The organism is Marseilla massiliensis (assembly GCF_016899955.1).
GTDB lineage: Bacteria > Bacteroidota > Bacteroidia > Bacteroidales > Bacteroidaceae > Prevotella > Prevotella intestinigallinarum.
This window is the reverse complement of record NZ_JACJJL010000006.1, coordinates 115,343-168,080: the sequence shown is the minus strand read 5'-3', so window position 1 is coordinate 168,080 and position 52,738 is coordinate 115,343. Positions and strand designations below refer to the sequence as shown.

Here is a 52,738-nt window from a genome sequence, read left to right as displayed (position 1 = left end):
TGACGATAGGATTATATTGAACCCAATCCTAACTTCTTGCTACAGAAGTATTTATCAAGCGACCAATCTGGGCGCACGGGCATAAATTTGTGTTGTTTTTATATTTGCATGACCTAACATCTTTGATACCGATTCTACGGGCACCCCTTTGCTGAGCATCATTGTGGCGAACGTGTGTCTTGCGAGGTGATAGGTCAACCGTTTTCTTATTCCACATAAATCCGCGATTTCTTTCAAATACGCATTCATCTTCTGATTAGAAAGAATGGGCAGTAATTTCCCGTCATTTGTTTTGCCTTTGTACTTGTTGATAATCATTAAAGGAATGTCCAGCAATAAAATATTGCTTTCGACATGGGTTTTCTGCCTCCTTGTCATTATCCATTTCTTCCCGTCAAGAGTTACAATGTTGTCTTGGGTCAGATTTGCCACATCTATGTATGCAAGCCCACAGAAACACGAAAATATGAATATATCACGGACGGATTCCAAACGTGGAGTGGAAAACTCTTTTTCCATGATTCTTGTAATTTCATCGTCTGTGAGGAAACCCCTGTCAACGGATTCGAGATGGAAACGATGCTGGGCGAATGGATCGTGCGTCAATACGCCGCACTTTTGTGCAAATATGACTACGGTCTTAAAAAACTTCAATGTCTTGGTTGCACTATTGGGCTTAAGACTGACCACTGTGCGCAGGTAAATATCAAAGTCATGAATGATTACATGGGTCAATTCAGACGGCATTATATCCTTGCGACCATATTTCAGTTTCAAGAAATTCTCAAAGTGTTTTCCAGCCGCAGAATATTTGTGATATGTGGCCAGCGTTTTTCCTTTACCAATTTGAGCCTTGATGTCCTCAAGGTACTTGCCGTAGAAATCGAGGAAAGTTGTACATTCCTTGTTCTTGCCAAGATAAATGCTCTTTATTTTATCAAGGGTAAGATCCTTGTCAAACTGGTGCTTTAGGAAGATATTCCGCAAATCTGATGAAATGTTGTCAATTTGGGCATTGGTGTTCAAGACCTCGGAAGTACGTCCTTTAAGGCGATTTGTTTCGTTTGACCATTTTGTCTTGTCAACGTTGATTCCTGCAGACCCGACAGTAAGCATTTTTCCATTAAGATAAATCCGTATCATCAACGGTGATTTACCTTCCTTGTTTACGTAATTTGTGCGTATATAATACGATACCTTAAAAATAAGTCTCATAATAACACGTTATTTGTGTAGCACTTTGGCCACAAAGTTAAACATAAATATCTGATATTAAGCGACTTACAAGGCGTCAATATGGGCTTCAAAAGTACGTCTCTGCTACATTTTTTTGGCGGTTGGTCTTCCTGTAGCAGGAAATGTAGCAGGAAATGACCGAAATGTGACTGCCAACCGATGCATTTATACCGTCAAGATTTGGCGTATATACATGAAAAAAGCACCGTAATCACTTGATTTACGGTGCTTTATAAGCTTTTCGACCCCTTATTTGAATGTCTCCGTTCGGAGCCTTGGCGGAGAGAGAGGCTCTCGAACCTACATATTCAAGAAATATCATAAAATTGCAAATCATTAATAATCAAGCACTATTTGGAGTACATAGTAAATCTAAATCTTTCTGAATATCTTTTGCTATTCCAAATATTGGGTGTATATTTGGGTGTAGAATTTCAAACACACCCAATTATGAATATCAAACGAAACATCATTTTTGCATTGGAAAGCCGGAAGAAGAACGGTGTGCCAATCGTGGAGAACGTGCCTATCCGTATGCGTGTCATATACGCAAGTCAGCGTATTGAGTTTACAACGGGTTACCGCATTGATGTAGCCAAGTGGGATGCTGACAAGCAGCGAGTGAAGAACGGGTGTACCAACAAACTAAAGCAAAGTGCATCTGAAATCAATGCCGATCTGCTGAAATACTATACCGAAATTCAAAACGTGTTCAAGGAATTTGAGGTACAGGAAGCCATGCCCACTACCCAACAGCTAAAGGACGCATTCAACCTGCGGATGAAAGATACAAGTGAAGACCAGGAAGACGTAAAGATAAGTTTTTGGGAGGTATTCGATGAATTTGTAAAAGAATGCGGCAACCAGAATAACTGGACTGAATCCACATACGAAAAGTTTGCAGCCGTTAAAAATCACCTCAAGGAGTTCAAGGAAGATTTAACCTTTGAATATTTCAATGAATTCGGACTGAACGAATATGTCAATTTCCTGCGCGACAAAAAGGATATGAGGAACAGTACCATCGGTAAACAAATGGGATTCCTCAAATGGTTCCTGCGGTGGAGCTTCAAGAAAGACTATCACCAGAATATAGCATACGATACGTTCAAACCGAAATTGAAAACCACCCCCAAGAAGGTAATCTTCCTGACATGGGAAGAACTGAACAGACTTAAAGACTATCAGATACCCAAAGACAAACAGTATCTGGAACGTGTCCGGGATGTTTTCCTGTTCTGTTGCTTTACCAGTCTGCGTTATTCAGATGTTCGCAACCTAAAGAGAAGTGATGTCAAGTCCGACCATATAGAAGTCACCACCGTTAAAACGGCAGATAGTCTGAGTATTGAACTGAACAAGTACAGTAAAGCCATACTTGAAAAATACAAGGACATCCATTTTGAAAACCACATGGTATTGCCTGTTATCAGCAATCAGAAAATGAATGATTATCTGAAAGAACTGGGAGAACTGGCAGAAATTAACGAACCTATACGTGAAACCTACTATAAAGGGAATGAGCGCATAGATGAAGTTACCCCGAAATACGCATTGCTCAGTACTCATGCAGGAAGAAGAACATTCATCTGTAATGCGCTGGCTCTAGGTATTCCGGCACAGGTTGTAATGAAATGGACAGGACACAGTGATTATAAAGCCATGAAGCCCTACATTGACATAGCCGATGATATTAAGGCTAATGCAATGAACAAGTTTAACCAACTATAAAAGTATCAGTCTGTTTCACAGATTATCCATTATTAGAGTTATCTTTGTTAAGCAATAGTTAGTAATATGGAAAATAACAACGAACATAATATAAAGAAAGGTCATTTTGATGCCTTTGTCCATGCTGTCGGTGCGGAAATAGAACAGGCACAAGTCCGGCTCATTACCGCAGCCAATGCCCAGATGTTGTTCCATTACTGGAAAATGGGCAATTATATACTGTACCACCAAAACCTGCATGGCTGGGGTGGTAAAATTATCAAGAAGTTGGCACAGGCAATCAGATTCAATTATCCTGAAAAGAAGGGATATTCGGAGCGTAATCTTACTTATATGTGCCAGTTTGCCCGTTTATATCCGTTAAATGTACTTCGTAGTTTTATTGAAACAGATTCAATACTATCAGTCCCTAATATTCAAAACATTACTAATGAAGTCCTTAAACTCAACAGCGGGCAATTTACGCAGGAGCTTACTGCGCAAATACAATCAGCTGATAATCAATCTTTAGAAATTACGCAGGAGGTTCCTGCGCAATTTCAGAATGTAGAAAAAACAGTAGCAACCATCTATAAAATAAAAATAGAGGATATAGAAGATTTATTCTTGGCGTCACCGATTGCAAGAATAAATTGGGCAAGCCATATGGTCATACTCAATAATCCGCTACCATTAGGTGTAAGGTATTGGTATATGAAACAATCTGTAGAAATGGGTTGGAGCAGTAATGTGCTGAAAATGCAGATTGAAAGTAATCTGTATGACAGACAAATCAAGAGTAACAAGGTAAACAACTTCACTGCCACACTTCCGGCACCTCAAAGCGATCTTGCCAATTATCTGTTAAAAGACCCGTATATCTTTGACTTGGCAGGAGCAAAGGAAAAGGCTGACGAAAGGGATATAGAAGAACAGCTGGTAAAGCATGTAACCCGTTACTTGCTGGAAATGGGTAACGGCTTTGCTTTCGTTGCCAGACAGAAACATTTCCAGATTGGGGACAGTGACTTTTTCGCCGACCTGATCCTATATAATATCAAGCTCCACGCCTATGTCGTCGTGGAATTGAAAGCAACGCCATTCAAACCGGAATATGCAGGGCAGTTAAATTTCTATATCAATGTTGTAGATGATAAACTGAGGGGAGAAAATGATAACAAGACCATCGGTCTTTTGCTGTGCAGGGGTAAGGATGAGGTCGTGGCACAATATGCCTTGGCTGGATATGACCAGCCGATAGGCATCAGCGATTACCAACTGAGCAAGGCAGTACCCGAAAATCTGAAATCTGCCCTACCGAGTATAGAAGAAATGGAAGAAGAACTGACCTTATTCCTTGACAAGGACAAGAACCCATAATATAAAGTATATGGCAGGAAAGATACAGACGATGATTCCCCAATATGGAGAACTCAACAGAATATACAGAGACTATATAGATAATTACGCTTTTTCTTTTGACAGGCAGAAATTCATATCGGATTTCTATCAGGAGTATAATGACATGAAATCTTTTGAAGCCGCTATCCTTGAACTGGTGCTTGACAAGCAAAAAGAGCAATACACCTTGATACTCAACAGCCTGAAAACTGAAATAGAAAAGAGCATACAGGCTTATGAGATACGCCCGTTAAGTGACAGAGCCATAGAACGTGCTTGCTATCAGCACATGGAAAGGTATTCTCAGGAAATTGAAGCCCAGCTGGATGTTACAAGAAGTCTGAGCAAGCCGCTGAATGAAGCCAACAACAGGTATGATTCCATTGGTTACAGGGAGCATACAGCCGAAGAGGAAAAACAGGCAGAGAAAGAATATGAACGCTGCAAGGCTGAATATGACAGGGAAAAAGCCAAACTGAACAAACTCTATGACCAGCAAAAGGCTACAAGAACAGAGGCATTCCAATATATGAAGAACTGTTGTGCGGACATATACCGTCAAAGCTGCCTTTTTCTGGATATATTGAAGAAATACATTCCTGACGGAAAGCAAGAGAATAAATCAAGCGAGCCAATCAGTCAGCAGGAAACGACAGAAGAACAACAGGAATATTTCAGCATGAAATTACTTTCGCTCATTCATGAGGTGTGCGAAGGAGAGCAGTTCGAAGAAATTTCCGCACCAGATTTCTATGCCAATATGAATCTTCACCCCTGCAACTGTAAGCTGAAAATAAAACCGAGAGAGAAAATACGTGTATGCTATCTGATATTCCTGATGAGCGAGAAACTCTCCAAACAGGACAGGGACAAATGGAAAGACAGAATACTGAAACTGCTGGATATTGACGACAGCTACTACAAATCCAAGTACAAGGAGCCTGTTTCAGATTTCCCCAGTGACAACAACCAAAATTTCGCCAAGGAAATGGAACATATATTCAGATAATCCGTGATATATCCTGATACTTTACGAAAGTTCCACTTTTACCACTCAAAATAATTTTTGAGTGGTATTTTTGTTTTCTGATATTCAATAAGATACAATGATATTCAGTTTGTACCGTCCCCATCCTTACCACTCATAACCCTACCTAATTTTGCATCGTTCGAGAACAGAAATAACAGCCAGTGCGCAGGGCTGATTGTTTAACGACTAAATAGATTGGACGATGACAAATATCCAAGAATTATTATCAAAACCCGTCTGGCAAATGACAGGCGAAGAATTCATATTCCTGAGTAAGCACGCTTCAGGTCAGGCCGAAGCATTGCCGCAACCAGTTACAGACACGGAAAAGAAGTATGTGTACGGAATACTCGGTATAGCCAAACTGTTCGGGTGCAGTCTGCCCACTGCCAACCGCATAAAGAAAAGCGGTAAGATAGACAAGGCGATTACCCAGATAGGGCGCAAGATTATCGTAGATGCGGAATTGGCTCTTGAGCTTGCCGGGAAGAAAACAGGAGGACGGAAATAATGGGAGGTATGCTTATGGACTATATGAAAGAAATAAAGGAGATTTCGGCAGAACAGGCAATAATCCTTTGGCAAGCCTCACGCCTGAGCCTGTCGAAAATCTACGAAAAAGCACCTGAGATTCTAAAAGTGCAAGGTTCGGTCATTGGTACACTGGGCAATTTCAGTGCATCCATCGGCAAAGCCAAGAGTAAAAAGACTTTCAATGTATCGGCTATCGTAGCCGCCGCATTGAAAAACGGTACGGTACTGCGGTATGTTGCGGAACTACCGGAAGAAAAAAGGAAGATTCTTTATGTGGACACAGAACAAAGCCATTATCACTGTCTGAAAGTCATGAAACGTATTTTACGGCTTGCTGGTCTTCCTGATGACAGGGATAATGAACATCTGGAGTTTCTCGCTTTGAGGAAATACACGCCCGAACAGCGTATCAGGATTGTCGAACAGGCTATCTATAATACACCGGACATAGGGCTTGTAATCATAGACGGCATCCGTGATATGGTATATGACATCAACAGTCCCGGAGAATCGACACGCATTATTTCCAAACTGATGCAGTGGACGGATGACAGGCAGATACACATCCATACGATACTCCACCAGAACAAAGGCGATGAAAACGCAAGGGGGCATATCGGTACGGAACTGAACAACAAGGCGGAAACCGTGCTTCTAGTGGAAAAGGACAAAAGCAACGGGGATATAAGCAATGTTTCAGCCATGCACATCCGTGCAATGGATTTCGAGCCTTTCGCTTTCCGTATCAACGACAATGCATTGCCTGAACTCATAGAGGGGTACAGACCCGAAGCGAAGAAACCCGGAAGACCGGAAGAGGAAAAGTTCGACCCTTACAGACATATTACCGAACAGCAGCACCGTATAGCACTGGAAGCGGCTTTCGGGCTGAAAGAGGAATACGGCTATAAGGATTTGGAAACCGCCTTAATCAAGGCATATATGTCGGTAGGTGTAAAACTGAACCATCAAAAGGCGGTATCACTTATCACCATGCTCCGGAACAAACGGATGATAGTACAGGAGAACGGCAGGAAATACACGTTCAAGCCGGACTTTCACTATTAGACCGTCTAACTTGTAATCACTTCACTTTATTCGGCAGGTCTATATATTAAGGATAAAGCGAAGCGGTTGCAGAGAATGTAAAACCGCTTCACTTTATTACCGTATCCTATATATACGAAAATAAAGTGAAGTGATTATACAGACCGTACTTCATAAAAAGGTACGGGCGAAAAGAAAAATAAACCAATTCAACCATTATTAAAGCAATCATTTTATGGACATACAGACAGCAAAACAAATCAAAATAGCGGATTTTCTGCACAGTTTGGGATATTCACCCGTCAAACAGCAGGGTATCAACCTGTGGTATAAATCCCCGTTACGGGAAGAGACAGAGCCCTCGTTCAAAGTAAATACCGAGCGCAACCAATGGTATGATTTTGCAATTGGTAAAGGTGGAAATATCATTGCACTGGCACAGGAACTTTACTGTTCCGACTATGTGCCTTATCTTCTACAGAAAATCGAGGAACAGACACCACACATACATCCCGTGTCTTTCTCTTTTGGCAAGCAATCATTTTCCGAACCGAGTTTTCAGCAATTGGACATTGTGCTGCTGGCTTCTCCTTCCCTGCTTGCCTACCTACAGGAAAGAGGGATAAACACGGCACTGGCGAAAAGAGAATGTAAGGAAGCCCGTTTCACCCACAACGGCAAACGGTATTTTGCCATTGCTTTTCCGAACATATCGGGCGGATATGAAATCCGCAACCGATATTTCAAGGGATGTATCGCACCAAAAGAAATATCCCATATCAGACAGTCAGGAAAGCCAAGGAGTACATGTTACGTTTTTGAGGGATTTATGGATTACCTTTCCTTTCTTACCTTAAGGCTGGAAAGCTGTCCGCAATCACCCGACTTCGACAGACAGGATTACATAGTTCTTAATTCCGTAGCCAATGTTCCCAAGGCACTCTATCCGTTAGGAAGCTATGAGCGCATCCACTGTTTCTTTGACAATGACCGTGCAGGAATGGAAGCAATACAGCAAATCCGAAAGGAGTATGATGCTACCCGGTATATACGTGACGCCTCGCAAATCTACAGTGGATGTAAAGATCTGAACGAATATTTACAGAAACGAATAGCCGATAGGAAAGAGCAAGCGCAATCTGTCAAAAAGAGGAATGATACGCTATCCAAGAAACCGAAAGGCTTCCGGTTATAGCCCACTATAACTACACGCTTCGCTTACGTAGTTGTGGGCTCTCCCGAGGGGATTAGGGCTTTGCCCTAATAACCCACTCAGGGCGTTTCTCCCCTGAGAACCCCGAGCAAAGAGTGACCCTCTCTTTGCAATCTCCGCTTATGGGTTACACCCCTAAGAACCCTGTGCGGCTATGAGCGGACAACAGAATATTTTATCAACAATCCGAATCAAAATTTAAGAATATGGCAACAAAGTCAAGCATACATATCAAGCCCTGCAGAGTTACATCAAGCGGGGCTCATAACCGGAGAACTGCCGAGTATATGCGCAATATCGGCGAGTCCAGAATCTACATTGTGCCCGAACTGACTTCCAATAACGAGCAGTGGATAAATCCCGACTTCGGCACTCCCGAACTGCGAACTCATTATGACAATATCAAGCAAATGGTCAAGGAAAAGACCGGACGTGCCATGCAGGAAAAGGAAAGGGAACGCAAGGGAAAGAATGGAAAGATTATCAAGGTGGCGGGATGCTCACCCATCCGTGAAGGAGTATTGCTTATCAGACCGGACACCACACTGGCTGATGTACGCAAATTCGGTGAAGAGTGCCAAAGACGCTGGGGCATCACTCCGCTACAGATTTTCCTGCATAAAGACGAAGGGCATTGGCTGAACGGTCAGCCGGAAGCAGAAGACAAGGAGAGCTTCCAAGTCGGTAACAGATGGTTCAAACCAAATTATCATGCTCATGTCGTATTCGACTGGATGAACCATGAAACTGGAAAGAGCCGAAAGCTCAATGACGAGGATATGGCAATCATGCAGACCCTTGCTTCCGATATTCTCCTGATGGAACGTGGACAGGCAAAAGCTGTCACAGGTAAAGAGCATCTGGAACGAAATGATTTCATCATTGAGAAGCAGAAAGCCGAACTGCAACGTATAGAGGAAACCAAGCGACACAAGGAACAACAAGTAAGCCTTGCCGAACAGGAACTCAAACAGGTAAAAGCAGAGATACGCACGGACAAACTAAAGAAAACAGCCACCAATGCTGCTACCGCCATAGCAAGCGGTGTAGGTTCTCTTTTCGGAAGCGGTAAGCTGAAAGAACTGGAACATCACATCGAGCAGCTACATCAGGAAATTACCAAACGGGACAAAGCTACTGATGAATTAAAAATTCAGATACAACAAATACAGGAACAGCATAGCAGACAAATTCGTAATCTTCAAAGAATACATAATCAAGAACTTGAAGCCAAAGACAAGGAAATATCACGATTGAGCACCTTGCTTGAAAAAGCCCACAAATGGTTTCCCATGTTCAAAGAGATGTTGAGAATGGAAAAATTATGCGCTGTTATCGGGTTTACCAAAGACATGATAGAAAACCTCTTGACAAAGAAAGAATCCATACAATGTAGTGGCAAAATTTATTCCGAAGAACACAGGTGGAAATTTGACATCAAGAATGATATTTTTAGGGTTGAGAAACATCCGATGGATAGTGGTAAGCTTATGCTGACCATAAACCGACAACCCATAGTACAATGGTTTAAGGAACAATGGGAAAAGTTACAGCAGAATCTACGTAACTCGGTGCAGAGAGAGCAAAAATCCAGAGGATTTAGAATATAGAATAGCCTATTATTAATAAAATCAAGTATCTATGCATCCAAACAGATTGTTTTTATTACAGAATCAAAATCCTAAGAATTTATAAAAAATGAAGCCTAAAGAAGTTTTGGAAAAATGGATAGATTGCTTTAACAAAGCAGATGCTTATCATATAGCAGAGCTGTATGCTACTAATGCAGTAAATCATCAAGTCGCAAACGAACCAATAATAGGTAAAGAATCAATCTACAAAATGTTTGTGAATGAATTTGCCACTGCTAAAATGGTTTGTATGGTGGAAAATATTTTTGAAGATGGCGAATGGGCTATCATGGAATGGAAAGACTCTCTTGGACTTCGTGGATGCGGATTTTTTCATGTAAAAGATAACAAAATCGTCTTTCAAAGAGGGTATTGGGATAAACTTTCATTCTTGAAGCAACACAATCTTCCAATTGAATAAGTACTATCAGAATACGGACTGGGAAATTGAAATACCCAGTCCGAGTTATATAATGAATTTTACTTGTTAAACTATTTAAAGTCAGTTGGATAACAAACCATACCTTTCACATTCTCAGTAGCTCCAGGTATTAATTCAGCCACCATGCAATATTCATGAGAGACTTCGAAAGGAAATTCAATTCCTAAATCGATAGCCTTGCGATAGCCAAATCGAGGATAATACTCTTTATGCCCCAATACGACTGCTGTGCCGTAACCCAAAAGTGCTGCCCTCTGATGGGCTTACTGAATCAACATCCCCCCCCAATTCCCTTACGCTGGAATTCCGGCAAGACTGCCAATGGAGCTACACTCAGGGATGTGACAGACTGGGTGTCACTGTCTATCTTTACTTCTGTAAGTAAGATATACCAGACAATTTGTTTTTCTGTCATTTTCTTGTTCTTATCTAATTGTTAGGCTCATTGTTGTTATACATTGTTTAATTATAGATAAATCGTGAATATCCTTCTCTCTTAAATCGTAGCCCGAATGGAATACTTGTTGCCCTTTTGCAGAAATGCAAGGGATGCTTCTGCCTTCAAAGACTGCTGTTCCAAAATAGTCCGGTTGAAATTCATACCAGCCTCCATCCAAGTCGGCTTGTTTGGAAGTGCCGTCCGCATTCAAGACAAAAGGATGGATATCAATATAGCCTAATTCTTTGCTATACAGTTCCACACGGGTGGGCAACCAATTTGTTTCAATTTGATATCCTCTCTCCTGCAAAAGATCAAGGAGTTGGTCTGTATAATTGGCATCAAAATCAATGTCAATATCTCTATGCAAGCGGGTTTGCTGTCCGTACAAGACATCCACTCCCCAGCCTCCATCCAACCAAAACTGCATGTCCAGGCTTTCCAACAAGTCCAAAACTTGAAATAACTCTGTAATCGTAGTGTGTTCTTTCTTTGTCATATAATAATTCTTTAATAAATAATACTATGCGTAATTATCCAACTGCTTGATTGAAGAAATAAAATTTGCACCCACTCCAATCAGAAAGATAACCCATCCGCTGATCATAAAGACGGATGTGATACCCCATGCTTCCACCCAATATCCTGAAGCTACGATACCCAGCATTGATGGAAAGGTACTCAAACTAAAGATGAGAGAAAAAGTCCGTCCAAGCATGTCCGAAGCCAAGTTCTGCTGAATAATAGCGATGAAAAGCGCATGGTAAATGGAATAGGCTATGCCTCCTGTAAATGTTAGGCAAACAAAACCTATAAATGCGCTTGATGGTAAATAACTGGCGCTAATCAGATACAATCCCAATATCACATAAGCCGTATGCATCACTAATGTTTGCTTGCTTTTCAAAGCCTTACAGGCAAGTACTAAACCGCCCAACAATGCCCCTGAGCCCCAACCCATTTCCACAACTCCCATTTGCAAAATGTTTCCGTTGAAATGCAGAAGCGTCATAAAAGGAAATAACGTAAAAACAGGCATAAGGACAAAAGTCACCAGCGTAAAGCATACGAATAAAGGCAAAATGCCCATTGTACGCCGCAAGGTATGCCAACATTCCGTCAGTTCTTTTTTGAAATCTGGAAGAACTTTCGTTTTTTGAAGAGAAGGAATCTGGACACAAAGTAAGGTCAGACAAGCAGCAACAGCTCCGATCACATCTATGAGCAGAATATACTGTATGGGAAGCCAAACAACGAGGCTTGCCCCTACAACGGGAGCTATCACCTCACTGAAGGATTGAATGGAATGGTACAAACCTGATACCCTGACAAGATGGTGCTTGGGAACCAGTAGAGGGATGCTTGCCTGTAAAGCAGGTGCATGAAACGTACTGCCTATTGAACGACAAGCAGTCAATAGATAAAAAAAAGAAAGGTCTTTATAACCCTTGGTTATCACAATAAAAAGACATAGGGTACAGAACGCGATGAACAAGTCCGAATAAAACATCGTTTTCTTTCGATTCCATCTGTCAACATAGACCCCGGCAAACAAGCCTAATACAAATTGTGGTAAAAATCCAGCTAAAATAGCCAGAGATAAAGCTGTCGGGGATTTAAATTCGTTGCTAATCCAAAAAATAATGGAGAAGCCAACAATCGTACTTGTTAAAATAGATATGAGTTGGCCTATTCCTATCACTGCCAAAGTTGATTTCCAATGATTCATTGTGCTAATATTTCATGCGTTTATAGATAAGTACTTTCGTACATTAAGCAAAACGAAATTCTATCCACACAAAAAACTTGTATTATAATCCACTCCTGACGTTGGAATACAATAACAAATACTTTCAGGACGATGTAAAGTCCTGAAAAATCAAACTGAATGGATAGATAAATATTAGTCTTTTCTCATCGGATTCTTTTAATATCGCTACTCTTTTATTATGTAGTGGTTGTATTATCTTAAATAAAACAAAAACACCCGACTTTACATTCTTGGGTGTAAAACTGGGTGTTTGTTTTGCAATCTGCTGATTTTCAGCGTTTGTTGCGGAGAGAGAGGGATTCGAACCCCCGGTACCTCTCGGTACGGTAGTTTTCAAGACTACTGTAATCGACCACTCTACCATCTCTCCAATTGTCACCTTTAACACTTTCCTCTGAAAGCGAGTGCAAAGGTACGGCATTTTTTTGAAACGGCCAAATTTTTCGTTATGTTTTTTAATTTGCCCAAACAAAAAGACAAATATCGCCGCTTCTTAAATCACGATTGAGAGACCGCTGAGGTTGGGCAGTGCCCAGCCATTCTGCAAGATTAACAAATCAAGCCATCAAACCCATGTTTTTGGCAAACGGCAAACACAGCATTCATCGTCATAAATTATATTAAAACCACTTGTTTTATATTGTTTTTTAGTATCTTTATCGCAATTTTCAAGACTATTCATTACCATTTTAATATTTTTATATAAAAAGATTTTATCATTACTAAGCCTTTTGCTTCCCGCAGTCGGCACCATGGCGCAAGACAGTTGGGTCAAGATTGGCACAAACATGCAGTACGGAGAGTCGTTCACTTTCAGTGCCGAGCCATGCGTAGGAGACACGTTGCTGGTAGACTTCGGCGATGGCAACCAAGTGAAAAAAGGCACTAAAACCTATTGGGGCGCCAACGCAAACATCCAGGGCAAGCTCCTCGGCGACACAGTGCGCATCTACGGGGCGCTGAAAAGCCTTGAGGTCAACGAAGACGCAGCCAATTCGATGGCTTTCTACGGCCAGAAAACACTGAAAAGACTGAACGCCTCAAAAAACGAACTCACCTATGAGGGCACCGACCTCGGAGGCCTTGACAGCCTGACGCACCTCGACCTGAGCGACAACCAGATAAGCATGCTCAACCTGATGGCCTTCGAACAGCTTGAGAGCTTTTCCATAAACAACAACCCCACCCTGTCTACGGTGGTCTTTGCCGACAATAATGTGCTCAGCTCAATACACATGGACAACTGCGACATTGTGCATTTCTACGAGAAGAGCATGCCAAAGCTAAACTACCTGAGCATACAGAACGGCGACATGATGGACATAACCATAGGCGACTACAACCCGAAGCTCAACAACCTTGACCTCAGCGGGAACACCGGCATAGCCGAAATAGATGTATCGGGATGCCCCGAACTCGAAGAGTTGCACATGTCTTACACTATGGTGGAAAGCCTGAACCTCGTCAAAAACCCACGGCTGCGCTCTCTGTCGGTTGACCACACACGGCTCACAAAGCTGTCGCTTGAGAACAACACCGCCCTGCAAAACGTCAATGTGAGCAACACGGCAATAAAGAAACTCGACGTTAGCAAAATAAAAATGCTGAGAAACATCACCATAGACAGCACTGACATAGCCCGCCTTGACCTGACAGGCAAGATTTACCTTGCCAACGTGAGCGCCAAGAACACCAAAATAGAGTTCCTCGACATGCACGACGAGATAGGCTACAACGGCCTGAAAAGACTCGACCTGCGCAACAACGCAAGGATGACCGCACAGACTCTGAACTTCACCTTTGCCGCAATGCCGTCGCATGTGGGCGGTTCGCGCTGGACAAACGTGTTCATAGAGGGCATACCCGGAGCCGAAACATCAAACACGGCATTAATAACAGAAGACACAGACAACAATTACATGGTCGACGTAACGGGCGACAACACGGCCTCTATGGCGCCGGTAGCGCTCACGATTGCCACGGCCGACAATGGCAGCGTGGCCCTTACGCAAATGGGCGAAGACTTCCAGACATGGAATACTGTCACAACGACGGCCAAACCCGGCTACCCCATCTCTGTAGCAGCAACCCCGGCTGCCGGCTACAAGCTCGGCGGAATTGAGGTGAACGGCACACTTGTAGAAGACACCATCTTCGTTGTGTCAGCCGCAGCAACTGTCAAGCCGGTGTTTGTTAGGGCCTCCGCCCCCACCATCACACTCGAAGTTCTATGGGGCGAGCCTCAGCAGTATTTCCTGGCGGCCGACGAAGACGACACGCAAATTACCATAGACTGGGGCGACGGGCAACCCGTTGCATATACAATAGGCAAGAGTGCGACGTCGATAGCCAACGAAGACGGCACTTCGGGGGAAACAGTGACCATCAGCGGCAACGTGACTTATGCCGACTTCTCAAGCTATCCGTTTGTTGGAAACGAAAACGGAATCACAGGAATAGACGTCAGCAACAATGGCTCCCTGCGCACCCTAAAGACCTACATGAACGAGATTGGCACGCTTGACGTGAGCAACCAGCCCGACTTGGAGTTCCTCGACTGCTCCTATTGCGACCTCGAAGAGCTCAACGTGGCCGATTGCCCAAAGCTGACTACCCTCAACGCCTACGGCAACTATATCTCGTCCATCGACCTCTCAAACCAGAAAGACCTTGTAAACATAGACCTCAAGGGCAACATGATTTCGGAAATTCACCTCGGCGCATGCGACAAAGTGGAGAAACTGAGCCTGCAAGGAAACAGCTTCACGGCAATAGACGTGACGGGCATGCCGCTGCTGAAAGAGCTAAACGTGGCCCTCAACCAGCTTACCGAGCTCAACACCAGCAACAACAGCCAAATTGAAGTACTGTCGGCAAACGGCAACCAGCTCACCAAACTCGACCTTAACAACAACCCCAAGCTGCGTTCGCTGCTATTGAACGGCAACAAACTGGCAGGCCTCGACCTGAGAAACCAGAAAGAACTGTCGCTTATCTATGTCAGCGACAACGGTTGGGACGCATGCACCCTCAACGATTTCTACTATTCTCTCAACGAATGGAAAGAGGTGCAGAGCAGCTATGGCACTGGCAACACGCTATGGGTGGCCGACGACAATGCAACCAACAACAACGACGCCGAGCATTCTGAGACAACCATTGCCACGGCAAAGGGATGGCGAGTGAACAGCGACGGCGACGGAAGCGGCTGCAACCAGGCTTACGTAACCATACTCGACACCGAAAACGGAACCGTAAGGCTGTTCACGAACGACAACAACGAGGTGAGAAGCGGCGACAAGGTAGAGAAGAACAGCGTGCTTACGCTCCAGGCAACTCCCGACGAAGGATATGAGCTGTCGGCTGCAAAGGCCAACGGCAGAAGCATTGCCGACAACAAGTTCACTGTAATCAGGGCCACCGACGTGATGGTAAAATTCACCGTTGCCACCTCTGTCAGCGGAGTGGCCGGCGGCAATGTCACGGTAGAGAGCGGCAACCATGAACTGATATTCACCGCCGCCACCGAGACCGAGGCAGCCATCTACACCCTCGACGGCTCACAAGTGTTCTGCGGCAATGTAGCCGGCAAGTATGCGGTAAGCCTGCCTGCAGGCATCTACGCCGTGAAGATAGGCACTACGACCAAGAAGATAATGGTCAAGTAACAGCTTGACAGCACCGGCTCATGCAATCCCTGCGGATGTAAATCGTTAATCCGCAGGGATTGTCCTTAAGCATAAAACTATCATCAAAGCCGTGTCCAACCTTAATGCCACTGGCTCACAGCCCTACGGCAACGCTGCAATGCCGAAAGCAACAACCGTTTTATCGGCAAATATATAGCCCACTGCCACATGCGTCACCCCCGTGCGAAGCAGGCTTGAACAGCAGTCCAAACACAAAAAACCGACAAGTTTGTTTTGCAGTGTCTGTCGTTTGCACTACCTTTGCACCATGATTTACCCCAAGAACTTTGAAACGAAGATAGGCTTCGACGAAATAAGGACGCTGCTAAAACAGCGTTGCCTCTGCCAGCTCGGACGCGAAATGGTAGACAACATGCAAGCCACCGACGACGCTGCCGCCATAAACGAGTGGCTGCTGCAGGTGAAAGAGTTCAGGCGAATACAGGCCGGAGCCGAACAAATGCCACTGCAATATTTCTTTGACGTAAGGGAATGCGTGGCCCGCTTGCGGCTCGAAGGCACACACATCGAAGAAGACGAACTGTTCGACCTGCGCCGGTCGTTAGAGACCATCTGCGCCATTGTGAGTTTCCTCAACCGCCCCGATGGAACCGACGACGACGGAGAGCCTGCATACGCCTACCCCGCCCTGCACCGGCTGGCCGACGGTGTGGCCACGTTTCCGCAAATAGTGCAGCGCATCGACCAGATTCTCGACAAGTTCGGGAAGATAAAAGACAGCGCATCGCCGGCGCTTCTCGAGATACGCCGCGAACTGGCCAGGACTGAAGGCAGCATTTCGCGCACACTCAACAGCATCCTGCGGGCAGCCCAGAGCGAGGGCCTCGTCGACCGCGACGCCAGCGCCACCATGCGCGACGGACGCCTGGTCATACCTGTTGCGCCCGGCCTGAAACGTAAGATACGCGGTATTGTGCACGACGAGTCGGCCACCGGAAAGACAGTCTACATCGAACCGGCCGAAGTGGTGGAGGCCAACAACCGGGTGAGGGAGCTCGAAGCCGAAGAGAGACGCGAGATAATACGCATCCTTACCGACTTCGCCAAGCTTGTCAGGCCCCATGTGCCCGAGCTCATCGACTCCTACATGTTTCTTGCGGCCATCGACCTCATCAACGCCAAGGCCGCACTGGCCGACATGACCAACGCCATCGAGCCTGAAGCCGGCAGCCAACCCCACATCGACTGGATAAGGGCCATACACCCGTTGCTGGCGCTATCGCTGGCCAAACAGGGCAAACAGGTGGTTCCACTCGACATCATGCTCACCCACGACAAGCGCATACTGCTCATATCGGGCCCCAACGCAGGCGGAAAGTCGGTGTGCCTTAAGACTGTAGGCCTGTTGCAGTACATGCTGCAATGCGGCCTGCCAATACCTGTCGACGGCCGTTCCAAGGTCGGACTGTTCCAAAACATCATGATAGACATTGGCGACGAACAGAGCATAGAGAACGACCTCAGCACCTATTCGAGCCACCTAACCAACATGAAGCACATGATGCGCCAGGCCAACGAGCGCACGCTGCTGCTCATCGACGAGTTCGGCAGCGGCACGGAGCCACAAATCGGCGGGGCGATAGCCGAAGCCGTGCTCAAGCAATTCTGCGCAAAAGGAGCCTACGGAGTGATAACCACCCACTACCAGAACCTGAAGCACTTTGCCGACTCTCACGAAGGGGTGGCCAACGGGGCCATGCTCTACGACCGCCACGAGATGCGCGCCCTGTTCCAACTGGCCATAGGGCAACCCGGAAGCTCGTTTGCCATAGAGATAGCCCGCAAGACGGGCATACCCGAAGAGGTGATACGCGACGCCTCCGAGATAGTTGGCTCCGACTACATCCAGAGCGACAAGTACCTGCAAGACATCGTTCGCGACAAGCGTTACTGGGAAGGCAAGCGCCAGACCATACACCAGCACGAGAAGACACTTGAGCAACGCATTGCCCGCTACGAAGCCGACATAAAGGAACTTGAGCAAAGCCGCAAGGACATACTGCGCCGGGCAAAGGAGCAGGCCGAGGAGTTGCTGCGCGAAAGCAACAAGAAGATAGAGAACACCATACGCGAAATACGCGAGAGCCAGGCCGAGAAGGAGGAGACGAAACGTATACGCGAAGAGCTGAATGCGTTTAAACAGGAAGTGAACGACATAGACACCAAGGCCAACGACGAGCTGATAGCCAAGAAGATACGCCAGATACAGGAGCGGAAGGAGCGAAAGGAAAAGCGCAAACGCGACAAGGCGGCCGGCGAGGAGCAGCGCAAGAAAGACGCCGAGGCTGCCAAGGCTGCCGCTGCCAAGGCTGCCGCGGGTGCGGCAACCATATCGAAAGGCGACACGGTAAGGATAAAAGGGCTCACGTCTGTGGGCAAGGTCGAGGCAGTCGACGGCAAGATGGCCACTGTGATATTCGGCGACATGCGCACCAAGATGCGTGCCGACAGGCTTGAGCACGCCGATGCGCCAAAGCAAGACAGCGCCCAGTCACCCCCGGCGGCCAACGCCAGCCGCAGCACGCGCGAAGCCATCGACCAGCGTAAGCTCAACTTCAGGCAAGACCTCGACGTGAGAGGGATGCGCGGCGACGAGGCTCTCAACGCCGTGACCTACTTCATCGATGACGCGATACTTGTGGGCATAAGCCGCGTAAGGATTCTCCACGGCACCGGGTCGGGCATATTGAGGCAACTCATACGCCAGTATCTGGCCACCGTGCCCAACGTCACCGCCTTCAGGGATGAGCACGTACAGTTTGGCGGAGCCGGCATAACGGTGGTCGACATAGGTTGAACGGTCTACGGAAATGCAACAAAGTCGCCGCCTGGGGCACACCCCTCACGCAATGCAAGAGCGCATACCGTGGGCGGGTGAGCCTCGGGCGGCGGCTTTGTTGTCCTACAAACGCCGGTCCTGGCGGGCGCGACTAAGCCAAGGCGAAAACCGGGCTGCCTGGCGTGCTTTCCGACTCAAGCCAACCGAACCCCTCGAAATCAAATCCACGAAGCCCTTCGGCGCCGTCCAGGCGGTTGCATAAGGCATAGCGGGTCATGGCTCCGCGGCACATCTTGGCATACACCACCACCGTCTTGAGCCGCCCCTCGCGCTGCACAAAAAACTCCGGGCGCACCACAGTGAGCTCGCGAGCCACCCTGCGCCAGTCGAAAAGGCGGCGCATCTCGCTGCTCGCCAAGTCGACCAACACACCGTCGTCGGCCTTTACCGAGTCGATGAGCACATCGGTGAGCACCGGTTTCCAATAGTCAAACATGCTCACCCCGTTGGCCGGCAGCACCACCCCGCCCTCCAGCCTGTATGGCTTTATCACGTCCATGGGCCTCAGCAGCCCGTAGAGAAACGACGTTATCCACAGGTGTCGCTGCGCAAAGTCGCAGTCGGCCGGGCTGAAGCTGCCGGCATCGAGATACTTGAAGACAATGCCCGAGTATGCCATCACAGCCTGCAGACCGCCGTCGCCATCGGCAAACCTAACGTAGCGCAGTCGGTTTTCGCGCGCTATCTGCGCGTTGCATCCCAACACTCCACACAGTTCTTCCTCCGTATACCCCATCAGCTGCATCACGTTGGCGGCAGCCCTGTCGGCAAACAGCGGCTCGGAGCGCAACGGGAGCTCCGTCGGGCATGTGCTGCGCATATCCTTGGCGCATCCTATCATTATCTGCATGTCAGTAGCGTCAAAGTTTCTTATACACCAGGTCGAGCTTCGTGTACTTGCGCTCCTGGGGGTTGTTCCAGTGCTCCATCAGACCCAGGGGGCCGTCGAGCGGCTTGCCGTCTTGCTCCGGGTCATACTTGGTGCCGCTCACCGGTGCCGGTATGGTGGCCGCCTCGCGCAGGTATTCGTCGCAGTAGTTGAAGCTGCCGAACTCCGGCCACTCACCGATTAGCATGTCCATGCCCACGGCGTCACACGCCAGCGGGTCTTGCGAGGCTATGATAGAGCAGCACCAGTCGCCGTTGAACGGTGGTTTCTGCCACTTCGGGTTGGGCTTCCCGTTCACGTCGCGCGAGCCGTAAGTGCCGTCAATGATGTAGAGCAGGCACTTCTGGCCCAGGTCCTTGTGCCCTATGAAGTCTACAAACGTCTTGTATCCCGGCTTGCCATGCTTCTTGTCGGCACTGAAATTGTTGTGAGCGTTCTTCCGCCACTGCAGGTTTATGTCGGTGGCTCCATACCAGTTCTTGGCCGTCAGCGTCACGCCCGGGCCCTTGTGGGTCTTCAGCAGCGCGCTGTTGATGAGATAGTCGGCGTCAACGATGCACTTGGCCAATCCCCGGGCCAGCCGCCCGTTGTCTGCGGAATACCTTATCCTGTCGCTGTAATACTCGCACTTCACGCGGCCGTCGCCCCCGATGTTGTCGACGAAAGCCACGCCGGGAAACTCCCTGTGGCACTTGTCGTAAATGCTGTCGGTGATGGCCCGGCTCGGCTCGCACACCGTTATGTCCGACGGCCTGACGCCGGCGTCGCCCACAAGGCTGCGCAACAGTGCGAGCGTGACAAAGGGCGACGAGTTGAGCTCGATGGTGTCACGATGGCCTGTGGCGTTGTTCATGTTCAGCTTTATGGCTATCTTCTCGCCCTCGCGGTAGCCGTGAGCCCCGCGCCCTCGGGTTTTGTTGAAGTTTGAAAACAGGGCCTGCCACGCTTTCTTGGCAGACTTCTCGCCTGTGAGCTGCACCAGGGCCTCGCGCACCATGGCGTCGGCCTTGGCCTGGTCGTTCCATCGGTCTTCCACCCACAGCCCTGTCTCGCCGTCCCACGAGGCCACTCCGGGGCTGTGAATCCATGCCACGCGCCCCGGATGGATGCCAACGCCACGGCCAAGCGGCTCGTTGGGGCCTACGAAAAGCCGTGGCTGCGACGACACCTGTGGGCACGCCACTGCCGTGAAAAGCAGAAAAGCTGCAATACGAAAATAATTTCCAAATATCATTTTATTATAAATAATGTATAAAACATGCACATAAACACTTTGCGGTCACTGCTGCCCCAATGCCATCAAACAATGGTAGCCGGCAACAGCCGCCCCCGGCGCAACAGCACCACCGGCAAGGGTCATCTGCAAAGGTACGAAATATCCGGATAACAACGACAACCTCCATGCACAAAAAGTGTGAAAGGCTTTCGCCGACATAACCATCCGCGGCAACGTCCTGGCTGCCGACACATTGCGTCGGCGGTAGTTTTGCGACTCAAAAACAGGCACAAAAAAACCACCCGCAACTGTGGCAGGCTGCCACAAAGCTGCGGGTGGGATAAAAAACGGTTGAGCCTCTTGTCGGATTCGAACCAACGACCCCGAGATTACAAATCACGTGCTCTGGCCAACTGAGCTAAAGAGGCGGGTGGGCAAGCTACTTGCATCGCGCCGCTACAACCAACTACCTTTGCTACGTTCCCGTCCTGGAGGATTCGAAGGGAGCTGGCCGTGCAAGACTTGCCCATTTAAAAGCGGGTACAAAGGTACGCATTTTTTGGCATTATACAAACTTTTATCACAAAAAAAATCAAAAAAGGCCTCACCACACCGTCTTATCTGTGATAAAATGAGTACTTTTGCACCCGATAAAGATTAAGGACCAAGAATATGACTCCCGAAGAATACACACAGCTGAAGGCATTCGCCCGCGTCGACGGGGCCTACCTCGGCGTGGCATGGATAATCAGTTTCGCATTTTACATCTGCGGGCTCTCGTCGCCATTGCTCGGGCTCCTCGGCACGCTCATTGCCGTGCTGTCGCCCGTGTTCGCGGCCATACGCCTCGGAAAATTCCGCGACAACGCCCGCGACGGCATCATATCGTTCCGCAGGGCCATGGCTTACTACATACTGATGTTCCTCTATGCCTCGCTGCTGCTTGCCCTGGCGCAGTTTGTCTACTTCGCCTACATCGACGGCGGCTACCTCGTAAGCACATACTCGGCCGTCATGGCCACGCCCGAAGCCGAGGCAATGCTCAAGGCTTACGGCATTAGCACGCAGCAAATGCAGGAAAGCATCAGCGCGCTCGCACAAACAGAACCCATCTACATAGTGCTCAACATACTCAGCATGAACGTGACAGTGGGCATCATTCTGAGCCTGCCGGCCTCAGCCATCATGAAAAGGGCCGCGCGCCCGGGAAGCCACGGGCAACAAACAAACAGCTAACAACGAAACAACATGGACATATCTGTCGTAGTACCATTATTCAACGAGGAAGAATCGCTTCCTGAACTCTTCGCCTGGATTGAGAGGGTGATGAAGGCAAACAACTTCACCTACGAGGTGATATTTGTCAACGACGGCTCCACCGACCATTCATGGGAGGTGATAGAACGGCTCAGCCGCCAGTCGGAATGCGTCAAGGGAATCAAATTCAGGCGCAACTACGGCAAGAGCCCGGCACTGCACTGCGGGTTCGCACAGGCCCAGGGAGACGTGGTCATCACCATGGACGCCGACATGCAAGACTCGCCCGACGAGATACCCGGGCTGTACAAGATGATCAAGACCGACGGCTACGACCTCGTGTCGGGGTACAAGAAGAAACGCTACGACCCGCTGTCGAAGACCATCCCCACAAAGCTGTTCAACGCAACGGCGCGCAAGATAAGCGGCATAAAGAACCTTCACGACTTCAACTGCGGGCTCAAGGCTTACAGGAAAGACGTGGTAAAGAACATCGAGGTGTACGGCGAGATGCACCGTTACATACCCTATCTGGCCAAGAACGCCGGGTTCAACAAGATTGGAGAGAAGGTGGTGAAGCACAGGGCCCGCAAGTACGGCAAGACAAAGTTCGGCCTCAACCGCTTCTTCAACGGCTATCTCGACCTCATCACGCTGTGGTTCCTGAGCAGCTTCGGCCGCAAGCCCATGCACGTGTTTGGGTTTCTCGGCTCGATAATGTTCATGATAGGCTTTGTCTCGGCCGCCATACTCGGCATCGACAAGCTATGCGCCCTGGCCAACGGCGTGCAGCAGCGCCTGGTGACCGACTCGCCGTATTTCTACATCTCACTGACGATGATGATGATTGGCACCCAACTGTTTCTTGCGGGATTTCTCGGCGACCTCATCAGCCGCAACTCAACCAACCGAAACGAATACCAGATTGAAGAGGAAATAAGGTGCGAAGACAACAGGAAAAACAACTAAGCCAAATGAAACGCCACAAAGCCAACGGCCACAAGCCCGGGGCGGGGCGGCTGCAGGCTGCCGCCATGGCCGCGATGACGCTCGCGGCAGCCGCCTGCTCGTCGGTAGACTGCCCCGTGCAGAACACGGTCTACACGTCATACGGCCTTTACAAGGCAGGCGGCGAGCGCGACACGCTGCGCGACACGCTGACAATAGCCACCACAAGGCGCGACGGCACCGACAGCGTGCTGCTCAACCGAAGCGTAAACACCACAGCCTTCGAACTGCCCATCAGCTATACCGACCCGGAAGACACGCTTTTCTTCACCGTAGGCGACACGCTGGGCAATGTGCGCATCGACACGGTTTACATCAAGAAAGACAACTACCCGCACTTCGAGTCGGTAGACTGCAACATCTCGTTCTTCCACAACATCACGGCCGTGAGGTGGACCCGCCAATCCATCGACTCCATAGTGGTAAACAAACAACACGTTGACTATGACGCTTCGACAGAACATTTCCACATCTATTTCAAGGCTCGCCGTTAGCGCAGTGCTCTTGGTGGCGGCCCTGTCGGCGCATGGCCAGGGCAAGCTGTTCGCCATAGCGAAAGACTCGGTGCCGCTGCTCAACGGCTTCGCCGTGTCGTTCGACGTTGCCGGGCCGGTGGTGCTGGCCCTCAGCGACTACGGCGAATATGAGGCGGCTGTGCGACTCAACCTGCACAACCAGTACTTCCCCATCGTCGAGGTGGGCTACGGCATGGCCGAACACGACGACGAGGTGACGTCGATGTACTACAAGACGGAAGCCCCCTACTTCCGCGTAGGCTGCGACCTCAACCTGCTCAAGAACAAGCATTCGGCCAACAGGCTGTACGCAGGGGTCAGATATGCCTTCACATACTATAAGGTCGACATATCAAGGCCAACCTTCCAAGACCCCGTATGGGGATGGGACACGGGCTTCAGCGTCAGCGGCGACCAGTGCAACCAGCACTGGGCCGAAGTGGTGCTGGGCCTCGACACACGCCTGTGGGGGCCGCTCCACCTCGGCTGGAGCGTCAGGTACAAGCTCCGGCTGGCCCATAAGGACAGCAGCGCAGGCAACACGTGGTATGTGCCGGGATACGGAAAATACGGCGACACGCGCATCGGCGCAAACTTCAACGTTATAATAGACATCTGACAACGACCATGCCCAACAACCATACATCAGGCAACGACAGAGGCAAGCGCCGCATGGCATGGAGGCTCGCGGTGCTGGCCGTGCTCGTTGTAGGCATAATGCTGATAGTGAGAAACCAGACCCCGACACCCTACATGCACAACTCAGGCGTGGTGTTCGGCACGGTCTACAACATCACCTACCAATGCGACTCCGACCTGCACGCCGGCATCAGGGCGCAGCTGCAACGCGTCGACGCATCGCTGTCGGCCTTCAACGAGAAGTCAACCATCTCGGCAGTCAACAGGAACGCCCCCCACAAGCCCGACGCCATGTTCACCGAGGTGTTCAACATGGCGCAGGACGTGGCACGCGAGACGGGCGGGGCCTTCGACATAACGGTGGCACCGCTGGTCAACGCCTGGGGCTTCGGCTTCAAGAAAGGCACATTCCCCACGGCGCACACCATCGACAGCCTGCGCCGGCTCATAGGCTACGGCAAGGTGAAGATGGTGGAAGGCAGGGTGGTCAAGGCCGACCCGCGGCTGATGCTCGACTGCAGCGCCATAGCCAAGGGCTACGGCAGCGATGTGGTGGCCGGCTACCTGCGCAGCCGTGGGGTCGAAAACTTCATGGTCGAGATAGGCGGAGAAATCGTCACGAGCGGCATCAGCGAGCGCAGGGTGCCGTGGCGCATTGGCGTGACCAAGCCTACCGACGACTCGCTGAGCACCAACGAAGAGATACAGACCATCATCAACGTCACCGACAAGGCCATGGCCACAAGCGGCAACTACCGCAACTTCTACTACAAAAACGGGCGGAAGTATGCCCACACCATCGACCCGCACACAGGATACCCCGTGCAGCACAACATACTGTCGTCGACGGTGCTCGCCGACAAGTGCGCCATTGCCGACGCCTATGCCACGGCATTCATGGTGATGGGCCTCGACGGGGCAAAGCAAATACTGGAGAAACACCCCGAACTGATGGCATACTTCATCTGGGCCGACGCCGAAGGCAACAACCACGTGTGGTACTCGCCATCGATGAGAGACAAGATTCACAAGTAAGCCAATGCCTGCCCTGCAACTGTACGACACGCTGCTGCGCTTCACGCTCTTCCAAGGCATGGGCCACGACGAGCTCGAACAGCTTGTGGCCGGCACGAGGCTCGACTTCATAAAGCTGCCACGGGCCGCCACGCTGCTGCACGAAGGCGACCCCGTGGGGCGGCTCCTGCTGCTGACCAACGGCACGCTGAGGGCCGTGACGCGCTCGGCCGACCGGGGCTATGCCGTGGCCGAACAGATAAGGCCGCCGTTCACCATAGAGCCCGAGCGCATTTTCGGACTGCACCAGGCATCGGCCAGGACGTTCGAGGCCACTACCGACGCCAACCTGATAGCCATCGACAAGGCCGAGGTGGCTGCGCTGTGCGGGCGGTTCATGGCCTTCAGGCTCAACATGGCCAACATGCTGGCAACCCAAACGCAGCGCACGGCCGACAGCCTGTGGCTGCCGCCGGCCGCCGACCTGGCCGGCCGCATAGTCAGGTTCATTGCCGAACGATGCCTCACGGCACGCGGGCCAAAGGAAATACACATAATGATGGAACGCCTGGCCTACGAAGTGAACGACAGCAGGCTCAATGTGTCGCGCGCGCTGAGAGGCTTGCGCGAAGCGGGAATGATAAAGACAACGCGCGGAAAGATAACCGTCGACGCCCTGGAGAGGCTTACCGAAGCGCCATTGCGCAACCCTCTGTAACCCACTGGCCTACAGCCACTTGGCAAAACGTGCCGTCCGGAGATGCAAAACGGCCCGTTTTACACCCCAAAAACAGCCGTACGGGCGCCCGGAACGGCCCGAACGGCAACGCCATCCCACCACAGCATCCTTGACGCCAAGGCCGGCCACGCCGGCCACACCGCAACGGCCGGCGCGCCGAACGCCATGACCCGGCAAGGCAACAGGGCGACAGCATGCCGCGACATGCCCGCAACAGGTCTATTCTCCGTTAATCTTCGTGAAATATTCGTTACTTTGCACGATAATAACTAAATTTGCATTTCCAAAGAAACCAACGACTTATGTGCGAAAACAACAACGGAAATACACCACACAAAAACCCCTTCTTTGAACCCTACGGCACACCACACAACACTGTTCCATTCGACAAAATAAGGCTGGAGGACTTCGAAGAAGCGTTCATGGAGGGAATAAGACGCGACAACGAACAGATTGAGAAGACCGTCAACAACCCGGAAAAGCCAACATTCGACAACACCATAATCAACAGCGACGACGACAAAGAGGGATATTACGACCTGCTCTCACGCGTCTCCGCCGTGTTCTTCAACCTGTTAAGCGCCGAGACCAACGACGAGATGGACGCCCTGGCGCAGAAGATGCAGCCCATCCTAACCAAGCACGCCAACGACGTAAGGCTCAACCCCCGCCTCTTCGAAAGGGTGAGGCACGTATACCGCCACCACCGCAAACTGACACAGGAAGAGAAAATGCTACTCGACAGCAGCTACGACGGCTTTGTCAGGAGCGGAGCGCTGCTCGACGACGAGGGGAAAGAGAAGCTCAGAAAGCTAACCGAGGAGGCCGGCATGCTCTCGCTGCAGTTCTCGCAGAACCTGCTGAAGGAAAACAAGGCCTTCAAACTGCACATCACCGACAGCCAACAGCTTGACGGACTGCCCGAAACGGCCATCGAGGCCGCTGCCGCCGAGGCCAGTGAAGAAGGCAAGGAGGGCTGGGTCTTCACGCTTGACTACCCAAGCTACAGCCCCTTCATGACCTACTCGACGCAAAGGGAGCTGCGCGAGCGGATGTATATGGCCAAGAACACGGAGTGCACACACGACAACCCGGAAAACAACATCGACATTTGCAAGCGGCTCATCAACCTGCGGCTGGAAATTGCAAGGCTGCTCGGATACAAGAGCTACGCCGACTATGTGCTCAAGCACCGCATGGCCGGCAACACAAAGAATGTCTACAAGCTGCTCGACGACCTCATAGAAGCCTACAAGCCCACCGCCGAAAAGGAGATGAAAGACCTTACACTCTATGCGAAAAAGCAAGAAGGCATACGCTTCTGGCCGCAACCGTGGGACTTCAGCTACTATTCACACAAGCTGCAGCTTAAGAAATACAACATCGACTCAGAGATGCTGCGCCCATACCTCGAACTGTCTAACGTCATCAAGGGCGTGTTCGGACTGGCCACGAGGCTCTACGGCATCACCTTCAGGGAAAACGCCGACATCCCGGTTTACCATCCCGACGTGAAGGCATACGAGGTGTTCGACGCCGACGGCTCGTACCTCGCCGTGCTCTACGCCGACTTCTTCCCGAGGAAAGGCAAGCAGGGAGGCGCGTGGATGACGCAATACCAAGGCCAATGGATCGACCGCAAGGGCACAAACGTGAGGCCCCACGTCAGCATAGTGATGAACCTGACAAAGCCTACGGCAGAAAAGCCGGCGCTGCTCACCCTCGGCGAGGTGGAGACGTTCCTCCATGAGTTCGGCCACGCGCTGCACGGCATGTTCGCAAACACACGCTTTGAGAGCCTTAGCGGCACCAACGTGTGGTGGGACTTCGTCGAGTTGCCGTCGCAATTCATGGAAAACTATGCGGTACAAAAAGACTTCCTCAACACCTTCGCGCTGCATTACAAGACGGGCGAACCGATGCCCGAAGAGCTCATCACGCGCATCGTGAAGAGCCGAAACTTCATGGCTGCCTATGCCTGCCTGCGCCAGGTGAGCTTCGGACTGCTCGACATGGCATACTACACAAGGCGCAAACCGTTTGACGGCGACCTCATACAGTACGAGAAAAAAGCATGGGAGAAAGCCTTGGTGCAGCCCCAACTGCCCGACACTTGCATGACGGTGCAGTTCAGCCACATCATGGCCGGAGGCTATGCCGCAGGCTACTACAGCTACAAATGGGCCGAGGTGCTCGATGCCGACGCCTTCAGCGTGTTCAGGAGAGAAGGCATCTTCAACCAGGAAACGGCCAGGCGCTTCCGCGACGAGGTGCTCTCGAAAGGCGGCACCGACCACCCCATGGAGCTCTACAAGCGCTTCCGCGGAGGCGAACCTACCATCGACGCATTGCTAAAGCGCAACGGAATAAGGCGAAACAAGCATAAATGACAATGACACAGGAGGAAAAGCAACGCAAACTCGACCTGAGATACCTGCGCATGGCAAGGATATGGGCCGAAAACAGCTACTGCAAACGGCGGCAGGTGGGGGCGCTTGTGGTCAAGGACAAGATGATCATAAGCGACGGCTACAACGGTACGCCAAGCGGCTTTGAGAACGTTTGCGAAGACGAAAGCAACATAACAAAGCCTTACGTGCTGCATGCCGAGGCCAACGCCATTACGAAACTCGCCCGCAGCTCGAACAACAGCGACGGCTCAACGCTCTATGTCACGGCCTCGCCGTGCATAGAATGCTCAAAGCTGATAATACAGGCGGGCATCAAAAGGGTGGTCTATGCTGAGCATTACCGCCTGGAAGACGGCATAGACCTGCTTAAGAAAGCGAACATCGAAGTAACATACCTAAATCCGGACGACAATGAACCAGAACAAGTCTAACCGCTTCATGCCCCTCATCATGGCTGCATGCGTGGTGGTGGGAATACTCATCGGTACGTTCTACGCCAACCTTTTCTCGGGCAACAGGCTCAGCATCATCAACTCGAGCAGCAACAAGCTCAACAACCTGCTGCACATCATCGACGACCAATACGTTGACACGGTCAACATCAACGGGCTGGTCGAGAAGGCCATGCCGCAAATACTGGCCGAGCTCGACCCCCACTCCGTCTACATAAGCGCCAAAGACGTGCAGGCGGCCAACGACGAGCTGAAGGGCTCTTTCTCCGGTGTGGGCATTGAGTTTACCATCCGCAAGGACACCATCCACGTGCAGAACGTGGTAAAGAACGGCCCCGCCGAGCGCGCCGGCATAGTGGCCGGCGACAAGATAGTGAGCGTCGACGGCAAGCCTTTCGTCGGGAAGGTGGTCACCAACGACGAAGCCATGCGCCGGCTGAAAGGCCCCAAGGACACGAAAGTGAAGATTGGCGTGGTGCGCTACGGCGAGAAAAGCGTGAAATATTTCACCGTCACCCGCGGCGACATACCGCAGAAGAGCATCAGCGCAACCTATATGCTCGACGAAAACACGGGATACATAAAAGTGAAAAACTTCGGTGAGAACACCTATCCCGAGCTGCTCATCGCCTTGGCGCGCCTTTCCCAGGAGCGGTTCAGCAACCTCGTGATAGACCTCAGGGGCAACACCGGGGGCTACCTGGCATCGGCAGTGCAGATGATAAACGAGTTCCTGCCCAAAGACAGGCTCATTGTCTACACCCAGGGCCGCAAGTCGCCACGGCAGGAATACCGCAGCGACGGGCGGGGCAGCTACCAGCACATACCTCTCGTGGTGCTTATCGACGAGGGCTCGGCATCGGCTTCCGAGATATTCGCAGGGGCAATACAAGACAACGACCGCGGCACAATCATCGGAAGGCGCTCGTTTGGCAAGGGGCTCGTACAGCAACCCATAGCCTTCAACGACGGTTCGATGATAAGGCTGACCGTGGCACGCTACTACACTCCGTCGGGGCGCTGCATACAGAAGCCTTACACGGCGGGCGACGAGCAGAGCTATGAGGCCGACTTGCTGAGCCGCTACAAGCACGGCGAATTCTTCTCGCAAGACAGCATCAAGCACTCAGGGCCGGCCTACCATACGTCCATCGGACGGACGGTGTACGGCGGAGGCGGCATCACGCCCGACCTCTTCGTGCCGGAAGACACCACCGGCATGACGTCTTACTACAAAGAGGCGAGCATGAACGGACTGATAATACAGTTTGCATACAACTACACCGACGACAACAGGCCTAAGCTGAGCGAATACAAAGACATCGACGAGCTGTCGGCTTACCTCAACAAGCAGAACACGGTGGAGAAGTTCGTGCGCTTTGCCGCCGACAACGGCCTGCGGAGGCGCAACCTCATGATACGGAAATCACACAAGCTGCTCGAGCGATTCATCAACAGCCGCATCATTTACAACATGCTCGACGAGGAAGACTGGATTGAATACCTCAACCAAGACGACCCGTCGATAGACGCAACGCTCAAGGTTTTCAGCGAGGGAAAGGCTTTCCCGGAACCATCGGCAGACAAAAAGGGCAAGCAGACGGCCAAGGCCGACATTGCCTACAGCTATGGCGACACTCACAAGACATATACACAGGTGGCCTATGCATAAGACAGAACTAAGGCAGGCCATACGCAACAGCAAGCGGCAGCACACTGCCGGAGAGTTGGGAGCCATGTCGATAGCAGCCGCAAACAGGGTGGCATCGCACCCGAGGTTCTTGTCGGCCAAGACTGTAATGCTCTACTGCTCGCTTGCCGACGAGGTTGACACGGCACTGTTGATGGCAGCCGGCACCGGCAAGACAATAGTCCTGCCGCGCGTCACAGGCCCGGCAACCATGGAGCTGCGCCTGTTCACAGGGCCGCAGAGCCTGGCCGAAGGCGCATTCCACATAATGGAGCCCACCGGGCCGGCATTCGCCGATTACGGAAAGATAGACCTTGCCATCATCCCGGGCATGGCTTTCGACCGCGAAGGCCACCGGCTCGGGCGCGGACGCGGCTACTACGACCGCTTCCTGCCGCTAATGCCGCAGGCCTACAAGATAGGTATCTGCTTCCCGTTCCAACTGGTGGACAGCGTGCCCACAGAGCCAACGGACATAGCCATGGACGAGGTGATATGGAAATGACAACCTGGGCGGCCGCCTGCAACAGCCGGCCGCCTGCGGCAGACACGGCATGAAGGAATGCCATACATACGATATTGCAACGCAAAACGGCCCGTTTGACATCCTCAAACGGGCCGTTTTGCACCCTGATTCGGGCCGTTTTGCAAACATGCTGAGCACCAAGCTGTTGGCAAAGCCGCCCGGACGGCGGCAGGCAATCCATCCGGTGAAGGCTCGAAAAGCACAAAGCATAGCTTTGCCCGGGCCGCTGCAAGCTCAGCAAAACCTTATGTCGGCAATGACCTGGCTGCCCACCTGGGCATTAAGCCGCGCCACAAAGTCGCGCCTCCTCATGCTCAGGTCGGCACGGAGGGCGGGGCTCGACAGCCTGACAAAGAGCGTTTGGTTCATAATGTAGGCAGAGATGGTGTACCGGGCAATCACCGGGCCAGCCACCACGGGCCACGCATCGACGAGCCGCTTCTGCAGCAACGGCGTCTCAAGTCCCTGCTGCCGCAAGTTGCGCAGTATCAGGTCGCGTATCGATTGCACATCGCGTCTAAACATGTTCCTCCTCCTTTACCTCGCCATCGTCAACGTGGAATATCTTATAGTCGTGCGAACAGAGACGCAGTATGCGGTCAAGGTGCTCGCGGTTGGTGTCGGTCATGAATATCTGGCCAAAGCCGCTGCCCGACACAATGCCCACGATGCGCTCCACACGGGTGGCGTCGAGCTTGTCGAACACGTCGTCGAGCAACAGCAGGGGGGTGGTTTGCGAGGCTGTGCGGCGCAAGAAGCCAAACTGCGCGAGCTTCAGGGCAATGACGAAAGTCTTGCTCTGGCCCTGGCTCCCCTCGCGTTTCATCGGATGGCCCGACAGCGTAAACACCAAGTCGTCGCGGTGCACGCCGTGCAGCGAATAGCCCATGATGCGGTCCTTCGCCCTGTCACGGCGTATAACGTCGAGCAGCGGGCCGCGCCGGCAATGCGACTCGTAGGCCAGACCTACGCTCTCGTGGCCGGCCGAGATGTCGTCGTAAAACTCGCGGAACACCGGCTCGAGCTCGCTGACAAACGCTTCGCGGCGTGCGAAGATGGCCTCGCCCTCAACAGCCATCTGCTCTTCGAGTATGCCGATGAGCTCCGTGTCGGGCTCGGCATCGGCGCGGAGCATGGCGTTGCGCTGCGCCAAAGCCTTGTTGTAACGGCCGAGCGAGTCGAGGTAAGCACGGTCGTACTGCGATATCACGATGTCCATCAGACGGCGGCGCTCCTCGCTACCGCCGTCGATGAGCAGCGAGTCGGCCGGCGACACCGACACGAGCGGCACCAGCCCTATATGCTCTGACAGCCGCCTGTACTCCTTGCCGTCACGCTTCATGTGCTTCTTTGTACCACGCTTCATGCCACAGTAAACCGAAAGAGGGTCGCCGCCGTCTGTCTGGTAACTGCCTTCGAGCATGAAAAAAGCCTCGCCGTGGCGCATCACCTGGGAGTCGACGGCACACAAGGCGCTGCGGCAGAAGGAGAGATAATACACCGCATCGATGACGTTTGTCTTGCCGGCGCCGTTGCTCCCGATAAAACAGTTCATGCCGGGAGACAGACTCAGCTCTGCCGCCTTTATGTTCTTATAATTCAGTATGGAAAGTTTCTGCAGAATCATCAGCTGCCTTTTTGCTATTTAACTGCAAAGTTAAGCCATTTATTAGTCATAAACGAAAAAAGTCAACGATAAATTTCAGTATCTGCAATAAATTCCGTAATTTTGCCACGCAATTGAAACTGAATTTAAAACAACAAAATAATGGCAAGCAATAACAACCAGAACGAAGCCCCCAATAGCGGGAGCACCATCCACATCTCGGAGACTTTCTTCGACAAGTACAAAAAAGCTATCATCTACGGCGTGGTTGCCGTAATCGTAATCGTGGCAGGAGCAATAATCTACAACAACTATGTTGCCGCCCCGCGAGCCGAAAAAGCCAGCACAGCACTGGCCAAAGGACAGGAATATTTCGGCATGGAAGAATACACTAAAGCACTCAACGGCGACAGCATTGGCTACGCCGGATTCATCAAGATAGCCGCCGACTACAGCAGCACAGACGCAGGCAACCTTGCCAACCTATACGCCGGACTATGCTATGCGCAGCTTGGCAAATGGACGGAAGCCGCAAGCTACCTCGAGAAATTCGACACACAAGGCGACCACATGATTAGCCCCGCAGCCGAGGCAGCGCTTGGCAACGCCTACGCTCACCTGAAACAGCCCGACAAGGCCGTAGAGCACTTGAAGCGGGCAGCCAAGAACGCAGACAACAACAGCCTCTCACCGACGTTCCTCATACAGGCCGGTGAGATACTGGAAAGCCAGGGCAAGAAGCAGGAGGCACTGCAACTGTACCAGGAGGTGAAGCAGAAGTACTTCAACTCCATGCAGTACCAGACGATAGACAAGTACATTGAACGCGCCACAGTAGAATAACCATGGCCACAGCACTGCACAACCTGTCGGATTACGACACAGAGAAGGTGCCCGATGCCAGCAACATGTGCTTCGGCATCGTGGTGGCCGAATGGAACAAGGAGATAACGGGGGCGTTGCTCAACGGTGCTGTCTCCACGCTCGAGAAGCACGGGGCACTGCCAGAAAACATACACGTCAAGACAGTGCCGGGCAGCTTCGAGCTGATATACGGGGCACGGCAGATGTCACTCAACGGCAATTACGACGCCGTGATAATACTCGGTTGCGTGATACGGGGCGAGACCCCGCACTTCGACTACATATGCGAAGGTGTGACATACGGCATTGCACGACTCAACACCACGAGCGAGATACCTATCATCTTCGGCCTGCTCACAACTGAAGACCTGCAGCAAGCCAAGGACAGAAGCGGCGGACGGCTCGGCAACAAAGGTGACGAGTGCGCCGTAGACGCTATAAAGATGGCGAAATTCTGACCATCGACAAACTTAAACCACACAGTGGCGACCTTGCCTCGGCAGGGCCGCCACTGTCGATTAAAAAGCCCAAGGAAACGCCTTGCCGCCCACATGCCCCGCCAACAGGGCTCCGGGCTAAAGGGCGAACCACAAGGGCCATTGTAAAACATCAACATCATCAAACAATGACAAAACTTATTTCATGGAACGTCAACGGCCTGCGAGCCTGCGAGGGGAAGGGCTTCAGCGAGTCGTTCCGCCAACTTGACGCCGACTTCTTCTGCCTGCAGGAGACCAAAATGCAGCAAGGACAGCTCGACTTGAGCTTCGATGGATATGAATCCTACTGGAACTATGCCGACAAGAAAGGCTATTCGGGCACCGCGATATTCACGCGCCGGAAACCAATCAACGTGACTTACGGCATCGGCATTGACGAGCACGACCACGAAGGAAGGGTAATCACGCTCGAAACCGAGGACTTCTTCCTTGTGGATGTCTACACCCCAAATTCGCAAGACGGACTGAAACGGCTGGACTACCGAATGAAGTGGGAAGACGACTTCCGCGCTTACCTGATGCGGCTCGATGGGTCGAAGCCTGTGATAGTGTGCGGAGACATGAACGTGGCACACCAGGAGATAGACCTGAAAAACCCGAAAAGCAACCGCCGCAACGCCGGATTCACTGACGAGGAGCGCCAGAAGTTCAGCCAACTGCTGGCCAGCGGCTTCACCGACACGTTCAGGCTGTTGCACCCCGAGCAGGTTACCTACTCATGGTGGTCGTACCGTTTCAAGGCAAGGGAGAAGAACGCAGGGTGGCGCATCGACTACTTCGTCACCTCGCAACGCCTCGACAGCCATGTCAAGGAGGCGGGCATACACAACGAGATATACGGAAGCGACCACTGCCCTGTGGAGCTTGTGCTCGACATTTAGCCTGCAACGGCCGACAACAACGGCCAAACGCCACACTGCACCTAACTCAGCAAGGCTGAAAAACGCAGACACCAGAGCCGCTACGCAGCCACAGCCGGCAAGCCCGGCAAGCCGCGTGGCGGCTTTTTTTCACCATGAACAATGCAATATGAAATGCGTTACGAAAGGCATTCGCAACGAAAGCCCCACTCTACCTTGACACTGACAAAGGGCAATAGAGCTACCGGCGCCCGACGGCGGATTAGCCCACAGCTAAAATTGTCTTATCCACCACTGCCTCAGCGAAATAAAATAGCAGGAGGAAACAGGGCACTTAAAACAACAAAACGCATGTTGGCACATCTTTCAAAGGGCGAACACAGCAATAGACAAACATGCATTTGGCCAACGCATCGCCTTGAACCGTCTTTAACACTGCAATGTTAAAAAGGGCGGCATGAGCCTTGCCACCTAACAACGTGGCTGTCAGCAAGTTGCAAAAGGGTCTTTTTTAGCATCCAAAACGGCACGTATTGCACTATGAAATGTGCCGTATTGCAATGCGAAACGCCTCGTTTTGCACTGAAATACGGCACAGCCCCATGCCCAAGGCCGCACAGGCCGTTTTCAGTTGCATATATGCAAGCACGGCACGACGGCATGCAACCTACGGCCAGAGGGCCGCTGCGGCTCAGAGACTCACGGTCTGCGCCCTGCCGTCATAGCGCACAGTGCGCCCCTTGGCGGGCACGTCGCCGGCCGGGGTCGACCCGCCTACGAGCACGATGTTGAACTTGCGCGACTTGAGCATGCCCTTGAACTTGCCCTTGCGCTCACCTATCGTCAACGTACGGCCGGCCTCATCCCACTCAAACTCGATGGTGGTGTAGGCGCCATCCTCATAGTTGTAATTGTCGTTTTCATCCTCATAGAGGGTAAACCGGCCATCGGCACCGGGATAGACGCGCACCTCCAAGTCGTCCCAACGCTTCTCGGTGGCATACTGCACGTCGGGGCCAAAGGGCACAATCGAGCCGGCGCGCACATAAACGGGCATTATGTCGATGGGCACCTCGCGCATTACAGTCTGCCCGCCGCTGTGTTTACTGCCCGTCCAGAAGTCGAGCCAGTCGGCCCCCGCGGGCAGATACACATCCACCGATGCCACATCAGCCATGTCCTTCTGGTGGCCGTTGCGCCTTGCATCCTGCCATGTGTACAGCGAATCGGTGACGGGCCGCACAAGGAAACTGCGCCCGAACATATACTCCGAGCCCAATTCCAGCACCCGGCTGTCGCCGGCAAAGTCCATCACAAGGGGCCGGATGATGCTCCCGCTGCCGCTCGTCACCTCCCACGCCGTGCTGTAAAGGTAAGGCAGCAAGCGGTAACGCAGCCTCGTATATTTCTCGATGGCATCATAAGCCCAATACCCTTTCTTGCCAAACTGGTATATCTCGACCGCCACCGGGCTTGAGTTATGGGAGCGCATGATGGGCTGGAAGACTCCCCACTCATACCAACGGACATGCAGTTCGTGGTAAGCCACGTTGTTGATGTCGTTGTTATATCTACTTGCAAAGAACCCGCCGAGGTCTGTCCCCCAGTAAGGTATGCCGCAAAGGCTATAGTTCAGCCCGGCCGCAACCTGCCTCCGCATGTTGTCCCAGGTGGAAGTGACGTCGCCGCTCCATGAATGCGAGGCGTAATGCTGCTGCCCCAGGAACGACGAACGCGTGAGCAGAAACACCCGCTTGTCGCTCGTGGCCTGCCGCTGGTGCTCGTAGACACCACGGTTCGTCACGAGTGGGAATGCATTATGCACACTGCGGAAGCTGCCCAGGTATGTCTTGACGTCGAAATCGCTGTCTTTGATGTCGAAATGGTCAGGTTCTGTCGAGTCAAGCCACCACGCATCCATGCCCAAGTCGAACATGTTGCGTTTCATCTCAGCCCAGTACAGGTCGCGGGCTACGGGGTTGAACGGGTCGTAAGGCTTGACCCCGGCGTGCCGTGGCCACGTCTCGAAGTCGTAAAGGGCCCCAATGCTGTCCATCCTGTGGTACATGTCGGTCCACGGGCCGAACGAAGCCCACACCGAAATCATGATGTGCGCGTTCCGCTTGTGCACATGGTCAATCATCTCCTTGGCTGTCTTGATGCGCGGCTCCGCCCCCGTGGCGTCTGCCTTCTCGCCTTTGGGCAGGAAACGCATATAGTATGGGTCGCCCATCTTGTTGATGTAACGGGGGTTTTCAAAGCGCATAGAGTTCCAGTTTGAGTCGCATCCCCAGTACTGCCAGTCCTGGATGATGCCGTCGAGCGGCACTTTCAGTTCACGGTATTTGTCGACCACCTCGCACAACTCGTCGGGACTCTTGTACCGTTCGCGGCTCTGCCAGAAGCCGAGCGTCCATAGCGGGTACATAGGAGCCTGCCCCGTGAGAGCCCTGACGCCGGCTATGACACCGTCGGCCGTTCCTCCGTATATGAAATAATAGTCGGCGCAATCGCCCACTTCGGAATCAAACGACATCTCCTGTGGATTGTCCGTGAACGTGGTAGGCGAGTAATTGTCCCAGTAAAGACCGTATCCCTTGGCCGAATGCACAAACGGTATGCAGATGCTCATGTTCTGGTTACGCAGCAACAAGCGCTGGTTGCGTTGCGACACGAGCCCCGTCTGCTGCTGGCCCAGGCCGTAGATCACTTCTGCCGAGTCGAGCAAGAACGCCTGCCTCACCTCGAACGACGGCCGTCCGGCGTCGTCTCTCGGCGTAAACTGCGTGCCGTAGTCCTTGTCGCGCAGCATTATGTTGCCCTGTTTGTCGGCAAACACAATGCCGCCCGTCTCTGTGTCAACGCTGACGGCAACCCTCTCGCTGGCCACCGTGGCCACGCCGCCACCGCCACCGAAACTCAGCTCCACTCTACCGGGTTTCATTATGATTGGTATGCTCACCTTTTTGCAAGGCCTGGACACGGGTTCCTTATATACCCTGACAATGTCGGGAGAGTAAAACTCGACCCGCACGTTGAGCCCCTGGGCCTGAAACGCCAGCCCGCCCTCCGTGCGGCTGGCCTGCCCGGCCGTGGCCGATGCGGCGCAGCAGATGGCCGCCGCCGCAACAAAGAAGATTTTTCTGAATGTCATAACAATGTATATGTCTGTATGTGCAACAATGTTTTTGGTGCTGCAAAGATAGCCAAAATCATCCACACGGCGGCAAACAAATGTTGACACGAAGCGCGCAAATGTTGAAAACCCGCCAAAAGGCGTCAGTCACGCCGCCTGCCGGCAGCCTGGTAGTCTGACGGGCGGCACCCGAACTCGGCCTGGAAACACTTGCTGAAATATCCCGTGGAACCGAAGCCCGTGGCCTCGGCCACCTCGGCAACGCTCATGCCACCGCCGGCCAGCATCTCTGCGGCGCGCCTGAGGCGTATGCTCCGTATGAAGGCCACGGGCGACTTGTCGAGCAAGGCCGTCAGCTTGCGGTATAGCCCCGTGCGCTCCATGCACAAGTCGCTTGCCAGTTGCCCAACCGAATAGCCCTGGGTAGAGATGTTACGCTCTACAACGGCGGTCACACGGCTGACAAACTCGGCCTCGGCCGGCGTCAGGCGCTGCCGGCAGTCAGACTGTCCGCTGCCCTCGCCCAGCACCACCCGCCCGTCGCCCTCGTAGGCGCTGAGGCGCTCGGCCAGCGTCTTGACACGCTGCATAAGCTCGTCTTCACGGGCACGGCGGGCAGTCTTACGCCTTACCACGCGCCCGTAAGCCACAAAGGAGGCAGCCAACAGCGCAACGGCCAGTACTGCATAGGCGGATAGAGCCACAGGAGTGGCCCACCATGGCGGCAGCACCCTAACCCCCAGACGCCGCACCTCGGCCCCCTGCCATTGCCCGGTGCCGGTGGAAGCCATCACCTCAAGCACATAGTTTCCGGGCGGAAGGCCCACAAATGGCAGGTAGAGAGCACCACGGTCGTCTACAAGCCCGAGGGCAGAGTCGGCCGTCAGCGTGTGCCACCGGCCGCCGTCGCCCGAAAAGCGGTATCGGTAACATGTGCTGCGCGGGCGCACATAATTCATTGTCGAGAAACGGAAGGCAACCGAGTTCTGGCCATACGACAGGGTTATATCGTCAACATAAGGCGGGGTGACGTCGAGCACCACCCTGCCACCATAGCTCCGCCCCGGCACCACCTCGCGGCCGTTGAGGTAGACCGAGGCCAGAATCGGGGTAAGGCGTATGTCGACGGGCGACGTGTCGAACAATCCGCTGTAGGGCGAAGTGTACAGAAGGCCGCTGGCATACGTGCCGAGCCACACCCCACCCTCGCGGTCAAGGCACACTGTGTTGATGCCCGTGGCAAGCATCGACCCGTCGGGCAGCCTGAGCTCACGGTGCTGCCTGCACTCGCCCGTCGACGGGTCGATGCGCAAGAAGCCGTTGGGGCAGGTGGCATAGATTATCCCCTGAGGAGTGACTGTGAGCGTATGAAGCAGTGTAGGCACCTTCATCACCGTGCGCCACGCCCTGGAACCCAGCATGTAAGCCAGCAACACCGACCCCCGGCCGCCCGTGCGCACCTGGTAAAACACCGAGTCGCGCCATGCGGCCAAGAGCGACGTGCGACGGTAACCGCGCCACTCGTCGCCCGCGAATAGCGTGCACTCATGCACCATCCTGCCGTCTTCGCTGTATTCAACAACCCGTCCGGTGCCAAAAAACGCATATACCACCCCTCCCACGGCATCCATGTCCTGCAGCCGGCCGGCACCTGCCGGGAGCCCCAGGGCAAGCCTTCCGCCGTCTAAGCACAGGCTGTCGGCCCTCACCACCCACCGCCTGCGCCGGGAGTCTACAAAGAAGTCGGCGACATCATCGCCAAGCTTTCGGGCCAAATCGCGGCATTGGCGCATGCGCCTCAAGTCAACGCACGTCATGCGCCTGTGCTCCTTTATCCACAACATGTCGCCTGAGTCTACGTAAAGGTGGGTGTGTCCGCCATAGGCCGGCAGGCCAACCCATCCCGAGTCGGCAACCGGCGCACGGGTGAACCGCTGTCCGTCGTAGACATCTATGCCACTGCCGGAATACACCACGATGCGCCCGTCGTCCAGCTGGGCCATCTGCAACACCCTGTTGCTGCTCAACCCGTTTGCCGTGTTGAGCGTGTAATATGTGGCATCGGTGGCATCCCGCGCACCATGCGCAGCCTGAAATGGCGCCAAGGCAAGCACCACGGCCGACAATATACCAAACAAGTTGTTGCGCACAAGCGCTGCCCTGCATCTATACATAAATTAATATACAAATCAACCTGCCCGGAGTGGCGCTTTTGCACTCATTCCGCCACGACGGAACGGCATGCCGACAACACCCCAAACAGAACAATCCTGTAGCACACGAAAACGGCTGCCGAGGGCCGGTTTCTGCTACAATAAATATTTACATCAGCCGTTCGGCATCACCAATCGGGCCTCATCGCGTTCCAACATGGGCCGTTTGACAGGCCCGAACGGGCCATTTGAGAATGCAAGACAGGCCGTTTGACGAGGCAAAATGGCTACGACCGAAACCCATTGCAGCCCAATCCGTTAGCAGCGGCCGCCTTGACATGAATCAAATTTTACAAAAGTCGGCAACCGCCACTGCCCTATCAAAACATGCGACAGCCCCGACGGACGGCCCGGCCAACGGGCGTCGCAACGCAGACCGACGCAGACAGCCGCCCGACAACCGCATTCTTTATCTGCAAAAATAAAATAAATTATCTACTGTTGCAATTAATTGAGAGTATTTTTATTAATTTTGCACCGTAATAAATCAACACTACAGAAATGAAGAAGCTCATATCACTGATGATCATGCTGGGAGTCGCCATAGCCATCAAGGCCCAGATGGTAGACCCAGTTCACTTCACCTCGCAGTTGAAAATGCTCGGTGGCGACGAAGCCGAGATAGTCTTCTCGGCAAAGATAGACAAGGGTTGGCATCTCTATTCAACCGAGCTGGGCAGCGACGGCCCCATCTCGGCATCGTTCAACGCCAACAAGATGGACGGAGCCGAGACCGTAGGAAAGCTACAACCGCGCGGGAAGGAAGTGAAACAGTTTGACAACATGTTCGGCATGGAGCTGCGCTTCTTTGAAGGCAGCGCCACGTTTGTGCAAAAGATACGCTTCACCAAACCAACATACGACATCGACTGCTACCTGGAATACGGCGCTTGCAACGACGAGATGTGCCTGCCCCCGTCGCAGGTGGCACTTGTAAAGAAGGGCAAGTCGCCCGCAGTGGCAGCCGCCGCGCAAGCCAAGGAGCCTGAGGAAAAGGCAGGCCAGGAGACTGCCACGGACACAGCTGAGGCCGCTCCGGCCGACACCGCCAAGGCCGACACCGCTGCCGCAGCCCCCGCAATGTCGCAAACGGAAGGCAAGGAGCTGTGGGCGCCGGTGATCGACGAGCTCAACGCCTTTGACGAAGGCGCCCAGAACAACTCCCTGATATACATCTTCCTGGCCGGAATAGTGGGCGGCTTCCTCGCACTGCTCACCCCGTGCGTGTGGCCAATCATCCCCATGACGGTAAGTTTCTTCCTCAAACGCAACAAAGACCGCTCTAAAGCCATACGCGAAGCCGTCACCTACGGCATCTCGATAGTGGTCATCTACGTGCTGCTGGGCCTTGTGGTGACGCTGCTCTTCGGCGCAAGCGCGCTCAACGCCCTGTCTACCAACGCCGTGTTCAACATATTCTTCTGCCTGCTCCTAATCGTGTTTGCCGCCTCGTTCTTCGGGGCGTTCGAGATAACGCTGCCGTCGTCGTGGAGCAACAAGATTGACCAGAAGTCGGAAAACACGAGCGGCATGCTCAGCATCTTCCTCATGGCGTTCACGCTCACGCTCGTATCATTCTCTTGCACAGGCCCCATCATCGGCTTCCTGCTCGTGGCCGTGTCTACCCAAGGCAGCATTGTAGGCCCCACCCTTGGCATGCTCGGCTTCGCAATCGCCCTTGCCATACCCTTCACACTGTTCGCCATGTTCCCCAGCCTGCTCAAGTCGGCACCAAAGTCTGGCGGGTGGATGAACGTGGTCAAGGTGGTGCTGGGCTTCATCGAACTGGCTTTCGCCCTGAAGTTCCTCTCGGTTGCCGACCTTGCCTACGGCTGGCACATACTCGACCGCGAAGTGTTCGTGGCCCTGTGGATAGTAATCTTCGGCCTGATGGGCATCTACCTGCTGGGCTGGCTGAAGTTTCCGCACGACGACCCGGAGCACCGCACCAACGTGCCGCAGTTCTTCCTGGCCATGATTTCGCTTGCTTTCGCCATCTACATGGTGCCCGGACTGTGGGGCGCGCCGCTGAAAGCCATCAGTGCCTTCGCCCCGCCGATGAACACGCAAGACTTCAACCTGCACGAAGAATCGGTTGAAGCCAAATACACCGACTACGATGAAGGCATGGCAGCAGCACGCTCGCAGGGCAAGCCGGTAATGGTAGACTTCACCGGTTTCGGCTGTGTCAACTGCCGAAAGATGGAGGCTGCCGTATGGACAGACCCCAAAGTGGCCGACATGCTCAACAACGACTACGTGCTGATATCGCTATACGTCGACGACAAGACACCACTGCCGGAGCCCATCCAGGTTGAGGAGAACGGACAGAAGCGCACGCTTCGCACCGTGGGCGACAAGTGGAGCTACCTGCAACGCACCAAAGTGGGTGCCAACACGCAGCCCTTCTATGTGCTGCTCGACAACAACGGCAAGCCGCTGGCAGGCAGCCGGTCGTACGACGAGAACCTGCAGGAGTACATAGACTTCCTGAAGAAAGGCCTTGAAAACTACTCAAAACGATGAAACGCCATGCTTGACAAGGACACGAGAAACCGAATTATCAGGCTGATACACAAAGAAGTGGTACCGGCCATAGGCTGCACCGAACCGATGGCGGTGGCATTGTGCACAGCCAAGGCAGCCGAGACACTGGGGCGCACGCCCGAAACAATCAACGTGCTGCTTAGTGCCAACATCCTGAAAAACGCCATGGGGGTAGGCATACCGGGCACGGGCATGATAGGACTGCCCATAGCCATAGCCCTCGGGGCGCTGATAGGCAAGTCCGACTACAAGCTCGAAGTGCTCAAAGACCTCACGCCCGAAGCCCTCGAGGCAGGCAAGCAATACATCGCCGGCAAGCATATCGACATCAAACTCAAGGAAGGCATCACCGAGAAACTGTACATCGAAGTATGCTGCAAGGCCGCCGGGAGCGAGTCGACGGCCATCATCGCAGGCGGCCACACGTCGTTTGTCTACCTCGGCAAAGACGGCAAGGCACTGCTCGACAACCGCACCGACACCACCGCGGGCGAGGAAGAGGAAGACATAAGGCTCAACATGCGCCTCGTATACGACTTTGCCACCACCGCCCCGGTGGAAGAGATAAGCTTCATAACCGAAACCAAGGACTACAACATGAAGGCTGCCAGCGAGGCCATAAAGGGCAATTACGGCCACAACCTGGGCAAGACCATCGACCGCCCGCTGAGCCAGGGCATCTTCGGCCGGAGCATATTCTCGAAGATAATAGCCCGCACGGCCTCGGCATGCGACGCTCGCATGGGCGGCGCCATGATACCGGTGATGAGCAACAGCGGCAGCGGCAACCAGGGGATATGCGCCACCAACCCGGTAGCGGTGTACGCGACAGAGAACGAAAACACCGAGGAGGAACTCATCCGGGCGCTGACCATGAGCCACCTCACGGCCATATACATCAAGCAAAGCTTAGGAAAGCTGTCGGCACTGTGCGGTTGCGTGGTTGCCTCGATAGGCAGCAGCTGCGGCATAACCTACCTCATGGGCGGCAACTATGAGCACGTATGCCACTCGGTAAAGAACATGATAGCCAACATCACGGGCATGATTTGCGACGGGGCAAAGCCAAGCTGCTCGCTGAAGATATCGTCGGGTGTGTCTACCGCCGTGCTTTCCGCCCTGCTATCGATGGAGGGCAAGTGCGTCAGCAGCGCCGAAGGGATAATCGACGACGACGTCGACAGGAGCATACGCAACCTGACTTCCATCGGTGCCGACGCCATGGCGACCACCGACAACATGGTGCTCGACATCATGACGCACAAATGCTAACAAGCGGAACGATTCGCAAAATTATCATAAAAAACGAGAACGGCACTGCCATTCTCGTTTTTTTTTATTTATTTTTGCTACGCATTCATAAGATGCATCTAATAAAGATCTACCTAAAACAGAATAGAAATGAAAGATTTGAAAATGTACATCAACGGCAAGTTCGTTGAGAGTCGGTCCGGCAAATGGATCGAAGTGTTGAACCCCTCGACCGAAGAGGTGATAAGCCGCCAGCCGGAAGGCACAGTGGAAGACGTGAACGAAGCCCTCGACGCCGCACGTGCTGCACAGAAAGCATGGGCAGCCACACCTGCAATCGAGCGGGCCGCGTATCTGCGCAAGCTGGCTGACGGCATACGCAAACGCAAAGACCTGTTCGTCGACATCATCATGCGCGAGCAAGGGAAAACGCTCAGCTGGGCAACGACCGAGGTTAATGTGACAGCCGACTACTTCGACTACATGGCCTCGTTTGCGCGCCACATCGAGGGCGAAGTGATACCGAGCGACCGCCGAGGCGAAACCATCATACTGACAAAGCGTCCCATAGGCGTAGTGGCAGGCATCCTGCCGTGGAACTTCCCGTTCTTTCTCATCGCCCGCAAAGCCGGCTCCGCCCTCATAGCGGGGTGCACCATAGTAATCAAGCCGTCGCAGATAACACCCGAGAACTGCACCGAATTCGCCCACGTGGTTGAAGAGTCGGGCCTGCCCGCAGGCGTCATCAACATCGTGACCGGCCGCGGCAGCGTGATAGGCAACGAAATGGCAGGAAGCCCCAAGGTTGACATCGTGAGCGTGACTGGCAGCGTGAGCGCAGGCGAGAGCATCATGAAAGCCGCCGCCAACAACATAACCAAAGTGTCGCTCGAGCTTGGCGGCAAGGCACCGGCAATAGTATTCCCCGACGCCGACCTCGAAGCCTCGGCACAATGGATACTCGACAGCCGCATAGGCAACAACGGACAGATATGCAACAATGCCGAGCGAGTATACGTGCACAAGGACATCAAGAAGGAGTTTACCGACATACTGCTGCGCAAGTTTGAGGCCGTGAAGGTGGGCGACCCCTGCAAAGACCACACCGTAGACATGGGCCCGCTGGTAGAGAAGCGCGCCCTGGAGAGCGTTGAGGCCAAGGTTGAAAATGCAATAAAGCAAGGGGCTAAGGTGCTTTGCGGCGGCCACCGCGTGGGCGACAAGGGATATTTCTATGCCGCCACGCTGCTTGACAACTGCACCCAGGACATGGACATCATACACGAAGAGACGTTCGGCCCGGTGCTGCCCATCGTTGAGTTTGAAGATACCGACCAGGTGATAGCATGGGCCAACGACGTTGAGTACGGACTGGCATCGTCGGTGTTCACCAAAGACATCGACACGGCTGCCAAGGTGACGCGCGGACTTGAGTTCGGCGAGACCTACATCAACCGCGAACACTTCGAGGCCATGCAAGGATTCCACGCCGGCGTGAAGAAGAGCGGCATCGGAGGGGCCGACGGAAAGCACGGCGTAGAGGAATATCTCGTTACCCACGTGACCTATCTCGACACTCACTACGAGTAAGCCGAAGGCACAACCGGCACGGCAAAGGCCGCAACACTCACCTCAAAGCGAGTGTTGCGGCCTTTTTGATTGCAGTCGACAGACGTGGCGGCGGCGCCTTGAAAGCCGGTGGCTGGCAGCCCGTCAGTGCAAACGGCGGGCCCCGCCGTCAGAAGTTGACGCCGAAGTTAAGGTAGAAGCACCCTGTGTGCGACGTGTCGAAGTCGCTGTGGCAAATGTTGGCCAGGCCGAAGTCGTAGGCCATCTCGGCATAAATCATCTGGTATTCGGCACCGCAACCTATGCGCAGACCGCCATCGAAGCGCTTGAAAAAGCCGCTCGAGAACGAAGAGTAGACAGCCCTGTCGTCGGGGGTGAGCCCGTAGTCCTTCACCTTTCCGCCCACACCGCAAGCTATGTAGCCTCCGGCAAAAGGCTGTATGCTGAAGTTGCCGTCAACATCATACTTGTATTTGGCCAGGATGGGCAGCTCGAGATAGTTCAGGTCGTAGGTAAACTTGGCCCCGTCGACCTTTCCGTTGCCTCCCTTCTCGGTATAAAACAAGCCTGTCTCAAGGTATACCGGAGCCGCGGGCGACAACTGGAAGCCTATGATGGCACCAAGGTTGAGCCCTGAGCGCACACTGCCGCCGTCGAGCACATCGTCGTCTGAGTTTACGGTGGCAAGCGCGAGGCCAAGCCTCAGGCCGTAATATATGTTGTGCTCTTCGGTGTATGCAGAGTTGAACGGATAGCCATACTGGGCTACCGAAGGCAATGCCATGATGAAGGCAATGGCCGACAGGAGTATCTTTTTCATATTTTTGGTTGGTCGTTAAATGATTATAGGGTGCAAAGGTAGACGTTATTTCGCTAACAACAAAATGATTTGTATTAAAAAGTCTTGCAGGCTGCCCAACTGAAAGGCGCTGGATTACAGCGCAAAATGCCGCATGCAGCGGCCGGCCACAGCTGGCGCTGACCTCGCGCCGAGCTATCTGCGCAAGTGACTGAGTCCCAACCACTTCGGGAAACGGCCCGTTTTGCAGGCTGAAACGGGCCGTTCGGCATTGCAATATCGGCCGTATTGCAACGCCGAACGGCCCATATCGCAGTGGTGGGCCACCGGAATGACGTTGGCTGAAGGCTGCCGACGCCGCCACGAACGGCTCGCGGCCCTACGCCGCCACGCCAGCAACAGCCGGCCGGGAGGCACAAAAAAGGCTGCGCCATGCGGTATGGCGCAGCCTCGAAAGCCGTTTGGGCAGCCGCAGGGACAGCCACGGCAAGCGGTCACTTGAGCTTTGGCTTAAGCTCGTCGGGCGAGTCGTTGGTGAACATATTCACCGCCGGGGCCACATTTTCAAACAAGTTTGTTATCACCTCCGGCTCAAGTGTGATTGACGGACGGAAGTCGTCGCTCTCCATATAGCTGATGATGGCCTTGCGCATCTGGCGCGCCACCGGCCTCGAGTCGAGGTTGCTGTCGATGTCCATCGTGGTCATGAGCAGTCGGCCGCCAAGCACATTGGCCTCTACAAGCATACCGAGCTTGCGGCTTATGTGCCATGTGTCGATGGGCTGGATGGGCGGCTGGTAGGCAGCGGGGAAGTCGCGGAGGTTCATCACCTGCGCCTTGTTGAGCAATTCCCACCAGTTCAGGTTGCTCCAGTCGTCGGTCGGGAACTCTCCGAAGAGCGGATGCGACGTGTCGATGGCCGCCCCCGTGGTGTGTGGCGGGCGCATCTTAAACCAGCTCGTGTTCCAGAACACGGGCAGGTAGGTCTGCTTCACGTCGTTGCCAAAGCGCACCTTTCCGGCCGCCGTTATCAAAACGCGTCCCCCTTTCCGCAATGCGGCCACGGCCCGGGCGTCGAGCGTGTCGGTCACAAGTATGCCCTTGGCCTCAGGCATGGCCTGCTTGGCCGGATAAACCCAAAACTCCCAGCTGTTCTCTATGCGCTGCCCAACATTGTTGGTAGGCGTTGTTGTTACGGTGAGCTTCAGCTTCGACGGTTCGGCAATGGCCGACAGCGGCATCGACACAGTGCCCAGTGCCCTGTTCTTGCCCACGGTTATGTCGCCGGCATACAGCTGCCCGCCTGCCACCTTGTTGCCGTTGGCATCGGTGACGGTATACTTCGTAGTGGCGTCGCGCAGCGTCTCGCGGTATGCGTTGTACATCTCGACGTCCACGCTAAGCGTTTCGTCGTTGGTATAAACAAACTTCGGGAACTTTGCCAGCGGCACTATGGGCGAGCAGAACTGCGTCCACTGGTCGGCATTGCAGTAGCCCTTTTCACGCCAGAACACATTGAGCACACCCACGAGCGCCGTGCCCTGGCCGCTGTAGTCGTTGAGGGCAAGCATCTGGAAGCCTGCGTAGTCGGGCGTGCGGAGGTTGCGCTCCACGTCATACTTGTAAGCCAGAGTCTGCAACTTGCCGCTGGCCATCAGGAATTTCCCGGCTTGCGAGGCCATGCCGTTGTCTCGCAGCAGGTCGGCAAATATCTCGAAGTTGCGCGCTTTGTACGCCCCGGTGTACTGCGAGGTCTCTTTCAGGTCGGGAAATGCGCACCACTGGCCCAGCTCATGGCTCAGGTAAGGCTCGTTGACGTCGAACACTATAGGCTTGCGGCCCTTCTGCGTCACCTGCATTATGTTCTTCAGGAAGTCGTCGGTCGACTGTGGGGCACGCCTGTCCCAGTCGAGCCCGCGTGCACCGCCCTTGACGTGGAACTCGCTCTTGGGGTCCCAGGCCCATCCGCCGCCCACCGACGCTCCGCAATACACGCGCCGGCGGTCGCCCGTCTGCTTCCAGTGGTCTACAAAGTCGCCCACCCAGGGCACCCAATCGCCTGCCGGCTCATTGCCGGCGGCCAGCATGCAGAACGACGGATGGTTGCCGTAATGCTCCACCATGCGCTCCGTCTCCTGAAGCAAGTAGTGGTCTATGTTCATGCCGCGGCGCAGGCGCACACCGTGGTTTGGCCACGACGGTCCCTCGGGCTGCAGGTAGAAGCCAACCTTGTCGGCCGCCTTGAACGCCGCCTCGGGCGGACAGAACGAGTGGAAGCGCATCATGTTGAGCCCGTACTCCTTGCATTTGCGGAACACCCTGAGCCACGAAGCCTCGTCGGTTGGCGGATATCCCGTCAGCGGGAAGCAGCAGTTCTCTACCGTTCCGCGCATCCAGATGGGGCGGCCGTTAAGGTAGAACTGCCTGCCGCGAACCTCAATCTTGCGCATTCCGAAGTCGGTCTGCACGGTGTCGGCGCCGAGCACCGACGTCAGCGTGTACAAGTTGGGCTCAAACTCGTCCCACAGCTTTACATCGTCTCCCATGGGCAGCGTCACCCTGACGGCCCCGTCGGCCCCGGCCACAAGCCTCTTGTGCTCAAAGTCACGCCCGGCCACGTTGAACTTAACGTCGTATTTGCCTTTGCCGCCCACTACCTTAAGCACCACGTCGATGGTCTTGGCGTCGATGTCGGGGTAAACCTGTACGTTGCCGATGTACACCTCGGGTCGCGCCTGCAGCTCCATGCGGCCCACAATGCCGTTCCAGTCGCCCTGCGTCTGGTCGGTCACACTGTGCGAGTCTTGCCCCACGCACACATTCTCTATGCCGTTGTACACCTTGATGGCAATGTCGTTGTCGCGCCCCGGGGCCACGTAGTCGGTCACGTCGAACACGTGCGGCACGCTGAGCGACGAGTCGCGGCCCACCTGCCTGCCGTTGATGAACACCGTGGTCTCTATGTGCGGGCGCTCAAGATAGAGCAGCAGGCGCTTCTTGCCCCACGCCTTTGGCACGCTGACCTTACGGCTGTACCACGCATTGCCCACGTAGTGCTTGTCCGGAGTGAGGAAAAAGGGGAACTTCATCTTGCCCGGCTGGCGGTATTTGGCCATGTATGGGTTGAAGAAAAACGACGAATCGTAAAGGCTGCTCACCCATTTCGTCTCGACGGTCACCTCGTTTCCCTTGCCGTTGGTGAGCATAGAGCCGGGCAACGTCACCCGGTCGTTGTAGTCGGGGGTATCGCCCTGCACGAAATTCCATTCTCCCGCCAGGTCGATTTTGTCCTGCGCATGGGCCGACATGGCCGCAAGCACAAGCAAGATTGATAATAGTCTCTTATTCATATAAATAAAATGATGTTGCTTAAAACCTGTTGTTGGCTGCCTGGCAGCCCTGTTCAATACTCTGCGAGGGTGAGTGTGGTCACGCCGTAAACCTGCTCGCCCGGCTCGCTGACGTTGGCCTCACGCGGGAAATACACCGGCATGTCTTTCTGCAACGGCAGTATGCGCAGCTCCAGCCGGCTGCATCCGGCCGGCAGCCGCCATAGCCCGAAAAGGAAGGGGCGGCCGTTGTAGAAGTTGTCGGCCACGAGTTTGCCGTCGGCATAAAGCCGTGCCACGTCGCCCCGGTAGTCAATACGCAGCAGGCGGTCGGCTCGCAGGCTGTCGGCCGGCAGGCCTATGGTGTATACAGCGGCCGCATTGAAGTCGTCGTCGGTAGGCTCTTCGGCCACTTTCTGCACGCCGATGGTTATCTTGCGCGGCTCGCCGGCCTCGCGCACCTTGGCAAGGTCGACGCCCACCTTCATGTCAAGGCGGGCCTCATCAGGCAAGAAGAGTCTTCCGGCCGTCTCAGAGTCGACGAGGTAAATGTTGCGGTAAACTGGCTTACCTATGCCCTTTGGCTTGACGTTTCTGAGCGTCTTGCCGTCGACGCATATCTCTGTGGGCACGCCCTTTATCTGCTCCAGGTATATCTTTCCGTCGCGCTTGGCTATGATTTGCGCCGTTGCATACCTGATACCGTCGATGTTTACCGGGAAGATGCAGGCCGTGCCGGCCGGTATGGTCATAGGCTTGCGGGGGAAGGTGACACCGCATACGCTGAACTGCACGCCCCGCTTGTCTGTCAGGTTCTGCAGTCTCTCGTAGTTGTTGACAAAGACGAAGCCGCTGTCGCCCTGCGAACGGTAAGCCCACCTGAGGTGGCTGTCGTCGCCTTTCTTTATGTCTTGCGGGCACGGAAACGAGGCATCCATCGGTGCCAGCGTCTCGGCGTAGTCGTGCATAAACATGTGCAGCTTGCGCAGAGTGTAGAAATGAGGGTTGCGCTGGCCAAATTCGCCGAGCGGAGCCTGGAAGTCATACGTCTTCACAGGCAGGTCGTTGTGGTTTGTCGCGGGCGTGCGCTGGTTTTCGTTTAGGTATGTCAGCTTGCCGTCGGGGTTGGTGCCGCCGTGGTACATATAGTATCCGAGCAGGTTGCTGCCACTGCCCAGCTTGACAATGGCCAGCGAATAGGCGTCTTCGGGATATACGTAGACGCGGCGATGGTATGAAGTCATCATGCCTCCCCCAAGCTCGCAAGTGAAGTACGGATACTGCTCGTCGCCCTTGCTGAGCCTCTCTTTCTGCTCGCCGAGCTGCTCGCTGGCTATCGCCGTCGAGCTGCGGAAAGCCTTGAAGTTGAACGCCTTGTAATAGTTTCCGGCCGTTTCCTTGGTAGAGCGGTCCCAGAAGCCGTCGGCATAGTCGCCATACAGCGGCAGCATCTCGCCGTAAGGCACGGGCCGCGTAAGCTCGGGCCACCCCGTGCGGGTGTAGAACGGCAGGTCGAAGCCTATCGACAGGGCCAGCTTCTTGAGTGCCATGAGATAGTTGCCGTTGCGCTGCTCGTTGTCAAACTGCACGGCCACTACCGGCCCTCCGTCCTTCCACTGCAAGCCAATCACCTGAGAATAGATTTGCCTGTAGAGATTGTCGACAAACGACATGAACGTCTTGTTGGTGTCGCGCGTGCGGCATCCCTTTGTAAAAACCCAGTCGGGGATGCCACCGCAGCGTGCCTCGCCATGGCAGAACGGGCCTATGCGCAGCACCACGGGCATGCCTTCGGCCTTGCAAACCTCAAGGAAGCGGCGCAGGTCGCGCTGTCCGCTCCAGTCGAATATGCCCTCCTGCTCCTCGACATGGTTCCAAAACACATAGTTGGCGATGATTGTCACGCCGCCATCCTTCATCTTCCGCACCTCGCGCTGCCACTCGTCGGCGGGTATTCGGGAGTAATGCACCTCGCCCATCACGGGCACCACGCGCTTGCCGCCTATGATAAGGCTGCGCGAATCCCACTTTACTTCGGGCACTTGCGCCACAAGGCAGTGTGCTGAAAGCACCATGGCCCCTGCCAGCAAGAATCCTTTCATTAGCTGTTTCATATCAGATTCATATTTTGATTTATTTTTTATTAAACATTATATTGACATAACTGAAAAAACAAAAGAGTATTGCGTGCATACAATCAAATCTTAAAACAAAGTTGCCGGAACAGCCACAGGGGCTGCACAACGCCATACTGCCGCAGCCACGGCGGCCTGCCACGGCAAGCCCCCGGCCTGTGCCGCCCATCTGGGGGCCACCCGTATGCCCTCCGGGCCGTACATTGGGCCGGGCATCAGGGCTGCATGCATGACACGCAGCAGACCATTTGCATGTTTCATACTACACATTACGTTTGTTGATTCATGTAGTTTGCCATCATCATTATCTTAAAATAGCGCATTCGACGCACTCGCACAGACATCAAGCAATGCCCCGGGCAAAACATCGCCATGCCGCCATGCACCAATGCCCCCACCGGGCCTGCCGGGCCTACGCACTCCTTCTGCCAAACGCCATTGACCGGACAGGTTTGCAACATCGGCCGTATTGCCTTGCGAAACAACGCTTTTCGGCCCTCAGAACGGGCCGTTTTGCAGCAGGAAACGGCCCGTTCTGCAACGCGCTGTGTGACACGTGGTTACGCCACC

General features: G+C 53.4%; 38 protein-coding genes, 2 tRNA genes and 1 other RNA gene. 26 read left to right on the top strand and 15 right to left on the bottom strand.

The window, feature by feature from the left end:
• Nucleotides 1-54 precede the first annotated feature (54 nt).
• Nucleotides 55-1,215 carry a site-specific integrase gene (locus tag H6B30_RS05360; protein WP_205108640.1) on the bottom strand — a complete coding sequence of 387 codons (1,161 nt, stop codon included), beginning with the start codon at nt 1,213-1,215 and terminating at the stop codon, nt 55-57.
• A gap of 471 nt (nt 1,216-1,686) precedes the next feature.
• On the opposite strand from H6B30_RS05360, the gene H6B30_RS05355 reads away from it, so the two are divergent.
• The 8 genes from H6B30_RS05355 (at nt 1,687) to H6B30_RS05320 (ending at nt 10,223) form a co-directional block, all read left to right on the top strand.
• A complete protein-coding gene (locus H6B30_RS05355) occupies nt 1,687-2,967 on the top strand; it encodes a site-specific integrase (RefSeq protein ID WP_005795594.1) in 1,281 nt (426 codons plus the stop codon).
• 66 nt (nt 2,968-3,033) lie between these two features.
• The gene (locus tag H6B30_RS05350) at nt 3,034-4,326 is read left to right on the top strand and encodes a PDDEXK nuclease domain-containing protein (protein ID WP_205108638.1); all 1,293 of its coding nucleotides are present in this window, start codon (nt 3,034-3,036) and stop codon (nt 4,324-4,326) included.
• Between the two features lie 10 nt (nt 4,327-4,336).
• Entirely contained in the window at nt 4,337-5,356 is a 1,020-nt protein-coding gene (locus H6B30_RS05345; protein WP_118047879.1) for a hypothetical protein, read from the top strand.
• A 223-nt stretch (nt 5,357-5,579) separates the two neighbouring features.
• Nucleotides 5,580-5,888, top strand: a complete 309-nt coding sequence (locus H6B30_RS05340) for a DUF3853 family protein (RefSeq protein WP_007842330.1) — start codon at nt 5,580-5,582, stop codon at nt 5,886-5,888.
• A gap of 14 nt (nt 5,889-5,902) precedes the next feature.
• Nucleotides 5,903-6,979 (top strand): AAA family ATPase, encoded by a 1,077-nt coding sequence (locus H6B30_RS05335; protein ID WP_032562674.1) that lies wholly within the window; start codon nt 5,903-5,905, stop codon nt 6,977-6,979.
• A gap of 214 nt (nt 6,980-7,193) precedes the next feature.
• Entirely contained in the window at nt 7,194-8,153 is a 960-nt protein-coding gene (locus tag H6B30_RS05330) for a DUF8464 domain-containing protein (protein WP_032562663.1), read from the top strand.
• A 224-nt stretch (nt 8,154-8,377) separates the two neighbouring features.
• Nucleotides 8,378-9,781: a hypothetical protein gene (locus H6B30_RS05325; RefSeq protein WP_032562661.1), complete on the top strand. Its 1,404-nt coding sequence runs from the start codon at nt 8,378-8,380 to the stop codon at nt 9,779-9,781.
• 88 nt (nt 9,782-9,869) lie between these two features.
• A complete protein-coding gene (locus H6B30_RS05320; protein ID WP_004308780.1) occupies nt 9,870-10,223 on the top strand; it encodes a nuclear transport factor 2 family protein in 354 nt (117 codons plus the stop codon).
• A gap of 446 nt (nt 10,224-10,669) precedes the next feature.
• On the opposite strand, the gene lnu(AN2) is transcribed toward H6B30_RS05320, so the two are convergent.
• The 3 genes from lnu(AN2) to H6B30_RS05305 form a co-directional block, all read right to left on the bottom strand.
• Nucleotides 10,670-11,182, bottom strand: a complete 513-nt coding sequence (lnu(AN2), locus tag H6B30_RS05315) for a lincosamide nucleotidyltransferase Lnu(AN2) (protein ID WP_004308783.1) — start codon at nt 11,180-11,182, stop codon at nt 10,670-10,672.
• 24 nt (nt 11,183-11,206) lie between these two features.
• Nucleotides 11,207-12,412 (bottom strand): macrolide efflux MFS transporter Mef(En2), encoded by a 1,206-nt coding sequence (mef(En2), locus tag H6B30_RS05310; RefSeq protein ID WP_005786079.1) that lies wholly within the window; start codon nt 12,410-12,412, stop codon nt 11,207-11,209.
• Nucleotides 12,413-12,739: 327 nt separating this feature from the next.
• Nucleotides 12,740-12,824 (bottom strand) — tRNA-Ser (locus H6B30_RS05305).
• 361 nt (nt 12,825-13,185) lie between these two features.
• Here H6B30_RS05305 and H6B30_RS05300 point away from each other — a divergent pair.
• Both H6B30_RS05300 and H6B30_RS05295 read left to right on the top strand, forming a co-directional pair.
• Complete coding sequence (locus tag H6B30_RS05300) at nt 13,186-16,122, top strand: leucine-rich repeat domain-containing protein (RefSeq protein WP_205108636.1); 2,937 nt, start codon at nt 13,186-13,188, stop codon at nt 16,120-16,122.
• Nucleotides 16,123-16,411: 289 nt separating this feature from the next.
• On the top strand, nt 16,412-18,961 hold the full coding sequence (locus tag H6B30_RS05295; RefSeq protein ID WP_205108634.1) for an endonuclease MutS2: 2,550 nt from the start codon (nt 16,412-16,414) through the stop codon (nt 18,959-18,961).
• 133 nt (nt 18,962-19,094) lie between these two features.
• Here H6B30_RS05295 and H6B30_RS05290 read toward each other — a convergent pair whose 3' ends face one another.
• From H6B30_RS05290 to ffs, 4 genes are all read right to left on the bottom strand, one after another.
• A complete protein-coding gene (locus H6B30_RS05290; RefSeq protein WP_205108632.1) occupies nt 19,095-19,853 on the bottom strand; it encodes a YaaA family protein in 759 nt (252 codons plus the stop codon).
• Between the two features lie 10 nt (nt 19,854-19,863).
• Nucleotides 19,864-21,126 (bottom strand): DUF362 domain-containing protein, encoded by a 1,263-nt coding sequence (locus H6B30_RS05285; RefSeq protein ID WP_205108630.1) that lies wholly within the window; start codon nt 21,124-21,126, stop codon nt 19,864-19,866.
• Between the two features lie 336 nt (nt 21,127-21,462).
• Nucleotides 21,463-21,536: transfer RNA gene (locus tag H6B30_RS05280), tRNA-Thr, on the bottom strand.
• A 1-nt stretch (nt 21,537) separates the two neighbouring features.
• Nucleotides 21,538-21,636: signal recognition particle sRNA small type (gene ffs / locus H6B30_RS05275), an RNA gene on the bottom strand.
• Between the two features lie 144 nt (nt 21,637-21,780).
• Between ffs and H6B30_RS05270 the strand changes: the two genes are divergently transcribed.
• From H6B30_RS05270 to H6B30_RS05225, 10 genes are all read left to right on the top strand, one after another.
• Complete coding sequence (locus H6B30_RS05270; protein WP_205108628.1) at nt 21,781-22,344, top strand: DUF4199 domain-containing protein; 564 nt, start codon at nt 21,781-21,783, stop codon at nt 22,342-22,344.
• A gap of 12 nt (nt 22,345-22,356) precedes the next feature.
• On the top strand, nt 22,357-23,334 hold the full coding sequence (locus tag H6B30_RS05265) for a glycosyltransferase family 2 protein (RefSeq protein WP_205108626.1): 978 nt from the start codon (nt 22,357-22,359) through the stop codon (nt 23,332-23,334).
• Nucleotides 23,335-23,339: 5 nt separating this feature from the next.
• Nucleotides 23,340-23,867 carry a DUF6452 family protein gene (locus H6B30_RS05260; RefSeq protein ID WP_239483605.1) on the top strand — a complete coding sequence of 176 codons (528 nt, stop codon included), beginning with the start codon at nt 23,340-23,342 and terminating at the stop codon, nt 23,865-23,867.
• Complete coding sequence (locus H6B30_RS05255; RefSeq protein WP_205108624.1) at nt 23,818-24,507, top strand: DUF6048 family protein; 690 nt, start codon at nt 23,818-23,820, stop codon at nt 24,505-24,507. Before H6B30_RS05260 ends, H6B30_RS05255 begins: the two co-directional genes overlap by 50 nt.
• Nucleotides 24,508-24,515: 8 nt before the next feature.
• Entirely contained in the window at nt 24,516-25,562 is a 1,047-nt protein-coding gene (locus H6B30_RS05250; RefSeq protein WP_205108622.1) for an FAD:protein FMN transferase, read from the top strand.
• A 4-nt stretch (nt 25,563-25,566) separates the two neighbouring features.
• Nucleotides 25,567-26,259, top strand: a complete 693-nt coding sequence (locus H6B30_RS05245) for a Crp/Fnr family transcriptional regulator (protein WP_205108620.1) — start codon at nt 25,567-25,569, stop codon at nt 26,257-26,259.
• A 323-nt stretch (nt 26,260-26,582) separates the two neighbouring features.
• On the top strand, nt 26,583-28,670 hold the full coding sequence (locus tag H6B30_RS05240) for a M3 family metallopeptidase (protein ID WP_205108619.1): 2,088 nt from the start codon (nt 26,583-26,585) through the stop codon (nt 28,668-28,670).
• A gap of 2 nt (nt 28,671-28,672) precedes the next feature.
• Complete coding sequence (locus H6B30_RS05235; RefSeq protein ID WP_205108617.1) at nt 28,673-29,122, top strand: dCMP deaminase family protein; 450 nt, start codon at nt 28,673-28,675, stop codon at nt 29,120-29,122.
• Complete coding sequence (locus tag H6B30_RS05230; protein WP_205108615.1) at nt 29,103-30,815, top strand: S41 family peptidase; 1,713 nt, start codon at nt 29,103-29,105, stop codon at nt 30,813-30,815. The genes H6B30_RS05235 and H6B30_RS05230 overlap by 20 nt, the downstream gene beginning before the upstream one ends.
• Nucleotides 30,808-31,338: a 5-formyltetrahydrofolate cyclo-ligase gene (locus tag H6B30_RS05225; RefSeq protein WP_205108613.1), complete on the top strand. Its 531-nt coding sequence runs from the start codon at nt 30,808-30,810 to the stop codon at nt 31,336-31,338. The genes H6B30_RS05230 and H6B30_RS05225 overlap by 8 nt, the downstream gene beginning before the upstream one ends.
• Nucleotides 31,339-31,593: 255 nt before the next feature.
• Here the strand turns inward: H6B30_RS05225 and H6B30_RS05220 are convergent, their stop codons facing one another.
• On the bottom strand, nt 31,594-31,884 hold the full coding sequence (locus H6B30_RS05220; protein WP_205108612.1) for a DciA family protein: 291 nt from the start codon (nt 31,882-31,884) through the stop codon (nt 31,594-31,596).
• A complete protein-coding gene (recF, locus tag H6B30_RS05215; RefSeq protein ID WP_205108610.1) occupies nt 31,877-32,986 on the bottom strand; it encodes a DNA replication/repair protein RecF in 1,110 nt (369 codons plus the stop codon). The genes H6B30_RS05220 and recF overlap by 8 nt, the downstream gene beginning before the upstream one ends.
• 141 nt (nt 32,987-33,127) lie before the next feature.
• On the opposite strand from recF, the gene H6B30_RS05210 reads away from it, so the two are divergent.
• The 3 genes from H6B30_RS05210 to H6B30_RS05200 all read left to right on the top strand — a co-directional run bounded on the left by H6B30_RS05210 (nt 33,128) and on the right by H6B30_RS05200 (nt 35,210).
• Entirely contained in the window at nt 33,128-33,808 is a 681-nt protein-coding gene (locus H6B30_RS05210; RefSeq protein ID WP_205108608.1) for a tetratricopeptide repeat protein, read from the top strand.
• Nucleotides 33,809-33,810: 2 nt separating this feature from the next.
• Nucleotides 33,811-34,287, top strand: coding sequence for a 6,7-dimethyl-8-ribityllumazine synthase (gene ribH / locus H6B30_RS05205; RefSeq protein WP_205108606.1), 477 nt, complete (start codon nt 33,811-33,813; stop codon nt 34,285-34,287).
• A gap of 167 nt (nt 34,288-34,454) precedes the next feature.
• Nucleotides 34,455-35,210 (top strand): exodeoxyribonuclease III, encoded by a 756-nt coding sequence (locus H6B30_RS05200; protein ID WP_205108604.1) that lies wholly within the window; start codon nt 34,455-34,457, stop codon nt 35,208-35,210.
• 670 nt (nt 35,211-35,880) lie between these two features.
• Here H6B30_RS05200 and H6B30_RS05195 read toward each other — a convergent pair.
• Entirely contained in the window at nt 35,881-38,343 is a 2,463-nt protein-coding gene (locus H6B30_RS05195; RefSeq protein WP_205108602.1) for a glycoside hydrolase family 31 protein, read from the bottom strand.
• Nucleotides 38,344-38,468: 125 nt separating this feature from the next.
• Complete coding sequence (locus H6B30_RS05190; RefSeq protein WP_205108600.1) at nt 38,469-40,499, bottom strand: helix-turn-helix domain-containing protein; 2,031 nt, start codon at nt 40,497-40,499, stop codon at nt 38,469-38,471.
• A 540-nt stretch (nt 40,500-41,039) separates the two neighbouring features.
• On the opposite strand from H6B30_RS05190, the gene H6B30_RS05185 reads away from it, so the two are divergent.
• The 3 genes from H6B30_RS05185 to aldA all read left to right on the top strand — a co-directional run bounded on the left by H6B30_RS05185 (nt 41,040) and on the right by aldA (nt 45,926).
• Nucleotides 41,040-43,064, top strand: coding sequence for a protein-disulfide reductase DsbD family protein (locus tag H6B30_RS05185; RefSeq protein ID WP_205108598.1), 2,025 nt, complete (start codon nt 41,040-41,042; stop codon nt 43,062-43,064).
• Between the two features lie 6 nt (nt 43,065-43,070).
• Nucleotides 43,071-44,357, top strand: a complete 1,287-nt coding sequence (locus tag H6B30_RS05180; protein ID WP_205108596.1) for an L-cysteine desulfidase family protein — start codon at nt 43,071-43,073, stop codon at nt 44,355-44,357.
• A gap of 129 nt (nt 44,358-44,486) precedes the next feature.
• Nucleotides 44,487-45,926 carry an aldehyde dehydrogenase gene (gene aldA, locus H6B30_RS05175; protein ID WP_205108594.1) on the top strand — a complete coding sequence of 480 codons (1,440 nt, stop codon included), beginning with the start codon at nt 44,487-44,489 and terminating at the stop codon, nt 45,924-45,926.
• Between the two features lie 148 nt (nt 45,927-46,074).
• On the opposite strand, the gene H6B30_RS05170 is transcribed toward aldA, so the two are convergent.
• From H6B30_RS05170 to H6B30_RS05160, 3 genes are all read right to left on the bottom strand, one after another.
• Nucleotides 46,075-46,725, bottom strand: coding sequence for a porin family protein (locus H6B30_RS05170; RefSeq protein ID WP_205108592.1), 651 nt, complete (start codon nt 46,723-46,725; stop codon nt 46,075-46,077).
• A gap of 473 nt (nt 46,726-47,198) precedes the next feature.
• A complete protein-coding gene (locus H6B30_RS05165; RefSeq protein ID WP_205108590.1) occupies nt 47,199-50,054 on the bottom strand; it encodes a DUF8487 domain-containing protein in 2,856 nt (951 codons plus the stop codon).
• Nucleotides 50,055-50,107: 53 nt separating this feature from the next.
• Nucleotides 50,108-52,147 carry a beta-galactosidase gene (locus H6B30_RS05160; RefSeq protein ID WP_205108588.1) on the bottom strand — a complete coding sequence of 680 codons (2,040 nt, stop codon included), beginning with the start codon at nt 52,145-52,147 and terminating at the stop codon, nt 50,108-50,110.
• Nucleotides 52,148-52,738 lie beyond the last annotated feature (591 nt).

Coding starts and splice junctions, on each gene's coding strand:
- H6B30_RS05360 (WP_205108640.1), bottom strand. CDS start 1,215: ATGAGACTTATTTTTAAGGTATCGTATTATATACGCACAAATTACGTA.
- H6B30_RS05355 (WP_005795594.1), top strand. CDS start 1,687: ATGAATATCAAACGAAACATCATTTTTGCATTGGAAAGCCGGAAGAAG.
- H6B30_RS05350 (WP_205108638.1), top strand. CDS start 3,034: ATGGAAAATAACAACGAACATAATATAAAGAAAGGTCATTTTGATGCC.
- H6B30_RS05345 (WP_118047879.1), top strand. CDS start 4,337: ATGGCAGGAAAGATACAGACGATGATTCCCCAATATGGAGAACTCAAC.
- H6B30_RS05340 (WP_007842330.1), top strand. CDS start 5,580: ATGACAAATATCCAAGAATTATTATCAAAACCCGTCTGGCAAATGACA.
- H6B30_RS05335 (WP_032562674.1), top strand. CDS start 5,903: ATGGACTATATGAAAGAAATAAAGGAGATTTCGGCAGAACAGGCAATA.
- H6B30_RS05330 (WP_032562663.1), top strand. CDS start 7,194: ATGGACATACAGACAGCAAAACAAATCAAAATAGCGGATTTTCTGCAC.
- H6B30_RS05325 (WP_032562661.1), top strand. CDS start 8,378: ATGGCAACAAAGTCAAGCATACATATCAAGCCCTGCAGAGTTACATCA.
- H6B30_RS05320 (WP_004308780.1), top strand. CDS start 9,870: ATGAAGCCTAAAGAAGTTTTGGAAAAATGGATAGATTGCTTTAACAAA.
- H6B30_RS05295 (WP_205108634.1), top strand. CDS start 16,412: ATGATTTACCCCAAGAACTTTGAAACGAAGATAGGCTTCGACGAAATA.
- H6B30_RS05290 (WP_205108632.1), bottom strand. CDS start 19,853: ATGCAGATAATGATAGGATGCGCCAAGGATATGCGCAGCACATGCCCG.
- H6B30_RS05285 (WP_205108630.1), bottom strand. CDS start 21,126: ATGATATTTGGAAATTATTTTCGTATTGCAGCTTTTCTGCTTTTCACG.
- H6B30_RS05270 (WP_205108628.1), top strand. CDS start 21,781: ATGACTCCCGAAGAATACACACAGCTGAAGGCATTCGCCCGCGTCGAC.
- H6B30_RS05265 (WP_205108626.1), top strand. CDS start 22,357: ATGGACATATCTGTCGTAGTACCATTATTCAACGAGGAAGAATCGCTT.
- H6B30_RS05260 (WP_239483605.1), top strand. CDS start 23,340: ATGAAACGCCACAAAGCCAACGGCCACAAGCCCGGGGCGGGGCGGCTG.
- H6B30_RS05255 (WP_205108624.1), top strand. CDS start 23,818: ATGACGCTTCGACAGAACATTTCCACATCTATTTCAAGGCTCGCCGTT.
- H6B30_RS05250 (WP_205108622.1), top strand. CDS start 24,516: ATGCCCAACAACCATACATCAGGCAACGACAGAGGCAAGCGCCGCATG.
- H6B30_RS05245 (WP_205108620.1), top strand. CDS start 25,567: ATGCCTGCCCTGCAACTGTACGACACGCTGCTGCGCTTCACGCTCTTC.
- H6B30_RS05240 (WP_205108619.1), top strand. CDS start 26,583: ATGTGCGAAAACAACAACGGAAATACACCACACAAAAACCCCTTCTTT.
- H6B30_RS05235 (WP_205108617.1), top strand. CDS start 28,673: ATGACACAGGAGGAAAAGCAACGCAAACTCGACCTGAGATACCTGCGC.
- H6B30_RS05230 (WP_205108615.1), top strand. CDS start 29,103: ATGAACCAGAACAAGTCTAACCGCTTCATGCCCCTCATCATGGCTGCA.
- H6B30_RS05225 (WP_205108613.1), top strand. CDS start 30,808: ATGCATAAGACAGAACTAAGGCAGGCCATACGCAACAGCAAGCGGCAG.
- H6B30_RS05220 (WP_205108612.1), bottom strand. CDS start 31,884: ATGTTTAGACGCGATGTGCAATCGATACGCGACCTGATACTGCGCAAC.
- recF (WP_205108610.1), bottom strand. CDS start 32,986: ATGATTCTGCAGAAACTTTCCATACTGAATTATAAGAACATAAAGGCG.
- H6B30_RS05210 (WP_205108608.1), top strand. CDS start 33,128: ATGGCAAGCAATAACAACCAGAACGAAGCCCCCAATAGCGGGAGCACC.
- ribH (WP_205108606.1), top strand. CDS start 33,811: ATGGCCACAGCACTGCACAACCTGTCGGATTACGACACAGAGAAGGTG.
- H6B30_RS05200 (WP_205108604.1), top strand. CDS start 34,455: ATGACAAAACTTATTTCATGGAACGTCAACGGCCTGCGAGCCTGCGAG.
- H6B30_RS05195 (WP_205108602.1), bottom strand. CDS start 38,343: ATGACATTCAGAAAAATCTTCTTTGTTGCGGCGGCGGCCATCTGCTGC.
- H6B30_RS05190 (WP_205108600.1), bottom strand. CDS start 40,499: ATGTATAGATGCAGGGCAGCGCTTGTGCGCAACAACTTGTTTGGTATA.
- H6B30_RS05185 (WP_205108598.1), top strand. CDS start 41,040: ATGAAGAAGCTCATATCACTGATGATCATGCTGGGAGTCGCCATAGCC.
- H6B30_RS05180 (WP_205108596.1), top strand. CDS start 43,071: ATGCTTGACAAGGACACGAGAAACCGAATTATCAGGCTGATACACAAA.
- aldA (WP_205108594.1), top strand. CDS start 44,487: ATGAAAGATTTGAAAATGTACATCAACGGCAAGTTCGTTGAGAGTCGG.
- H6B30_RS05170 (WP_205108592.1), bottom strand. CDS start 46,725: ATGAAAAAGATACTCCTGTCGGCCATTGCCTTCATCATGGCATTGCCT.
- H6B30_RS05165 (WP_205108590.1), bottom strand. CDS start 50,054: ATGAATAAGAGACTATTATCAATCTTGCTTGTGCTTGCGGCCATGTCG.
- H6B30_RS05160 (WP_205108588.1), bottom strand. CDS start 52,147: ATGAAACAGCTAATGAAAGGATTCTTGCTGGCAGGGGCCATGGTGCTT.